Annotated in this window: 54 protein-coding genes and 2 pseudogenes; 29 read left to right on the top strand and 27 right to left on the bottom strand. The window is 62.2% G+C overall.

Going from position 1 to position 56,618, the window contains the following annotated elements; genetic code table 11:
* The first annotated feature begins 172 nt into the window (after positions 1-172).
* Positions 173-940 carry a PEP-CTERM sorting domain-containing protein gene (locus VDQ28_RS00650; RefSeq protein WP_323034186.1) on the top strand — a complete coding sequence of 256 codons (768 nt, stop codon included), beginning with the start codon at positions 173-175 and terminating at the stop codon, positions 938-940.
* 114 nt (positions 941-1,054) lie between these two features.
* Entirely contained in the window at positions 1,055-1,492 is a 438-nt protein-coding gene (locus VDQ28_RS00645; protein WP_323034185.1) for a low molecular weight protein-tyrosine-phosphatase, read from the top strand.
* Between the two features lie 244 nt (positions 1,493-1,736).
* Here the strand turns inward: VDQ28_RS00645 and VDQ28_RS00640 are convergent, their stop codons facing one another.
* From VDQ28_RS00640 to VDQ28_RS00625, 4 genes are all read right to left on the bottom strand, one after another.
* Complete coding sequence (locus VDQ28_RS00640) at positions 1,737-3,095, bottom strand: IS1182 family transposase (protein WP_323034184.1); 1,359 nt, start codon at positions 3,093-3,095, stop codon at positions 1,737-1,739.
* Between the two features lie 85 nt (positions 3,096-3,180).
* Entirely contained in the window at positions 3,181-3,516 is a 336-nt protein-coding gene (locus tag VDQ28_RS00635; protein ID WP_323034183.1) for a J domain-containing protein, read from the bottom strand.
* A gap of 183 nt (positions 3,517-3,699) precedes the next feature.
* On the bottom strand, positions 3,700-4,419 hold the full coding sequence (locus tag VDQ28_RS00630) for an HAD family hydrolase (RefSeq protein WP_323034182.1): 720 nt from the start codon (positions 4,417-4,419) through the stop codon (positions 3,700-3,702).
* Positions 4,420-4,500: 81 nt separating this feature from the next.
* The gene (locus VDQ28_RS00625) at positions 4,501-5,025 is read right to left on the bottom strand and encodes a DUF4143 domain-containing protein (protein ID WP_416349332.1); all 525 of its coding nucleotides are present in this window, start codon (positions 5,023-5,025) and stop codon (positions 4,501-4,503) included.
* A 104-nt stretch (positions 5,026-5,129) separates the two neighbouring features.
* Here VDQ28_RS00625 and VDQ28_RS00620 point away from each other — a divergent pair.
* The 7 genes and pseudogenes from VDQ28_RS00620 to VDQ28_RS00590 all read left to right on the top strand — a co-directional run.
* Positions 5,130-5,840, top strand: a pseudogene (locus VDQ28_RS00620) (enoyl-CoA hydratase/isomerase family protein); the annotation flags it as partial.
* A 22-nt stretch (positions 5,841-5,862) separates the two neighbouring features.
* Positions 5,863-6,294, top strand: a complete 432-nt coding sequence (locus VDQ28_RS00615) for an enoyl-CoA hydratase/isomerase family protein (RefSeq protein WP_323034238.1) — start codon at positions 5,863-5,865, stop codon at positions 6,292-6,294.
* A gap of 107 nt (positions 6,295-6,401) precedes the next feature.
* On the top strand, positions 6,402-6,536 hold the full coding sequence (locus VDQ28_RS00610) for a hypothetical protein (protein WP_323034180.1): 135 nt from the start codon (positions 6,402-6,404) through the stop codon (positions 6,534-6,536).
* A gap of 101 nt (positions 6,537-6,637) precedes the next feature.
* Positions 6,638-7,291, top strand: a complete 654-nt coding sequence (locus VDQ28_RS00605; RefSeq protein WP_323034179.1) for a DsbA family oxidoreductase — start codon at positions 6,638-6,640, stop codon at positions 7,289-7,291.
* A 116-nt stretch (positions 7,292-7,407) separates the two neighbouring features.
* The gene (locus VDQ28_RS00600; protein WP_323034178.1) at positions 7,408-8,100 is read left to right on the top strand and encodes an MgtC/SapB family protein; all 693 of its coding nucleotides are present in this window, start codon (positions 7,408-7,410) and stop codon (positions 8,098-8,100) included.
* Between the two features lie 41 nt (positions 8,101-8,141).
* Positions 8,142-9,314 (top strand): RtcB family protein, encoded by a 1,173-nt coding sequence (locus tag VDQ28_RS00595; RefSeq protein ID WP_323034177.1) that lies wholly within the window; start codon positions 8,142-8,144, stop codon positions 9,312-9,314.
* Positions 9,315-10,287: 973 nt separating this feature from the next.
* Positions 10,288-10,743, top strand: coding sequence for an REP-associated tyrosine transposase (locus VDQ28_RS00590; protein WP_323034176.1), 456 nt, complete (start codon positions 10,288-10,290; stop codon positions 10,741-10,743).
* A gap of 329 nt (positions 10,744-11,072) precedes the next feature.
* Here the strand turns inward: VDQ28_RS00590 and VDQ28_RS00585 are convergent, their stop codons facing one another.
* The 5 genes from VDQ28_RS00585 to VDQ28_RS00565 all read right to left on the bottom strand — a co-directional run bounded on the left by VDQ28_RS00585 (position 11,073) and on the right by VDQ28_RS00565 (position 13,206).
* Positions 11,073-11,348 (bottom strand): type II toxin-antitoxin system RelE/ParE family toxin, encoded by a 276-nt coding sequence (locus VDQ28_RS00585; RefSeq protein ID WP_323034175.1) that lies wholly within the window; start codon positions 11,346-11,348, stop codon positions 11,073-11,075.
* Entirely contained in the window at positions 11,348-11,617 is a 270-nt protein-coding gene (locus VDQ28_RS00580) for a CopG family ribbon-helix-helix protein (protein ID WP_323034174.1), read from the bottom strand. Before VDQ28_RS00580 ends, VDQ28_RS00585 begins: the two co-directional genes overlap by 1 nt.
* Before the next feature lie 91 nt (positions 11,618-11,708).
* Complete coding sequence (locus tag VDQ28_RS00575; protein ID WP_323034173.1) at positions 11,709-12,476, bottom strand: sulfite exporter TauE/SafE family protein; 768 nt, start codon at positions 12,474-12,476, stop codon at positions 11,709-11,711.
* Positions 12,477-12,668: 192 nt separating this feature from the next.
* The gene (locus VDQ28_RS00570; RefSeq protein ID WP_021250942.1) at positions 12,669-12,950 is read right to left on the bottom strand and encodes a type II toxin-antitoxin system YafQ family toxin; all 282 of its coding nucleotides are present in this window, start codon (positions 12,948-12,950) and stop codon (positions 12,669-12,671) included.
* Entirely contained in the window at positions 12,937-13,206 is a 270-nt protein-coding gene (locus VDQ28_RS00565) for a type II toxin-antitoxin system RelB/DinJ family antitoxin (RefSeq protein WP_323034237.1), read from the bottom strand. Before VDQ28_RS00565 ends, VDQ28_RS00570 begins: the two co-directional genes overlap by 14 nt.
* A gap of 672 nt (positions 13,207-13,878) precedes the next feature.
* Between VDQ28_RS00565 and VDQ28_RS00560 the strand changes: the two genes are divergently transcribed.
* Together VDQ28_RS00560 and VDQ28_RS00555 are read left to right on the top strand one after the other, a co-directional pair.
* Entirely contained in the window at positions 13,879-14,172 is a 294-nt protein-coding gene (locus VDQ28_RS00560; protein WP_323034172.1) for a hypothetical protein, read from the top strand.
* Entirely contained in the window at positions 14,169-14,516 is a 348-nt protein-coding gene (locus VDQ28_RS00555; protein WP_323034171.1) for a type II toxin-antitoxin system RelE/ParE family toxin, read from the top strand. The genes VDQ28_RS00560 and VDQ28_RS00555 overlap by 4 nt, the downstream gene beginning before the upstream one ends.
* A gap of 273 nt (positions 14,517-14,789) precedes the next feature.
* On the opposite strand, the gene VDQ28_RS00550 is transcribed toward VDQ28_RS00555, so the two are convergent.
* The 5 genes from VDQ28_RS00550 to VDQ28_RS00530 form a co-directional block, all read right to left on the bottom strand.
* Positions 14,790-15,269, bottom strand: coding sequence for a bacteriohemerythrin (locus tag VDQ28_RS00550; RefSeq protein WP_323034170.1), 480 nt, complete (start codon positions 15,267-15,269; stop codon positions 14,790-14,792).
* Positions 15,270-15,355: 86 nt separating this feature from the next.
* Positions 15,356-15,583: a hypothetical protein gene (locus VDQ28_RS00545; RefSeq protein WP_323034169.1), complete on the bottom strand. Its 228-nt coding sequence runs from the start codon at positions 15,581-15,583 to the stop codon at positions 15,356-15,358.
* 17 nt (positions 15,584-15,600) lie between these two features.
* Positions 15,601-16,446, bottom strand: a complete 846-nt coding sequence (locus VDQ28_RS00540) for an ATP-binding protein (protein WP_323034168.1) — start codon at positions 16,444-16,446, stop codon at positions 15,601-15,603.
* Entirely contained in the window at positions 16,443-17,894 is a 1,452-nt protein-coding gene (locus VDQ28_RS00535) for a DDE-type integrase/transposase/recombinase (RefSeq protein ID WP_323034167.1), read from the bottom strand. The genes VDQ28_RS00540 and VDQ28_RS00535 overlap by 4 nt, the downstream gene beginning before the upstream one ends.
* A gap of 98 nt (positions 17,895-17,992) precedes the next feature.
* Entirely contained in the window at positions 17,993-18,562 is a 570-nt protein-coding gene (locus VDQ28_RS00530; RefSeq protein WP_323034166.1) for a hypothetical protein, read from the bottom strand.
* A 175-nt stretch (positions 18,563-18,737) separates the two neighbouring features.
* On the opposite strand from VDQ28_RS00530, the gene VDQ28_RS00525 reads away from it, so the two are divergent.
* The 16 genes from VDQ28_RS00525 (at position 18,738) to VDQ28_RS00450 (ending at position 34,688) form a co-directional block, all read left to right on the top strand.
* Entirely contained in the window at positions 18,738-19,352 is a 615-nt protein-coding gene (locus VDQ28_RS00525; RefSeq protein ID WP_323034165.1) for a cupin domain-containing carboxymuconolactone decarboxylase family protein, read from the top strand.
* A 31-nt stretch (positions 19,353-19,383) separates the two neighbouring features.
* On the top strand, positions 19,384-20,439 hold the full coding sequence (locus VDQ28_RS00520) for an alpha/beta hydrolase (RefSeq protein ID WP_323034164.1): 1,056 nt from the start codon (positions 19,384-19,386) through the stop codon (positions 20,437-20,439).
* Positions 20,440-20,511: 72 nt separating this feature from the next.
* Positions 20,512-20,970, top strand: a complete 459-nt coding sequence (locus tag VDQ28_RS00515; protein ID WP_323034163.1) for an aldo/keto reductase — start codon at positions 20,512-20,514, stop codon at positions 20,968-20,970.
* A 510-nt stretch (positions 20,971-21,480) separates the two neighbouring features.
* Entirely contained in the window at positions 21,481-22,218 is a 738-nt protein-coding gene (locus VDQ28_RS00510; protein WP_323034162.1) for an aldo/keto reductase, read from the top strand.
* Between the two features lie 77 nt (positions 22,219-22,295).
* Complete coding sequence (locus VDQ28_RS00505; protein WP_323034161.1) at positions 22,296-23,384, top strand: alpha/beta fold hydrolase; 1,089 nt, start codon at positions 22,296-22,298, stop codon at positions 23,382-23,384.
* Positions 23,385-23,883: 499 nt separating this feature from the next.
* Positions 23,884-24,534 (top strand): hypothetical protein, encoded by a 651-nt coding sequence (locus VDQ28_RS00500; RefSeq protein WP_323034160.1) that lies wholly within the window; start codon positions 23,884-23,886, stop codon positions 24,532-24,534.
* Positions 24,535-24,599: 65 nt separating this feature from the next.
* Complete coding sequence (locus VDQ28_RS00495; RefSeq protein ID WP_033955552.1) at positions 24,600-25,709, top strand: DUF6094 domain-containing protein; 1,110 nt, start codon at positions 24,600-24,602, stop codon at positions 25,707-25,709.
* Positions 25,710-25,810: 101 nt separating this feature from the next.
* Complete coding sequence (locus tag VDQ28_RS00490) at positions 25,811-26,116, top strand: hypothetical protein (protein ID WP_323002058.1); 306 nt, start codon at positions 25,811-25,813, stop codon at positions 26,114-26,116.
* A gap of 99 nt (positions 26,117-26,215) precedes the next feature.
* Positions 26,216-28,501, top strand: a complete 2,286-nt coding sequence (locus VDQ28_RS00485) for a helicase-related protein (RefSeq protein ID WP_323002059.1) — start codon at positions 26,216-26,218, stop codon at positions 28,499-28,501.
* A 198-nt stretch (positions 28,502-28,699) separates the two neighbouring features.
* A complete protein-coding gene (locus tag VDQ28_RS00480; protein WP_058149684.1) occupies positions 28,700-29,269 on the top strand; it encodes a PilL N-terminal domain-containing protein in 570 nt (189 codons plus the stop codon).
* A complete protein-coding gene (locus tag VDQ28_RS00475) occupies positions 29,266-29,913 on the top strand; it encodes a hypothetical protein (RefSeq protein WP_323034159.1) in 648 nt (215 codons plus the stop codon). The genes VDQ28_RS00480 and VDQ28_RS00475 overlap by 4 nt, the downstream gene beginning before the upstream one ends.
* Before the next feature lie 9 nt (positions 29,914-29,922).
* The gene (locus VDQ28_RS00470; RefSeq protein WP_219800238.1) at positions 29,923-30,642 is read left to right on the top strand and encodes a TIGR03759 family integrating conjugative element protein; all 720 of its coding nucleotides are present in this window, start codon (positions 29,923-29,925) and stop codon (positions 30,640-30,642) included.
* Positions 30,627-31,247, top strand: a complete 621-nt coding sequence (locus VDQ28_RS00465) for a lytic transglycosylase domain-containing protein (protein WP_323034158.1) — start codon at positions 30,627-30,629, stop codon at positions 31,245-31,247. Before VDQ28_RS00470 ends, VDQ28_RS00465 begins: the two co-directional genes overlap by 16 nt.
* Positions 31,244-31,777 carry an integrating conjugative element protein gene (locus VDQ28_RS00460; protein ID WP_011805427.1) on the top strand — a complete coding sequence of 178 codons (534 nt, stop codon included), beginning with the start codon at positions 31,244-31,246 and terminating at the stop codon, positions 31,775-31,777. The genes VDQ28_RS00465 and VDQ28_RS00460 overlap by 4 nt, the downstream gene beginning before the upstream one ends.
* 8 nt (positions 31,778-31,785) lie before the next feature.
* On the top strand, positions 31,786-33,942 hold the full coding sequence (gene traD / locus VDQ28_RS00455; RefSeq protein ID WP_323034157.1) for a type IV conjugative transfer system coupling protein TraD: 2,157 nt from the start codon (positions 31,786-31,788) through the stop codon (positions 33,940-33,942).
* Positions 33,939-34,688 (top strand): TIGR03747 family integrating conjugative element membrane protein, encoded by a 750-nt coding sequence (locus tag VDQ28_RS00450; protein ID WP_323034156.1) that lies wholly within the window; start codon positions 33,939-33,941, stop codon positions 34,686-34,688. Before traD ends, VDQ28_RS00450 begins: the two co-directional genes overlap by 4 nt.
* A 108-nt stretch (positions 34,689-34,796) precedes the next feature.
* Here the strand turns inward: VDQ28_RS00450 and VDQ28_RS00445 are convergent, their stop codons facing one another.
* The 13 genes and pseudogenes from VDQ28_RS00445 to VDQ28_RS00385 form a co-directional block, all read right to left on the bottom strand.
* Positions 34,797-36,863 (bottom strand): hypothetical protein, encoded by a 2,067-nt coding sequence (locus VDQ28_RS00445; protein WP_323034155.1) that lies wholly within the window; start codon positions 36,861-36,863, stop codon positions 34,797-34,799.
* A 214-nt stretch (positions 36,864-37,077) separates the two neighbouring features.
* A complete protein-coding gene (locus tag VDQ28_RS00440; RefSeq protein ID WP_043741273.1) occupies positions 37,078-37,797 on the bottom strand; it encodes a hypothetical protein in 720 nt (239 codons plus the stop codon).
* Positions 37,794-37,997 carry a hypothetical protein gene (locus VDQ28_RS00435; protein ID WP_240656056.1) on the bottom strand — a complete coding sequence of 68 codons (204 nt, stop codon included), beginning with the start codon at positions 37,995-37,997 and terminating at the stop codon, positions 37,794-37,796. The genes VDQ28_RS00440 and VDQ28_RS00435 overlap by 4 nt, the downstream gene beginning before the upstream one ends.
* A 4-nt stretch (positions 37,998-38,001) precedes the next feature.
* The gene (gene pglZ, locus VDQ28_RS00430; RefSeq protein ID WP_323034154.1) at positions 38,002-39,810 is read right to left on the bottom strand and encodes a BREX-3 system phosphatase PglZ; all 1,809 of its coding nucleotides are present in this window, start codon (positions 39,808-39,810) and stop codon (positions 38,002-38,004) included.
* A complete protein-coding gene (locus VDQ28_RS00425) occupies positions 39,807-42,650 on the bottom strand; it encodes a DEAD/DEAH box helicase (RefSeq protein ID WP_323034153.1) in 2,844 nt (947 codons plus the stop codon). The genes pglZ and VDQ28_RS00425 overlap by 4 nt, the downstream gene beginning before the upstream one ends.
* A gap of 2 nt (positions 42,651-42,652) precedes the next feature.
* Positions 42,653-43,372 (bottom strand): hypothetical protein, encoded by a 720-nt coding sequence (locus tag VDQ28_RS00420; protein WP_323034152.1) that lies wholly within the window; start codon positions 43,370-43,372, stop codon positions 42,653-42,655.
* Positions 43,344-43,943, bottom strand: coding sequence for a DNA methyltransferase (locus VDQ28_RS00415; protein ID WP_323034151.1), 600 nt, complete (start codon positions 43,941-43,943; stop codon positions 43,344-43,346). Before VDQ28_RS00415 ends, VDQ28_RS00420 begins: the two co-directional genes overlap by 29 nt.
* 109 nt (positions 43,944-44,052) lie before the next feature.
* Entirely contained in the window at positions 44,053-45,441 is a 1,389-nt protein-coding gene (locus tag VDQ28_RS00410; RefSeq protein WP_323034150.1) for a DNA methyltransferase, read from the bottom strand.
* An 18-nt stretch (positions 45,442-45,459) separates the two neighbouring features.
* On the bottom strand, positions 45,460-47,349 hold the full coding sequence (locus VDQ28_RS00405) for an ATP-binding protein (RefSeq protein ID WP_043741284.1): 1,890 nt from the start codon (positions 47,347-47,349) through the stop codon (positions 45,460-45,462).
* Complete coding sequence (locus tag VDQ28_RS00400; RefSeq protein WP_043741287.1) at positions 47,339-49,204, bottom strand: RNA-binding domain-containing protein; 1,866 nt, start codon at positions 49,202-49,204, stop codon at positions 47,339-47,341. The genes VDQ28_RS00405 and VDQ28_RS00400 overlap by 11 nt, the downstream gene beginning before the upstream one ends.
* Before the next feature lie 4 nt (positions 49,205-49,208).
* Positions 49,209-52,949 carry a DUF6079 family protein gene (locus VDQ28_RS00395; protein WP_323034149.1) on the bottom strand — a complete coding sequence of 1,247 codons (3,741 nt, stop codon included), beginning with the start codon at positions 52,947-52,949 and terminating at the stop codon, positions 49,209-49,211.
* A gap of 23 nt (positions 52,950-52,972) precedes the next feature.
* A complete protein-coding gene (gene brxF / locus VDQ28_RS00390; protein WP_043741322.1) occupies positions 52,973-53,428 on the bottom strand; it encodes a BREX-3 system P-loop-containing protein BrxF in 456 nt (151 codons plus the stop codon).
* Positions 53,429-53,465: 37 nt separating this feature from the next.
* Positions 53,466-54,361, bottom strand: a pseudogene (locus tag VDQ28_RS00385) (helix-turn-helix transcriptional regulator); the annotation flags it as partial.
* A gap of 283 nt (positions 54,362-54,644) precedes the next feature.
* On the opposite strand from VDQ28_RS00385, the gene VDQ28_RS00380 reads away from it, so the two are divergent.
* Together VDQ28_RS00380 and VDQ28_RS00375 are read left to right on the top strand one after the other, a co-directional pair.
* Positions 54,645-55,592, top strand: coding sequence for a patatin-like phospholipase family protein (locus tag VDQ28_RS00380; protein ID WP_043741292.1), 948 nt, complete (start codon positions 54,645-54,647; stop codon positions 55,590-55,592).
* A 13-nt stretch (positions 55,593-55,605) separates the two neighbouring features.
* Positions 55,606-56,343, top strand: coding sequence for a nucleotidyltransferase (locus VDQ28_RS00375; protein ID WP_323034147.1), 738 nt, complete (start codon positions 55,606-55,608; stop codon positions 56,341-56,343).
* Positions 56,344-56,618: the final 275 nt, after the last annotated feature.

Genomic DNA, 56,618 nt, shown 5'->3' with positions numbered 1-56,618 from the left:
ACTCGCTCTCTCGCAGACTTGAAAGACAATATCCAACCCTTATTTATCAAGTAGTTGCAAATCTGGCATTGATATTGCTTTAAGCCACTCAGCGACCACTTACACGTTGCGACGAAGTTAAACCCGCTCTCCGGCTAAACACCAGCCGTGACGTACTGACAGGACACAACCCATGAAAAAGACTGTACTCATCGCCGCCGTAGCGGCTCTGGCCACGATCAGCACCGGCGCCTCGGCTGCTTATGTGAGCAACATCAACTCCCTGGCCGGCGACTTTGCCATTACGGGCTTCAAGGATCTGACGCCTAACAGCTACTCGGTCTCCCTGACCGGCTTGGTGGGTAACGGTGTCCTGACTGCAGGCCCGTCGAACACCTACGCCGTGAGCGTCGGCCCGGGTTCTGCGGGCCCGAGCGGCACCGCCAGTTCTGACTTCCTGAATGGCGCCGCTGCCGGCATGTTCAGCCGCACGGTCACGACCAGTACGCCAGTCTTCACTGGCTACCTCTCCGCCACTGGCCTGACCCCTGGGCCCTACCCCTTCGTGTTCGGTTCGGGCGCTATCGTTAACCCGATCACATTCGGCTTTAACGGCTCGTACGACGGCGCAACCACCTCGGGCATTCTGGGCTTCCTGAACACCCTGCTGGGCACTTCCTTTGCTATTCCGACCGGCGCCGGTGCCTACAATATCGCGGGCACCATCACCGACACCTCCGTCATCATGAACATCCTCGACACCCCCACCAGCTGGCTGGGTAGCGGAGCAATCTTGTTGGCTGGCGATACCTTGCTTGGCGGCGGCAACGGCACCATCGACGGCGCGTTCACCGTGCGCAACATTGGAATCACCGCCGTCCCCGAACCCGCTTCCCTCGCCCTCCTGGGTCTGGGCCTGGCCGGTCTGGGTGCCATGCGTCGTCGCAAGCAAGCTGCTTGATCAGCTTGCTGATCAGGTCAGCCAGCGCTGCCTTGTGCGCGCTGCCTGACCAGCAACATCTTTAAAGAAGCCGATGCCCCTAGAGCGGGGTGTCGGTTTTTTTACGCCAAGGCCATGTTCGAAAAACTTCTGATTCTGTGCACGGGCAACATCTGTCGCAGTCCGCTTGCCGAAGAGCTGATCCGCCAGCGTGCGCTCGCCGCGGGCAAGCGGGTGCTCGTCCGCTCCGCCGGTATTGGCGCATTGGCAGGTCATGGCGCCGACAAGACCACCCAACTGGTTGCCAATCAGCATCAGATGGACCTCTCCGCCCATCGCGCGCAGCAGCTCAACCTGGAACTCACGCGCTGGTCCGATCTCATCCTCGGCATGGAAAAGCACCACCTCGACTACGCCAACGACCTCGACCCCACCACCCGCGGCAAGACCTTCCTGCTCGGGCACTGGACCAAGACCGAGGTGCCCGACCCCTACCGCGAGCCAGAAGACGCGCATCAACTCGCCTACGACATCATCTCCGAGGCGGTCGATGACTGGGTAGGCAAGATCTGAACCCGGCGACGCGCTGCTTGCGCCATCGTCCGCCTGAACGAGATTCAGGATCGGCCATCTACAGGCTGCGCTTGCGGCTCGCCCGCGAGGAGCGCAGAAGCGCCACCTAGCAGCCTGTCGGACTTGAGCACTCGCGGCGCGGTATCCGAGGGCTTGATTTTACAATGTGGGAAACAGTCGGCATTTCAGGCTCCAATACGCGGCTTTTCAGTCGAGATCGCAATGCTGCTGTCCTTTTTTTTTCTCACTGCGGACGCAATACGGCCATGCGCTTCAAGTTCCACGCCAGGCACACCAGGGTCCACTCGTTGCGCACGTTGTCGAGTCCGCGCAGCATGAACTGACGAAATCCCATCACCGACTTGATGATGCCGAACACCGGTTCAACGGTCTGTTTCCGCAGCGCGTAGGCTGCGCGGCCCGCCCGGGTCTTGAGCGCGTGCTTCATCTGCGCGACGTGAGTCGCGGGCTGCTCGAGCGGGGTGGGTTCTTCGAAGCGGCTGTGCCAATCCGGATGATGTTGGTCGCGCCCCACCGCGATCAGCGGTTCGATCCCGGCGCTCTGGCAGCACTGCACGTTGCGCTCGCTGAAGAATCCGGTGTCGGCCAGCAGTTGGTCGGGCTGATCGAGCCCTTGGGGCAGCGCCTTGATGCGGGCCACCATCGGTTCGACCTGCTCCTTGTCGTTTCCCGCCTGGGTGAGGTGGGGTGCCATCACCAGCATCGACGCCGTATCGACCGCCGCCTGCGCGTTGTAGCACTGCTCGAAGCCGCCGCCGGCCACCTTCATGATGCGCGAATCTTCATCGGTCAGATTGAGCTGGTCGTTCGCGCGCGCACCCGGCGCAGGCGGAGCAGGCGGCTTGCCGCCGAGCTTCTTGCCGCTGGCTGCCGCCTTGGCCTGGCGCTTGACCATCTTGGCGTCAAACTCGGCCTGTTCGCGCTCGAAGCGCTCCTTGGCGCGCGCCTCGATCTTGGCCTTGGCGGCCGCGATAGCGGCCAGCCGGTCTTCGCGGCGCTTGATCTCCGCGGGCAGATCCACGCCTTCGGGCACATTGCTTCGATCGGCCGCTTCGGCCAACGCGAGTATTTCCTGCACTTCACCCTTGAGTTGAGCTTCGATCTTCTGCGCGTGCCCATAAGAGAGCGCGCTGTGGCGGCTCGCGTTGGCGTGGATCTTGGTGCCGTCCAGGCTCACCGTGCCAAAGCGCGAGAGCTGGTTCTCGCGGGCTACTTGCAGCACCTGCACGAAGACATCGGCGAATTGTTTGCCGAAACGGCGACGAAAAGTCGCCAGCGTATCGTGGTCCGGGTGCTGGTCGCAGGCGATGAAGCGGAAGGCCAGCGAGTCGTAGGTGGCCCGTTCGATCTTGCGGCTCGAGTGCGTCCCCGTCGCATAGCCGTAGATCAGCAGCGACAGCAGCATCGCCGGATGGTAGGCATCGCTGCCGCGGCCCGCATACGCGCGTTCCAGTACCGACAGGTCCAGCCCTTCCACCACATCGACCACGTAGCGCGCCAGGTGCGATTCGGGCAGCCAGTCCTGCACCGAGGGCGGCAACAGGTACTCCGTTTGGCGGTCTATCGGGCGGAAGCGGCTCATGCTCTCAGGTTCCAGGGGCGACGCGGCATTTTACAGGGGGATAGCCCGACAGGCTGCTAGCTCCGCTTCTGCATCGATGGACGTTTCACTCTGGATTTTCGTCGTGACTCAGCCAGAACCATAAATAGTTTTGAAACATAGCCAACCCCCAGTCGAAATTTCCGATATTTGGAAAGTCGATGGTCAGGGCTGACTTGTGACCACAATAATTATTTATCTGATGGTCGTAGGCAATCCGCGAGTCGGGGCGTTTCAGCGTTCGGTAGGCTTCAGCGATATTCTTGAATTTCCGTTCGCCATCCCTGTCCTCCGAGACATCCGGATGAAAGCGCTGCGCCAGGATACGGAAAGCGGCCTTTATCTCTGCTGCTGAGGCACACCGATCAACCTGCAAGGTTGAGTAATGGTCCTGAATTTGCATTGACTGCTCTTTCAAGTTGGCGATTCGCGTCGCTGGATGTCACCCGTCGTGAATGGGCGCAATGGGCATCATCGCCTGAAAACGACTCGTTACCTAGTATTCGTCTGTTCGATACCGCATATAACGCGCGTGGAGTGCAATAAGCGACGGGCTGTGCCGGGGGGAGAGCGGCAAGGCGAATCCCTATTCAGGGCGTCCCGATAGCCGATCACCGCCCAGCAGCTGAACCAGTTCGCCCAGATCGCTCAGCTCCACATGCGGTCTTTCGGCGTGCTCCCAGGCAGCTTGTTCGCGGTTCACCCACGCGGCCTGCATGCCCGCAGCGCGTGCGCCCAGCACGTCCTGCAGTGCATGGTCGCCAACGTGCAGGACCTCGTCCGGTTGCACGCCGGCGGCCTGCGCCGCGGCATGAAAAATGCGGCGATCGGGCTTGGAAACGCCAAATTTGAAAGCCGCCACACTGCCCACAAACAGCGGCGCCAGCACCATGCGCGAGACCTCGGCGTTGCCGTTTGACAGGCTCACCAAGGGATAGCGCGCAGCGAGAAACTCCAGCGCAGGCAGCGCGTCGGGATAAAACGTCACGTTGTGGCGTTCGGCAATGAAGACCTCGAACGCCGGCTCGGCCAGCTGCGGATCATCGCCTGCATTATTCAGCGCAAAGCGTAAGGATTCGCGGCGCAAGGCCGTCATGTCGTGGGCCAGGTCGGGGCGCTGCTGCTCAAGCGCATCGCGCACCGCGCGCAGCGCCTGTGGGCTGGCGTACAGGGTCGCCGTCTGCGGCGCGTTGAGGGCAAGCCAGTCGTAGAGCACGCTTTCGGCACGTGCAATGGTGGGCCAGATCGGCCACAGCGTGTCGTCCAGATCCAGCGAGATGGCCTTGATTCGATTCAGATTCAGCATGAGTGGGATGTTACCGGAAGCTCGGCCTTCGGTATGCGCTTACCTTGCTGGCGCGAAGGATTTGGCGTCACGCACCCTGTTCTACTGCCCCCACAAGCTTGACAGCGGCGCCGCCCAAATACCGTCACCCAGGGGCATCGTCTCCGTGCCATCGTAAAGCAACACACCCATCTTGAACTGGCCACCTGCGAGGCCGGCAAACTTCTTCAAACCACGTAGATCGCTTTCCTTCACGGTGGCCGAGGTCTTTATGTCAACGCCCACCAATTCTCCAACCGTGTTCTCGATGATCACATCCACCTCGAACTTGTCTGCATCCCGGTAGTACATCAGCTGGTAATCGTCGTCCGCCGTGGTCGTATACTTGAGCAACTCCGCAAAAACGAAGGTCTCCAGCACCTTGCCAAAGCGTGCGCGATTCTGCTGCACTTCCTCAGCGCCCAAATCAAGCAATGCGGCCAGCAAGCCGGAATCGATGAACTGCAGTTTCGGTGTCTTGATCACTCGATTCAGCCGGTTACGAGCCCAGACATTGATGCGCTTGAGCAAGTACATCTGCTCGAAAACACCGACATAGCGAGAAGCCGTCTTGCCATCGAGTCCCACCTGAGCCCCGAGAATCACGGAATTTATGTATCGTGAATCCCCAAGGGACTTCAACGCGCGAACAGCTGCAGGTGCCAGTTCGCCCCCCCTTTTCCGAAAAAAAGATGGTGCAATCCCCAAGGAGACTGAGCATGAACGACTGCGTGATCCTGCGCGAAATTCCCACCGCCTGCGGACGGCGCTTTGGCCACGCCACCCTCAACGCACCCCAGCGCCTCAACGCGCTGTCCCTGGACATGATCGACCGCCTGGCGCCGCAACTGGCTGCCTGGGCGGAAGACTCTGAAATCGTCGGCGTACTGCTCGACGGCAGCGGTGACAAGGCCTTTTGCGCCGGCGGCGATGTCGCCGCGCTCTACCGCGCCATCAAGGCCGTGCCCGCCGGACAGGCCGCGCCCGAGATCGCCACCTTTTTCGAACACGAATACCGCCTCGACCACCTCATCCACACCTATCCCAAACCCCTGCTGTGCTGGGGCCAGGGGGTGGTCATGGGCGGCGGCCTGGGGCTGATGGCGGGCGCTTCGCATCGCGTCGTCACCCCCAGCACGCGCATGGCCATGCCCGAGATCACCATCGGCATCTACCCCGATGTCGGCGGCAGCTGGTTTCTGCGCCGCATGCCGGGGCGCGCCGGCCTCTTCCTTGCGCTCACTGGCGCCCCGATCAACGCCGCCGACGCGCGCTTTGCCGGCCTGGCCGACTACCTCATCGACGAGGGCGAACGCGCACGACTGCCTGAACTGATCAGCGCCACCCATTGGCACGCGCCCGACGAGGGTGACAGCGCAGCCAACCACGCCCGCTTGAGCGCCCTCCTCGACCCGCTCAGCACCCCTGCCAGCCAACGCCATCCCCACCTCACGACTGCGCACCCATTTCGACCGCATCGAGGCGCTCATCGGCAACGACAGCCTGGTCAACATCGCCCGCCGCCTGCGCGCCCTCACCGCCGATCAGGACACCTGGCTGGCCACCGCTGGCAACACCTTCGCCCACGGCGCCCCCAGCTCCGCCCGCCTGTCATGGGCGCTGTGGCAGCGCACCCGTCACATGTCGCTGGCTGAAGTGTTCCGGGTGGAATACATGGTCTCGGTCGCCTGCACCAGCAAAGCCGACTTCGCCGAAGGCGTGCGCGCCCTGCTGATCGACAAGGACCGCCAGCCGCGCTGGCGCCATGCCGACATGGGCGAAATCAGCGACGACGAGATCGCCGACCACTTCCGCCCCCGCTTCAGCGGCGCACATCCACTCGCCGATCTGGGCTGAACGATGCTTGCGCACAGGCAGTCGCGGATCAGGTTCAGATACAGCCACTGCCACCGCTTGTCGATTGATACCATCCGCAAATGGCTTGAAGATCACGGAGTGAAACCATGAACACCATGACGATCAACGGCTATCAGGCGATCATCTCATTCGACCCGGACATTCAAATGTTCCGGGGGGAATTCGTCGGGCTCAATCAGTGGGCTGCCGATACGATCAGGCAAGCGGCACAGGCAGGATGACGGGCGGTGATACCCCGGTGGACCAGCCGTTCCAGCCGTTCGTCTGGCAGAAAATTCTTGAGTGCTTTTGAAACTACCGCCCGCATATGGAGAAGTCCGTCATGACCAACTCATCCCAAGCCCTGCGCATCAACATCGTCTCGGACGTGATGTGCCCGTGGTGCATCATCGGCTACCGCCAGCTGGCACAGGCGCTCAAGGCGACCGGCACAGCGCATGAGATCCATTGGCAGCCGTTCGAGCTCAACCGAGACATGCCGCCCGAAGGCCAGAACCTGCGCGCGCATCTGATCGAGAAATACGGCACCACCCCCGAGCAGTCTGAACAAAGCCGCGCGATGATCACCGCGACTGGCGCGGCGCTCGGCTTCGAGATCCACTTTGCTGACGACATGCGCATGCACAACACCTTCAAGGTGCATCAACTGCTGCATTGGGCCGACCAGCAAGGGCGCAAGCACGAGCTCAAGCAGGCATTTTTTGCAGCCCATTTCACCGATCGTCGAAACCTGTCCGACGATGGCGTGCTGGCGGATGTGGCCGCAGAGATCGGCCTGGACCGCAGCGAAGCATTGACGGTGCTCGCGGATCAACGCTTTGCCACCGCCGTGCGCGATGCTGAAGATTTCTGGGTGCAACAAGGCATTCGCGGCGTGCCCGCCATGATCTTCAACCGTCGCCAGCTCGTGACCGGTGCGCAAGGGGTCGAGAACTACACCCGCATCCTTGAACAATTGGCCGAGATGCCGGATTGAGCCAGCGCTGAACGTTCCTGTCAGGTGGCAAGGGTAATTCCGTATTGTCTTAAAAACGACATTTATCGTTTAATTACAACATCCACCAAGCAGGACCCTCATCGAGAACGCGCATCATGACGGCCGACGCTCTGACCATCGTCATTCATCTTGTCTCTGCGCTGGTCGCCGGGGGTGTCATTGGGCTCGAGCGCAGTTTTCACGGCCGCCCCGCCGGCTTCAGAACACACGCGCTGGTCTGCCTCGCGTCCAGTTTGTTGATGCTGGTCACCGTGTATCAAGACAAATGGATTCTTGATATTCCGATGGAGACCATTCGCACCGATCCGACCCGAATGGCGCAGGGCATCATGACCGGCATCGGCTTTCTCGGCGCCGGCGTCATCTTTCGCGAAGGCCTGTCGGTGCGCGGCCTGACCACTGCGGCGTCGATCTGGATCACAGCGGCGATCGGTATTTTGATGGGGGTCGGCTTCTACATGCCGGCCATCCTCGCCACGGTGCTCACCTTGTCCATCCTGTCGGTGTTCCGCTGGATCGAACAAAGGCTGCCCTCGCACTATTACGCCCAACACAGCGTGCGCTTTGAGCGCGACAAGGTCATGCCAAAGCCCGAGTTCGACAGCTTCTTGCTGGGCTACGGCTTTACTGCCAGCAACCTCAGCTACCGCTTCTCCGATGACGAACTGTTCTTCGAATATCGGATGGTGATCCGCACCAACAACCAGGACAACCTTCCCCTGCTCGCCGCCGCCTTGCGCGAACTACCCAACGTGCGCGCCTTTCGCATCTCGCCCACGGGTGACTGAACTGGCAATGCGGAATTGGTAATGGGAAACACGGAGAACTCATGCACACCAGCGGAAAGGCAATCATTGAAACGGAGCAAATCCCGATCAAGCTGTGGCTGAAAGAGGACCAGATGGATGACGGGGCGCTGGAGCAGGCGCGAAACCTGGCAAACCTTCCATTCGCCTTCAAGCACATCGCCATCATGCCAGACACCCACCAAGGCTACGGCATGCCCATCGGCGCCATCCTGGCCACCCAGGGCGCCATCGTGCCCAACGCGGTCGGTGTCGATATCGGCTGCGGCATGTGCTCCTTGCGCACCAACCTGACCGAGGTCGAAACCGCGGACCTGAAGGCCATCATGGGCATCATCCGCGACACCGTTCCGGTGGGCTTCAATCACCACCAAACGCCTCAGGACGAAGCGTGGATGCCCGAGCGCAAGGGGGATCTGCCCATCGTCGAGCAAGAATACGAAAGCGCCCTGTATCAGATCGGCACCTTGGGTGGCGGCAACCATTTCATCGAAATACAAAAAGGATCCGACGGCTACATCTGGATCATGATCCACTCCGGCTCGCGCAATGTCGGTTTCACCGTGGCCAATCATTACGACGACATCGCCAAGCAGCTGAACACGGCCGCCGGCGAAGATGTGTCGCAGGACCTGGCCTACATCCCGGAATCCTCGGAACATTTCGAGCTGTACTGGAATGAAATGAACTACTGCCTCGAATTTGCCCTGGCCAACAGAAAGCTGATGATGGAGCGGGCAAAGTCAGCATTCAGACATGTGCTGCCCGAGGTCGAATTCGCCGATTTCATCAACAAGCCGCACAACTTTGCCGCCGTGGAAGAGCATTTCGGCGAGACCGTCATCGTGCACCGAAAAGGCGCGACCCGCGCCCGCAAAGGCGAATGGGGCATGATCCCCGGCTCTCAAGGCACGCGCTCCTTTCTCGTAAAGGGTAAAGGCGAGGCACAGTCCTTCGAATCGTGTGCCCATGGCGCCGGAAGAATCATGAGCCGGGCAAAGGCCCGCAAGACACTTGACCTGAAAGCAGAGATCAAGGCCCTCAAGGAGCTCGGCGTACTGCACGCCATCCGCCACCGCACCGACCTGGACGAGGCGCCGGGGTCCTACAAGGACATCGATGAAGTGATGAGAAACCAGGTCAACCTGGTCGATGTGCAAATCGAACTGCAACCCCTGGCGGTCATCAAGGGGTAATAAACACCATCAACTCCATCAGCACGACGCAAGTCGCGAGCTTTTCCAGAAACCCACCGCGCTTGATCCCGGCTGTAGGAGCGGCGCAAGCCGCGAGCTTTTCCACTCGCCCCCGCAGCACCCTCGCCTCCCGACCGCCGCAAAACCCTCGCGACTCGCGTCGCTCCTACAAAAACCGCCGCGCATATGGGAGCCGCCACGCCAACGGCCACCCACCGCGCCAACGCATGCCCACCGCGCACGATCCCGGCTGTAGGAGCGGCGCAAGCCGCGAGCTTTTCCGGAAACCCACCGCGCTTGATCCCGGCTGTAGGAGCGGCGCAAGCCGCGAGCTTTTCCACTCGCCCCCGCAGCACCCTCGCCTCCCGACCGCCGCAAAACCCTCGCGACTCGCGTCGCTCCTACAAAAACCGCCGCGCATATGGGAGCCGCCACGCCAACGGCCACCCACCGCGCCAACGAATACCCACCGCGCTTGATCCCGGCTGTAGGAGCGGCGCAAGCCGCGAGCTTTTCCGGAAACCCACCGCGCTTGATCCCGGCTGTAGGAGCGGCGCAAGCCGCGAGCTTTTCCACTCGCCCCGCAGCACCCTCGCCGCCCGACCGCCGCAAAACCCTCGCGACTCGCGTCGCTCCTACAAAAACCGCCGCGCATATGGGAGCCGCCACGCCAACGGCCACCCACCGCGCCAACGCATGCCCACCGCGCTCGATCCCGGCTGTAGGAGCGGCGCAAGCCGCGAGCTTTTCCGGAAACCCACCGCGCACGATCCCGGCTGTAGGAGCGGCGCAAGCCGCGAGCTTTTCCACTCGCCCCCGCAGCACCCTCGCCGCCCGACCGCCGCAAAACCCTCGCGACTCGCGTCGCTCCTACAAAAACGGGCTTGTATACGCAAACCACCCCGCCCACCCTGCTCCCCCTCTCACCGCGCGTCGATGCCATGTCAAACGCATTTGGCGGTAAGCTCTATGCATGCCTCCGAACGCCATCGACCTCCGCTGTGGCCGGGTTTCCGAGATCGGCCGGATCTATCTGATCACCACCGTCACCCTCGACCGCGTGCGGCTCTTCGAGGATCTGATCCTGGCACGCACCACCATTGCCCACCTGCGCCATGCCGATGCACACGGGCACTCAAAAACGCTCGCATGGGTGCTCATGCCAGACCACCTTCACTGGCTCGTGCAACTCGCAGCCGGTGATCTGTCCAGGCTCGTTGCCGGCTTCAAGGCGGGATCGGCGGCGTCGATCAACCGCATCCTGCAAACGCCCGGTCAGCGCCGCTGGCAAACGGGCTTCCACGACCATGCGCTTCGCACAGAAGAAGACCTGCCAGCCATCGCACGCTATGTCATCGCCAACCCGCTGCGCGCACGCCTCGTCACGAGCGTGCGCGCATACCCGCATTGGGACGCCGTCTGGCTGTAGGAGCGACGCAAGTCGCGAGCCTTTCACAGCGGCCGGGATGCAATGGCGCGGCGCAACGACTGGAAACCCTCGCGGCTTGCGCCGCTCCCACAGCCAGATCCAAGCGCGGGGGGTTTCCGTTGCCGTGGTCGGCTTCCGTTGCCGCGGTCGGTTTCCGTTGCCGCGGTCGGCTTCCGTTGCCGCGGTCGGCTTCCGTTGCCGCGGTGGTCCCCCTTATGCGCGCCGGTTTTCTGTAGGAGCGACGCAAGTCGCGAGCCTTTTACGGAGATCGGGCGACAATGGCGCTACGAAGCGGCCGTAAACCCTCGCGACTTGCGTCGCTCCTACATTCAGCGGTCCTCGCGGGTGTGCCACAACCGCAGCAAGTAAAGCGTCAACGCCTGAATCTCGTACCGCATCTCGTACTGCCCGACGAGCAGCCGCCTTACCTCACGTGGCTCAAACTCAAAGAGCTGCTCACCAATGCGCAAATTGGTGAGCAGGATGCTCGGTGCCTTGGTCAGCATCTGCACCGTCCGTGCGGCGGCCTGCTTGTTCGCCAAGGCCAAAAATTCGTGCAGGCGCGCCAGGTCAGAAAGCGCCTTGTTGGTCCACTTCAGCTCCATCAGCGCGGCACTGGCAGCGGCTCATCGGTGCTCAGACTATCGGCCCACGCCTGCACGGCCTGGTGGTCGATGACCCGGCCAGCGTCAACGTCTCCAAGCGCCTCGCGAGTCAGCCGCTCACGCTCCTCTTCCTGATCGAGCCAGGCCGATAGCGCCTGCTTCATGATCCAGCCGCGTGAACGCTCCAGCCGCTCGGCCATCAAGTCCACCTTCTCGGCCAGCGGAAGCGGTATGTGCGCGGTCAGTACCCTGGTCCCAGCCTGTGCCATGTTGTATCTCCTCTAACAAAGCCCGATTCTTTTCTAATCATAGTGATTCACCTTGAATCAGCAAAGCTTCGTTCGCAACCCGCCACTGCCCTCAGCGCAAAAAGAACAAAACCGTCATCACCAGCCCGGTCAGCACAATGCCCGCGCGCATCATCGGCGCCGGTATGCGCCGTGCCAGGCGCGCGCCGAAGTAGCCGCCCGCGGTCGCGGCGACCATCATCACCAGCGCCTGCGGCCACGCCACCACCCCGCCCCAGGCATAGATCGCCACCGCAATCGCGGTCAGCAAGGCCGACACCACGTTCTTCATGCCGTTCATGGCGTTCAGCTTGGTCTGGCCCAGCAAGCCGAACAAGGCCAGCAACAAGATCCCCAGCCCACCGTTGAAGTAACCGCCATAAATCGACACCGCCAGCATGCCCGCTGCCGACTTGCCCGCCGACGCCCCCGCGCCGGCACCGCTACCGCTGCCCTTCAACCGGCGCAGCAACATCGGCCCCACCGCAAACAACACCGTCGCCAGCAACAACAGCCAGGGCACGATCCGGCTGAAGGTCATGTCGTCGGTCACCAGCAGCAGCGCAGCACCGATCGCGCCACCCACCAGGCTCAGCACCGTCAGCGCGCGCAAGGTCAAACCCGGCGGCGCCTCCAGGTCTTCGCGAAACCCCAGCGCGCCCGACACATATCCGGGCAGCAGCGCCACGGTGCCGGTCGCGTTGGCCACCACCGGCGGCATGCCAACGAACACCAGCGCCGGCAAGGTCAAAAAGCTGCCGCCGCCGGCAACCGCGTTCAGCGCGCCCGCAACAAACGCCGCGGCCAGCAAGAGGATGAGGTGAAAGGGGTCGTTCAACATGTGTGGCTCAGAGCGAATGAATCCGTAAAAAATAACAGAAAGATATCGACGGCGCTCAGTGGTGATGCCGATCATCGTCGCCTTCACCGCGCCCACATAGGCTCGACCAAAAACCTCGCGACTTGCGTCGCTCCTACAAAAAGCCACCGTGCGAACGGGAACGGGCCGCGCTGGGTCTGGCTGTGTGCGGGCTCAACCGAAAAGTTCGCTGTGCGAGCCAAGCCGTGCAAGCCTGAGCGTGTCGGTATCCGACTTGCGATAGATCAGCAGCAGGTCGGGCTTGATATGGCATTCACGGTAGCCCGCCCAATCGCCACTCAGGTCATGGTCGCGGCATTTGGCGTCGAGCGGCTGATCGGTCGCAAGCGCCACGAGAACAGCCTTCAAATCGTTATCGAGCGTAGCCCGGTGCCGGCCCTTGGCCTCGCGCTTGTAGTCACGTTTGAACGCTGTGGCGCGGTCAATCGTCCGCACGCAGGTCTGCCATCAGATCATCGACGCTGCTGAACCGCTTGCCCTTCCCGGCCTCGAGGTCGGCAATTGCCTTGCGCGTGGTCGCGTTAGGGGCCTTCACATCGAAGGGCAGCCGGCGCTCATCGGCAATGCGCAGCATCAGCAAGCGGATAGCGTCCGAGATGGACAGACCCATTGCTTCGAGTGCCTCTGCGGCACGCTCCTTGGTGTCGGTGTCAATGCGAGCGCGGACATAGGTATCGGCGGTGCTCATGATGACTTCCCTTTGAGGTTTCAGAGGCTCCATTGTAGTCACAATGTGACTACGCCTCAAGGCCATGTCGCATTGCTGGCTCAACCAAAAAGCTCGCGACTTACGTCGCTCCTACAAAAAGCCACCGTGCGAACGGGAACGGGCCGCGCTGGGTCTGGCTGTGGGCAGGCTCAACCAAAAAGCTCGCGACTGGCGTCGCTCCTACAAAAATCCGCCATGCGAACGGGAACGGGCCGCGCTGGGTCTGGCGGTGTGCTGGTTCGACCGAAAGGCTCGCGACTTGCGTCGCTCCTACAAGGAACCGCCGTGGCTAAAAGCCGCACGGCCCCCACGGAAACCCGCTCCGCCAACGGAAACCGACTGCCCGTGCGGAAACCAACCCCTGCTTGATCTGGCTGTAGGAGCGACGCAAGTCGCGAGCCTTTCCACTCGCTCCGCATCACCATTGCCGCCCAATCGCCGCTCAGGTGTATCGGCCGTGCTCATGGTGACTTCCCTTGAAGGTTTCAGAGATTCCATTTGATCGCTCTCTCTCACAACGCCGTGCAACAGGCTCAGGGCGAACGGTATCTCCTGTTTGGTTGCCGGTTTAATACTTGCGTTGCAAGCTGATTCCACAATTCGGGCTCCCGAGTGCTATATTGCACTACGTTTGTAACACAACAGGCAGGCGACATGAGCGAAGCAACCTTTACCTTTCGGGTCGATGAGGCCCTCAAGAGCGAGTTCTCCACCGCCGCAAAGGCATGCGACCGCAGCAGTGCCCAGCTACTGCGCGACTACATGCGCGAGTTCGTGCGCCAGCAAGAGGAAGCAGCCGCGCATGACGCCTGGTTTCGTCGCCAAGTGCAAATTGGTCTGGATTCGGCCAATGCTGACGACGTGATCCCTGCGGCTGAAGTGGAAGCCGAAGCCGATGCCTGGCGGGCTGCAACGCGGCGGAAGGTGGCCGGCGCTGCTAAATCTTGAGACTAGTATGGACACGGCCGGCACACACTGACCGGAAGGCAATACGCGAGTACATTGCCCAGCACGCCCCGGCCGCTGCGCTGGCTCTTGATGAGTTGTTTTCAGAGAAAGCAAGTCTGCTGCTCAATCATCCCAACTTGGGCCGGGCGGGTCGCGTTGCCTGCACCCGCGAACTGGTAGCGCATCGCAATTACATCTTGGTTTATGACCTGGCCGGCGACGTGGTGCGCGTTCTGCGCGTTCTGCACTCGGCCAGGCAGTGGCCACCTGGAGCGAGCACGAGCGAGATGCTGGCAGAAACCGAAGTCGCCGGCGTGTATCCGTTGCCGACGGAAGAACGGTAAGGGGTGGATGCCTCGCCCGCTAGTGGAGAAGGAAAGGCTCGCGACTTGCGTCGCTCCTACAAAAAACCGTCGCTCCTACAAGAAGCCGCCGTGCGAACGGGAGTTGCCGCGCCAACGGAGAATTGCCGAACCAACGAAAACCGACCACGCCAACACCCCCCACCCCCTGCTCGATCCGGCTGTAGGAGCGACGCAAGTCGCGAGCTTTTCCACTCGCCCCACCACCCCATCACCGCCCTACCGTCCCCCAACCGCCCTACCGCCCCCAACCCCCTAGCGCCGAAAAAACCGCTTCAACCACCCGCCCTCTTCCTTCTTCTCCCGCCGCTCATTGGCAATACCGACCATCGTCGCCTTCACCGCGCCCACGTAGTCAGCATCGTCGCGGCGGATGTGGTTCAGCAGCCAGGTGGTCAGCAGCTTGTACAACTCGTCGCCAATCTCGTCGCCCAGGCGGTGGCGTTCGACGTAGTCGCCCACGCGGCGCACAAACAGCTCATGCACGCGCTTGTGCGGCTTGCAATAGGCATAGCCCGCCTCCTCCTGCAGGCTCTCCTCGAACGCAAAGTGCGACATCGTGTAGTCGACCAGCTCATCCAGGGTGTCCCCCACCGCCTGGCGGTCGTGGGCTAGGTTGGCGGCCTCGAGCGCGTTGATGTAATCAACGATGCGGCGATGCTGCTGATCGATGACCTCAATTCCAGTATCGAGCTCTGTGAGTGTGGTCACCCGATTTGATGTCACGATGATCATGTAGCGCGATGGCCTGCAGAGGCAGGCCATCGAATGGAAACGCCGCCCGGTGATGCTCAGGGGCGGCGTTTGCGCTTGAGGGCGGCTCAGAACGGCGGATCGTCCGGGTCGGCCGAGCGGAACAGGTCGGGCTGGACGAAGTCGGGTTGGACGAGGGTCTCGCGCGATCGCTCGTGGTTGTGGCGCTTGATCTGGCCGAGGTAGTGGGCCTCGAAGAACATCACAAAGTCGTGGAGGGCGTACTGCAGCGCGACGACTGCTTCATCGGGCAGTTCGGGCCACGACAGCGGTGCGCTCGGGGAGGGGTTGTGCATGATGGGCTCCTGTGTGCTCAGCGCCGGGCCGATGTACGGCGTGGGGTGATGGTCTCGGGTGGGGCAAAGACTTCGAGGTAGAGCTTCTCGTCGAGCTGAGGCAGATCGCGGTGGGCCGCCACGGCGAGCAATTCGGCCGCCATTGTGGTGAGGATGCGGTAGTTGCCGACCGCGTGATCGCACAGGGTGTGCATGAGGGCGGTGCTCATCAGGCTGGCATTACCGGCTTCGCTCACCAGATGCTGCAGGCAGGCGAGCAACTCCTCCCGACTGGCCGCTTCGGTGGTGAGCCGGGTGCGGATGCGCGAGCCCAGCGGGATGAGCTCTTCGCGGCGCAGCTTCTCGGGCAGGCGCGCGTCGCCGGCGAGCACCACGCACAGCAGCGACTGCGAGTCGAACTTCGCGCTGCCCATCAAGCGCAACTCCGAGAGCACGGCCGGGCTCATCTCCTGGGCCTCATCGATGAGCAGCACCGGGCGGCGCCGGGTCGATTCCAGATGGGCGAACCACACCTCTCGCAAGGCTTTGAAGCCGCCCCAGCGGTTGTGCGGGCGCAGCGGCACGCCAAAGAGGTCGCCCATCTCGCGATAGAAGTCCGCGAGGTTGCTCTGTGGATGCGCGATCGCCCCGACGGTGACATCGGGGATGCGGGCCAGGCGCTCGGCCAGCAGGCGCAGCGCCACGCTTTTGCCCGTGCCCGGGTCGCCGTGGATCATGGCGAAGCCGCCCTCGCCGATCAGCCCCTGCTCGATGCGCCAGCAAAAGTGCTCGAGGCGCGCCGGCACATGGATCGCCTCGGTGGGTACCTCGGTGGTGAAGGGATGCCACTTGAGCCCGTAGAGGGCGAGCAGTTTGGTGTTCATGCGAGGTCCTTGTCGGTAACGAGAGCAGGGAGCGGCAGATAGGCCGGCGGCAGGCCCGTGGCGGCGTAGTCGGCGAGCAGTTGGGTGAGCAGCGGCGCCATGCCCGCAGGCGGTAGCGGCGACAGATCGACCGTGCTCGGTGCGCGCGGTCTGCGCGTGCGCTCGGCGTTGGCGGACTTGTCGAGCGGGGTGATCGGGCACAGCACGGCGCCGGTGTGCGGATCGACGAGATCGACCCGGGTCAGGTCCCAGCGCGCGTAGCGCAGGTGCACCACGGCCAGCGCGTGGTAGCGCGAGGGGATCTCGAAGCGTTGCCCGTGCAGGGTCACGGTGCCGTCGGCGCGCCGCTGGCGCCGTGGCACCTCGATGCGGAACGCGTCGGCGAGCGCCGTGAGTGCGGGACAGTCGCGGCGCACGTTGGGGCCGGCCAGATAGCGTGCGAGCGGCGTGGCACCGATCTCGCTGTGCAGCGTGCGGTGATACTCCTGCTCGACCCAGGCCTGGGTCGCCTGGTTGAGCAGCTCCAGCGTGAGCGCGGGCTCGCCCTCGAGCATGGGCATCAGCCGTCCCTCGACGCGACCCCAGAAGGACTCTTGCTTGGCGTTCTGGTAGGGCGAGTACGGCAGCGTCGTCTGGTGCAGCACCCCCAGGCGGTTCAGGCCTGACACCGTCTCGTCGGCAAGCATGGCCGCGCCGTTGTCGGTCATCAGCGCGCGCGGTAGCCCGCGCTTCATGAAGGCCTGGGAGAGACCATGGACCAGGCTCTGCGCGGTCTCGTCCAGGTACCACTGCAGGTGGCAGACCAGGCGCGAGCGGTCGTCCAGGATGCCCAGCAGGAACGGTTTCTCCCAGGTGCCGGCGCGGGTGAGCACGCGGCGCGCACCGTGGTGGAAGTCCAGGTGCCACAGCGCCGAGACATGATCGAGCTCGAAGCTGCGCACCTCGCGGTGCTCGAGCCGGTCGCGCGCGAGCACCGCGCCCGCGCTCGTGCGCTTCGGGGCCGCCTGGCGGAACATCCCCTGGGCCTTGAGGTAGCGGCGCACGGTCGGGTAGGACGGCACGCTCAGCCCGCTGTCCGTGAGCGCGACGCGCAGATTGTCCACGTGCAGTTGCGCGGTCCAGCCCGGGTGTTCGCGATACTGCTGCACCAGGGCGTCGATGACGCCCGGCGCCAGGCTCGCGAAGCGGCCCCGGGGGCGTGGCCGGTCGCGCAGCGCCGCGATCGGGTCGGCGGCGCTGCGCGCGGCGTAGTACCAGCGCTCGATCGTCGACAGCCCGAAGCGTACGTCCTGGCCGCTGATGGGATGGCGCCAGGTGCGGGCCGCGAGCGTGGCCAGCGCATCGTGCACCTCGCCCGGCGCAGGCGGTGCGGCCAGCAAGGGGCCGATGATCGAGAAGCGCAGCCGCGCCCAGCGATCGCGTTGCGGGGGATCGGTCGGTGTGCTCAAGAGTTTCTCCCGGTTCGGGCGCAACAGGGGGTGGCGCCACTGGGAGTGCAGGCTACGAAGCCTCGGGCTCGGTGGCGATCTGCATCCTCTGCGCGAACTCAACGCCCCTCGGGCAGCGTGGCCGCGCCCACCGTGAGCGGCGCCAGAAAGCGCAGCAAACGGTGCAACGCCTGCCCCCCGTCGCCGCCAAAGCGTGCGAGCAGATCGCCCGGCAGCCCCTGGGCCGACACCGGGGGCATGAAGCGGGCGCACATCGCCTGCCACAGCGGCGTGTGCATGAAGTCCTCACGCCACCACCGTCGCCAGCGCTGCAGGGTGCGCAGCGGAATCTCGAGCGCCTCGCACAGCGTCACCGCCGCTGTGTTCTGCCCGGCATGCCGGGCAGAACACAGCACCACCACCAGGCCCAGATACACGCGCCGGCCCAGGAAACGCACCGACGCCGAGGTCGTGCGTCGGCGACAGCGGCTGCAGCAAAAACTCAGCCGGGACGAGAACGCCTCGCGGATCGCCAGCGTCGGGCAGCCACGGGGCTTGCGGGGATAGTTGGCACGATGGAGCACGCCACCGCAGGAACATCCCCCGCCCTGTGCCTGGGCTGCGAGCTCTTCATCAAGGCGAATCAGAAAGAGGAAAAACGGGCGCGTCTGCAGTTGAACATGGCACACTTGAACGGTCTCTTGGCTTGGTAACCGGAGACTCCCCCGAAGGGTTCGTTTGTTCAAGTTCCCTGAGGGGGATCCCCCCTCCGCCATCACGCTGATTGATCATTCCGCCGGCAAAAGCCATCAGCAGAAGTGACCATGCTCAGCCAACGCCCCATCGCGCGTTACCGGCGGTCAGGTGACCTTCGAACCGGGTGCCCGAACCGCCTGGCACAGCCATCCCTTGGGCCAGACGCTCATCGTCACGGCGGGCACGGGACGCATCAAGTTATGGGGAGGCACCATCCAGGAAATCAGGACGGGAGACGTCGTTTCCATTCCTCCCGCAACCAAACACTGGCATGGCGCTTCTCCCGGCAGTTCGATGACGCATATCGCGATCCAGGAGCAGGCCGATGGCAAGACCGCCGACTGGCACGAGAAAGTCACCGACGAGGAGTATGGCGTCGTCGCCCCTGCGCCATCGACCGCTCCAGACAAGAATTCCCGCGCTCAACAGCTGTTCGGCGAGATCGCGCCGAAGTTTGCCGAGCTGACGGATCAGGTTCTCTACGCGGACGTGTGGGAGCGCGCGGGACTTTCGAAGCGGGACCGGAGCCTGGTCACCGTCAGCGCACTGATTGCGATGAACCGTCCTGATCAACTCCGTTCGCACCTCGGTCTGGCAAGCAAGAACGGCCTGACACGCGAAGAGCTGGTCGAGGCCATCACGCATCTCGCGTTCTACTCAGGCTGGCCGAGCAGCGTAACGGCGGCAACCATCGCCAAAGAAGTTCTCCAGCCGACGAAGTAACCCGAACCCATCTCTTGCACGAGCAATTCACATGAAATCGAAAGTCATCCATTCCGTTCTACTGGCTGCAACCCTTGGTGCGTTATCCGGCGCTTCAACGGCCGCAGACTACAAGCTAAACCCATTCACCCTGGTCTATGAGGGCGCGATTACCGAGAACGTGACAGGCAAGGTCAATATTCGTACGGTGAGGTACAGCCTCAATGGCATCGACATTTCTGCCAACGTCTATACCCCCGCGAACTACGACGCCAGCAAGAAATATCCGACCGTCGTGGTCGCCCACCCCAATGGCGGCGTGAAGGAGCAAGTCGCCGGCTTGTATGCCCAGCGTCTGGCCGAGCAAGGCTACATCACCATCGCTGCAGATGCGGCGTATCAGGGCGCGAGCGGCGGCCAGCCGCGCAATGTGGACAAGCCCGCCTACCGGATCGAAGACATCCACGGCATGGCCGATTTCATCAGCAGGTACGCCGGTGTCGATACTGCGCGCCTTGGATTGCTTGGCATCTGCGGCGGTGGCGGTTACTCCTTGGCTGCGGCGCAGACCGACAAGCGCTTCAAGTCGGTCGCGACGGTGAGCATGTTCAACTCCGGGCGCGTTCGTCGCAATGGCTATGTGGATTCGCAGCTGAACACAATCCAGACACGCATGCAGCAGGCCTCCACTGCCCGTGCCCAGGAAGCGGCCGGCGGAACGGTTCTCTATTCCGGTGACGCCAACCTGAGCGATGAGCAGATCGCCAAGTTGCCGTTCGATCTCTATCGGCAGGGTTACGAGTATTACTGGAACACGCATGCGCACCCCAACTCGACCTTCAAGTACACCACGAGTAGCCTGCTCGACCTGATGCGCTTCGATGCCACCCACCAGGTCGAACTGATCGACCAGCCCTTGCTGATGATCGCCGGCAGCAAGGCCGACAGCCTGTACATGACCGAGGATGCCTTCGCCAAGGCCACCGGCACGAAGGACAAGGAACTGTTCACGATCGAAGGCGCAACGCACATCGAAACCTACTGGAAGCAGCCCTACGTGAATCAGGCGTTGGAGAAGCTGACCCAGTTCTACGGCAAGTCGCTCTGAGGCAAGTCGTGGGGCGTGCGTGTAAGGCGCCCCGCCCCATTTGATGAATTCCATGTAAGGAAGGAGTGAGTAATGACCCACGCCGCATTTGATGAGCAGAGGCGTCGATTCATCAGTACCTCAATGGTGGTCGCGTACGGCGCGGCCGTTGCCGGTTCCGGGCTTGTGGGGAGCGCCCGTGCGCAGGCTGCGGCCGGATCGGCTCCTTCCGCTGGCGGCCCGCTCCTCTCCGGTCAGAGGAACGCCCGGCGCAAGCTCGGTCAGCTGGAGGTTTCCAGTATCGGCCTCGGTGTCCAGAACATGGCCCGCAGCTACCAGACGACGATCCCGGCCCGCCCCGAGATGATCAATATCATCCGCACGGCCTATGAGCGCGGCGTCACCTTTTTCGACACCGCCGAGGCCTATGGTCCGCATGAGTGTGAGCACATTCTCGGCGAAGCCATTACGCCGTTCCGGGACAAGGTCGCGATCACCAGCAAGTTCGGTTTCAACATCGATCTGCAGACCGGCGCGCGGCGCGCGGGGTGAGTACGGTCACTCATCCTGATGGGATTCTTGGGGCTTCTCGATCACGTTCGATGATGGCGGTGAATGTAAGCTCTTGAGTAAACCCAAGATTCACGCTCCGTGATGGACATGCAGAATCCCTTCGTCGAAGTTGATCGAAATTTGGTCATAATCAGTGATGGTTTAGTATAATCAATGACTTATCTAATACCCATCATCAAACCTGAACGCGTTTGCTCGACTTACGTGACCAATTTCACACGCTTTTGGCTGAAATATGCGCCGTGCAAGTGATTTGGCATTGCTTTCGCCGGAAAGGGGTCAAGGGCGCAGGCCAACGGCCTGCGGCGCAGCGCACCCTTGACGCCTTGGAGGCGACACACGCTATCGGCGCCGTGCCAGGCGTAGTAACGCCTGGCACGGCTGCCCCACGGCGAGTGCGGGGTCTTGGGGCAGAGCCCCAAGGTGCTCAAAGTCGGACAACTAATCGCACACCCCTCACTTACCGTGATCATCGGAACCTCAAATCGGGTGACCACACTCACGGGGCTCATCAGCCGTCCAGACCATATCAAGTTGGCCGTCGAAGGCATGCTCAAGCGCCTGCGCACGGACCGGATCGATCTGCTCTACCAGCACCGGGTCGATCCGCAGGTGCCGATCGAGGACGTGGCGGGCGCCATCAAGGATTTGATGGGCCAAGGCAAGGTCCTGCACTGGGGCCTGTCCGAGATGGGGCTGCAGACCTTGCGCCGGGCCCATGCCGAACTGCCCGTGACGGCCGTCCAGAGCGAATACTCGATGTTGTGGCGCGGCCCCGAGAAGGAAGTCCTGCCCTTGTGCCAGGAACAGGGCATCGGTTTCGTGCCGTGGAGCCCACTCGGGGTGGGCTTCCTCACCGGCGCAATTGACGAGATGACCCGCTTCGCCGATGGCGACTTCCGCAAGACCGAGACCCGTTTCTCGCCCGAGACCCGGGCGCATAACCTTGCGCTCGTGCGTCTCGTGAAATCCTGGGCGGAGCGCAAGCAGACGACGCCGGCCCGGATCGCCCTGGCCTGGCTGCTGGCGCAGAAGCCCTGGATCGTACCCATCACCGGTACCACCCAGATGGCCCACCTGCTCGACAACATCGACGCGACGGAAGTCATCTTCAGTGTCGACGAACTTGAAGCACTGAATGCGGCGTTGGCGGGGATCGCGATCCTGGGCGAACGGCTGCCGCCGGCAGTGGCCGTGCTCAGTGGCGTCGAGGCACCCTTGAAGTGACGCCGCCGAGATTGGGTACGTCGCGCGCTGACTTTGCGCGTCGATCAAAAAGACGGGACGAAAGGAACACCACGAACATGAGCATCAAACGCCATAGTCTTCGACTACTCGCCACGCTGGTATTCGCTGCGCTTTCGACATCCCCGATGACCTACGCCGCACCAGGCGATGCGACAAAGCCCCTGATGATTCAGGAGCAGGGCAGCTTTGCCGTGGGTGGCACGGTCATTCAAAGCCCCGGTACGTTCGACACGGCCAATCCCGCCTCCGGCGGGCAGACGCTGCACGGCGACCACGCCCGCGTCTTCTACCAAGTGCCGGTGAATGCCAGGAAACTGCCGCTGGTGATGTGGCATGGCTTCGGACAGTTCTCCAAGACCTGGGAGACGACGGCCGATGGCCGCGAGGGCTACCAGACGCTCTTTCTGCGGCGGCAATTCGCGACGTACCTGATCGATCAGCCGCGTCGCGGCGCAGCGGGGCGCGGTACCGTTGGCGGAACAGTCACCGCCACGCCGGATGAACAACGCTGGTTCAACACCTTCCGGGTCGGCGTCTGGCCCGACTATTTTCCCGGCGTGCAGTTCTCTCGTTCCAAGGACGCACTCGAACAGTACTTCCGCGCCATGACCCCGGATACCGGACCGATCGACGTCAAGGTGAACAGCGACGCGGTTTCAGCTCTGTTCGACAGGATCGGCCCAGGAATCCTCGTCACGCACTCGCATAGCGGCGGCATGGGCTGGCTGACCGCGATGAAGAATCCCCGTGTCCGCGCCATCGTGTCCTACGAACCGGGCAGCGGCTTTGTCTTTCCTGAAGGCGAGGTGCCACCTGCCATGGCGAGTTCTGCTGGGGCGCTGGAGTCCGTCGGTATCCCGCAATCCGAGTTCATGAAACTCACCAAGATCCCGATCATCATCTACTACGGCGACTTCATTCCGAAGGAACCAATGACCAATCCGGGCCAGGACGGCTGGCGTGTGCGCCTAGCCATGGCGAAACGCTGGGCTGAAACCATCAACCGCCATGGCGGCGATGCAAAGGTCGTGCATCTGCCGGAGATCGGCATTCTCGGAAACACGCACTTCCCGTTTTCCGACCTCAACAACGTGCAGATCGCGGACCTGATGTCAAAATTCCTGGCCGACAAACATCTGGATTGATCGTTGCTTTAGTTGGCAGACTGTTCGATCGTCCGCTGACGAACGCCTTATCCTGAGGCATGCGCGATACGCGCTGGGCAGATATCAGAGCGAACCGGCCCTTTGACGGGCAGCAACTTTGAGAAGCTGAGCTTTCGCTTGTGGCCGAAGTCTGCATTTGACCCGCCCGGGTTGCCGAACCGCGCTACAGCGAACTGGAGCGAAGGTACTGCTAGCCAGCGCCCTCCTCAGGGTATCGGGGCCAAGCAGGCAAACAAGGGCACACGGCAAAGCGGTTTTTTCTGCTACGGCCCATTGATCACCTGAAGCAATCTGCCCCCATGTCCGTCGGCGATGCCGACAACATGCCCAGGTAGCCAAGACCCTCAAGGCTACGGTGCGTTGCGACGCACAGGTCTCTTTCTCTTTGCCAAGCCGTTCCCGGCACCTTCTTCCACCCATTGGGGCAGCGACTGCCCCGGCGGGCCGTGCTGTCTCCGATTCCTTCGAGGACAACACCATGCCTGCTACCCATTCTTCCAAAACGCTGTACCGCATCGACGAATGCCCCGACCTCATGGCCGACGGTTGCGTCGGTGACGAGCAGGGCAATTTCGTCTTTCTCTCGATCTGGGCGCGCGACACCGCCGTTCAGGAGTTCCTCGCCCGCCTGACCCTCGGCCGGGATGAACAGGGACTGGATCAGTTCCACGTCATCACCGAGCAGGGCGCATCCATCCCGGTCTTCGTCGGCAACGTCGAGAACCTGGAAAAGCGCATCACCCGTGCCTATCGGCGAACGCTGTTCGGTTCGCTGACGAATGTGTGGCTGTTCGATCGTCGCTGCGTGAAGCCAGACAAGGCCAACGCCAGCGCGCTGGCGCTTCTGCCCAGGGATTCCGCTCACCGGCTCGACCGGCTGTGGACGCTGGTGCAGGACACCTGCCCGCTGCCACTGCTCGACCACTGGCGCGACACCGTGCTGGAGCTGTTGCAGACACGGCGGATGCTGACCGGTCTTCCCTTGGCCCTCGGGCCGCTGGAAGGCCATCGGCTGGCCCTCGATGTCCCGGCGCTGACGAAGGCGCTGGGCGAGCTGATCCGCAACGGCACCCTCGGTGCCACGCAGTACGAACTGGCCGCGAACGCACCGCTTCGGCGTGTGGCGTGAGCCATCCCCACGGGCATGCGCGCCGCGCGTGCCCGCCTTCCCTCATCCATCATCAGGAGAAATCCATGGCACTCATGTTTCCGCGCCTGGCGCGCAATTTCATCCGTAACGGCTACTTCCCCACCGACGAGCCGACGCTGGAGCGGGCCTTGTCCGCATTGGCGCCGTCTCCCGGCTCCATGTCCATCCTCGATCCCTGCGCCGGCGAAGGCGTGGCGATTGCCGAAGCCGCCCACGCCCTCGGGCGCGAGCAGGTCCAGGCCTTCGTCGTCGAGTACGACGCCGAGCGTGCCCGCCACGCACGGCAACTGGTCGATCGCTGCATCCACGGTGACCTGATGGACACGCTGATCTCGCGCCAGTCATTCGGGCTGCTGTGGCTGAACCCGCCGTATGGCGACCTGAGCAAGGACGTGAACGGCAACATCGGCTATCAAGGCCAGGGCCGTGCGCGGCTGGAAAAGCTGTTCTATCAGCGCGCGCTGCCGCTGCTGCAGTACGGTGGCGTGCTGATCTTCATCGTGCCGCACTACGTGCTCGACGCCGAGCTGGTCGGATGGCTGACGCGCCACTTCGCCGACCTGCGCATCTACCGTGCGGTGGAAACGCAGTTCAAGCAGGTGGTGATTTTCGGTCGCAGGATTCGTCAACGCGACCAGGCGTCGGAGTCGGTCAAAGCCGTGCGCGGTCTGCTGCTGCAGATCGGACAGGGCGACGCCGAAGCCGAGGAGCTGCCGCTCGAATGGCCGTTCCTGCCGTACACCGTCCCTGCCAGCCCGGCCGAGCCGGAGCACTTCTATCGCGTGACGATGGAGCCCGAGCAGTTCGCCGATGAAGTCGGCCGGCTGCAAGGACTCTGGCCGGCGCTCGATACGCACCTGGGGGCCGCGCAGCAGTCGCTGCGTCCGCCCGCGCGGGCCTTGTCGCACTGGCATCTCGCCCTGGCCCTGGCCGCGGGCGCGATTTCCGGCGTAGTGACGTCCAAGACCGGGCGCGTGCTGGTAGTCAAAGGTGACACCCACAAGGAGAAGACGCTCCAGACGGAATACACCGAACGCGACGACGGCTCCGTGGCCGAGACGCGCATCCTCACCGACAAGTTCGTGCCGGTCATTCGTGCATGGGACTTGACGCTGGGCTCGCCCACGTGGGGCGAAGTGCTGACCATCCGCTGATCGCTGTTCCCTGACGGTTCACCGTCGCTTTCATCCACCCACCGGGGTCACGTTGCCCCGATGGGGTGCCGTGGCCCCATCTTCCAGAAGGAGATACCACCATGGCACTCGCAGTCCTCAACCTCGCGTCCCAAGCACGCTTTTCGCCCGGGCAGGTGGTCATGACCTCCGGCGTCGACGGGCTGGTCCGACAAGGCCGGCTCAACCCCACGCCGTACCTGCGCCGCCATCTTCATGGCGAATGGGGCGACCTGAGCGACAGCGATCGGCGGCAGAACGACGCCGCGCTGAAGTCCGGCGAGGATCGTCTGTTCTCGTCCTACCAGGTCACGCGCGACCTGAAGCTCTGGATCATCACCGAATGGGATCGCAGCGTCACGACGCTGCTGCTGCCCAGCGAATACTGATCCGCATCCAGCGGTCTCGCGCCGCTTCATTCTTCCCACCCCGGGGCATGTCACCGCCCCGTGGGGGAGGTGCATGCCCCATTTCTTTGGAGCATCACCATGTCCATCGTTCTCGAAACCGTTCCCTCTACCGCTGATGACGCGCCTGTGCAGGGCGACCTGCTCGAAGCGGCCGCTTCACCCCTCACGCTCAGCCTGCAGGACTTCGTATCGGAGTTCGGCGACGAACTGCTCGATTCGCTCAACCGCGCCAATCCTCCGGTCTACACCGGCCAGGTGCGGGTGCATCGGCAACTGATCCTCGCCGCGCTCAAGCGCAAGCTGTTCCCGGCGCAAGCCGATGTGGTCCATGCCGTCACCGAGCTGTTGGTCGATCGTGGCGAACGCGCCGCGATCGTCAATGGCGAGATGGGCTGCGGCAAGACGACGGTGGGTATTGCCACCGCCGCCGTACTCAATGCCGAAGGCTACCGCCGTACCTTGGTTCTGTCTCCGCCGCACCTGGTCTACAAGTGGCGGCGCGAAATCCAGGAGACGGTGGCCGGCGCCAAGGTCTGGGTGCTCAATGGCCCGGACACGCTGGTCAAGCTGCTGAAACTGCGCGAGCAGTTGGGCGTGCCGGCGCAGGGCCAGGAGTTCTTCGTCCTGGGCCGCGTGCGGATGCGGATGGGGTTCCACTGGAAACCTGTCTTCGTTCGCCGGCGCACGCCTCACGGCGACGTGGGGGCCTGCCCAGATTGCGGGCATGTCATCACCGACCTCGACGGCGAGCCGATCAACCCGGTCGAACTCGAAGCCGAGGAGTCCCGCCGCAAGTGCAGCCACTGCCGTGCACCGCTGTGGTCGTTGATCCGTCCGAGAGGCCTGTCCGCCAGCGACCAGTCCTCGACCGTGCTCGCGGCACTGAAGCGTATTCCAACCATCGGGGAAGTCACCGCGCAGAAGCTGATGCAAAAGTTCGGTGACGCCTTCCTCGCGTCGATGCTCGGGGACAACATCCACGAGTTCATCAACCTGATGGATGGCAACGGCGAGCTGGTCTTCTCGGACCGGCAAGCCCATCGCATGGAACGTGCGATGGCCAACATGGAGTTCGGCTTCGGCGAGGGCGGCTACCAGCCGTCCGAGTTCATCAAGAGGCAGCTTCCCCAAGGCACGTTCGACCTGCTCATCGCCGACGAGGCGCACGAGTACAAGAACGGCGGCTCCGCTCAGGGCCAGGCCATGGGGGTGTTGGCGGCCAAGGCGCGCAAGACGCTGCTGCTCACCGGCACACTGATGGGCGGCTACGGCGACGACCTGTTCCACCTGCTGTTCCGAGCCCTGCCGGGGCGGATGATCGAAGATGGCTACCGGCCGACGAAGAGCGGCAGCATGACGTCGGCCGCGATGGCGTTCATGCGCGATCACGGGGTGCTCAAGGACATCTATTCCGAGAGCACCGGCACGGCGCACAAGACAGCCAAGGGCACCAAGGTATCGGTGCGCACGGTCAAGGCGCCGGGTTTCGGTCCCAAGGGCGTGCTGCGTTGCGTCCTGCCGTTCACGGTCTTCCTCAAGTTGAAGGACATCGGCGGAAATGTGCTGCCGCCCTACGACGAGGAGTTCCGCGAAGTCGCGATGGACACGGCGCAAGCTGCGGCCTATCGCGATCTGGCGGGTCGCCTGACCCAGGAGCTGAAGCAGGCCCTGGCGAAGCGCGACACGACGCTGCTCGGTGTGGTCCTCAACGTGCTGCTGGCCTGGCCGGACTGCTGCTTCCGGTCGGAGACGGTGGTGCATCCACGCACCCGCCATACCCTGGCGTTCGTGCCGGCTCAGTTCAACGAGCTGGAGGTGATGCCCAAGGAACGCGAGCTGATCGAGATCTGCCGGCAGGAGAAGGCAGAAGGTCGCAAGACCCTGGTTTATTCAGTCTATACCGGCACGCGCGACACCACGTCGCGTCTGAAGGTGCTGCTGGAGCAGGAAGGCTTCAAGGTGGCGGTGCTGCGCGCGAGCGTGGATGCCTCCCGCCGGGAAGATTGGATCGCCGAGCAGTTGGACCGCGGCATCGACGTGCTCATCACCAATCCCGAGCTGGTGAAAACCGGCCTGGACTTGCTGGAGTTCCCGACCATCGTGTTCCTCCAGTCCGGCTACAACGTGTATTCGTTGCAGCAGGCCGCCCGGCGCTCATGGCGCATCGGCCAGAAGCAGCCGGTGCGCGTGATCTACCTGGGCTACGCCAACTCCTCGCAGATGACCTGCCTGGGGTTGATGGCCAAGAAGATCATGGTGTCGCAGAGCACGTCGGGAGACGTACCCGAGTCGGGCCTGGATGTTCTGAACCAGGATGGTGATTCCGTCGAGGTCGCCCTGGCCCGACAGCTTGTCACGGTCTGATCCATGTGCCCATGCCGGTGGCCCCTCGGGGTCGCCGGCTTCTTTCCACGGCCCTTCGGGGCCGTTTTTCTTGGGCGTATGGCAGTCCATGGCGCCGCCCCGCCATGTATTCGGGCGGGCGCCAGTGCGTTTTGTTTGCTGCCCGCAGGCCAAGCGGCGGCGATGGTGAGCGCTCCGTGTTCCAGGGAAGCGCCCTCCATGCAACCATCCATCCGCGCTGTTCACCGCCTGGCCCTCGTCACTGGCTTGCTGGCCGGCAGCCTGTTGGCCGCCGGCTGCGCCACGACCGCTGCGCCGTCTGCGCCAGCGGTGCCGGCCGCATCGCCAACCGCCGTCGCGCCGGAGCCGGGTTTCGTTCCGGTGGCCCGCTACGGCCGCTACACCCTGGTCGAGCTGGTGCCGGAACCTGCGCAGCGTGATCTCTTGCAGCAGGCGGTGGAGGTCTCGATTCCGCCCATGCTCGATGCCAGCGTGGGCGATGCCATGCGCCATGTGTTGCTGCGCTCGGGCTACCGGCTCTGCGATGCGGCCGAGGCCGCTACGCTCTACGCGCTGCCGCTGCCTGCCGCGCACCTGCGCCTGGGCCCGCTGATGCTGCGCGATGCCTTGCTGACCCTTGCCGGCCCCGCCTGGGAGCTGTCGGTCGATGACTTGACCCGCCAGGTCTGCTTCAGCCGGCACGGTGCTCCCACCTTCCTTTCCGCCAACCCGCCCGGCACCGCCACGCCCGTGCCGGACGCCGACCGGCCCGAGGAGCTGCAGCCATGACCTTTCCCCAGGCGCCATCCGAGCGCAATTCCCGCACGCGCTGGCTCAAGATCGCCGCGGCCTTCTGGCTGCTGCTCATCAGTGCCGTGGCACTCATCAACAGCGTCGGCCTGTCTCGGCTCGCCGAACAGACCCAGAGCAGCGCACAGGATGCGCAGGTCAAGGCGCTGGGCCTGCGCGTGGCCGATCTCGAACACCAGGCCAATGCGGACAAGCGCCGGCCGGTGCCGATCAGCCAGGCCGAATTCGCCAACGCGCGGCAGGCGCTGGACGAACGGATGACGCGCCTCGAAGAGGCCGATGAGGCGAGGGCCTTGGCCGTCAACCTGCAGACGCTGCTGGCGCGCGTGAACGCAATCGAAACCCGCCTGGAGAAAACCCGGCAGGTGGCATCCGCCGCTCGCCCGCACACTCCGGTTGCGACGAAGCCCAAGGTGCCGGAGCCGCCGTTCCGGGTGCTCGGCGTGGAGCTGCGGGGAGGCGAGCGCTTTCTGTCGATCACCTCTACCGCCGCGGCCTCGCTCGCGGGCGCCCGGCTGCTGCGCGAGGGCGATGCCGAGGGCGGCTGGCAACTGCAGTCCATCGAGGCGCAGGCGGGCGTGTTCCAGGTGAACGGCCAGACGCAGCGCGTTGCGGTGCCGTAGGAGGTCGCCATGAACCTGCGGCCGTTGCTCGCTGCCATCGTCCTGTTCGCCGCTTTCGGCGCATCCGCCCAGCCGGCCCCGGTGACGAACTCGCGCATGGTGCCCGCCCAGGTGCAGCCGGGCGCCGATGCCGCGCTCGACGAGAGGCGGGCGCGGGAGTGGGGGCTTCAGCCCGAGGAGTGGGCGCGTTACCGGCAGCTGATGCAGGGGCCGCTCGGGGTCTATTCGCCCCAGCTCGATCCGCTCACGGCGCTGGGTATCGAGGCCCGCAGCGAGGAGGAGCGCAGGCGCTACGCGGAGTTGCAGGTGCAGGCCGAGGCCCGGCGCGTCGGCAAGGCGCTGGCCTACCAGCGCGCCTACGACGCGGCGTGGCAGCGCCTGTTTCCCGGCCAGCCGCGCGTGAGCCTGCCCGGCGCCAAGGCGCAGGGTGCCGGCAACACCGGCTCCGGGCGCCTGGCAGTTTTCGTCAAGGCCGACTGCGCACCGTGCGCGCAGCGCGTGCAGCAGTTGCAGGCGGCCGGCACGGCCTTCGATCTCTACATGGTCGGCAGCCGTCAGGACGACGCGCGCATCCGGCAGTGGGCCACCCAGGCGGGCATCGACCCGGCCAGGGTGCGCGCCCGCACCATCACGCTCAACCACGATGCCGGGCGCTGGCTGTCGCTGGGCCTGCCCGGCGAGCTGCCAGCCGTGGTGCGCGAGGTGAACGGCCAATGGCAGCGGCAATAGGTGCTCCGGGCCGGGAGCGTCGGCCGTCCCGCATCGCCATCCGCTGCGCCAGCGCCATGCTGCTGCTCACCACCGGCGGCTGGGCATTGGCCGCCCTGGCGCGGGAAGTGCCGCCGCCGGCCTATCAACTGGCGGCGCACCGTGCAGACGTGCCGGCGGCGGTGCTGTACGCGGTGGCCTTGCAGGAGAGCAGCGCCATGCTGCGCGGGCGCCTGATCCCCTGGCCGTGGACGCTCAACGTCGCCGGCTCGCCACAGCGCTATGCCACCCGCGCCGAGGCCTGCGCGGGGCTGCACCGTGCCCTCGCTCACACGCCGGCCAATCGCATCGACGCCGGCCTCGGCCAGGTCAATCTCGGCTACCACGCGCATCGCTACACGCAGCCCTGCGAGCTGCTGGACCCGTACCGCAACCTCGCCATCGCTGCGGAAATCCTGCGCGAACAGCACACGCCGGGCGAGGACTGGCTGCTTGCCATCGGCCGCTACCACCGGCCCGCCGGCGGGGCACCCGCGGCGCGCTACCGGCGCAGTGTGCATCGGCACCTGACCCGCGTGCTCAACCCCGACGTTCCCGTTCCAACCCTCCAGGCCACCACGCCATGAACCACATCGTCCTCATCGCCACCATCGGGCTGCTGCCCACGACCACCGTCTTCGCGCAGACCGCCTCTGCGCCGTTGATCGTCGTCGAAGACCGCGGCGGCGACTCCGCGCTGCCGTACTACCAGTCGCTGAATCCTCAGCCGGATCAGGCCACACCGCCGGCCCCGATGCCGGCCCCTCGCGTGGGCAATGCGGCCGACGCCGAAGCCGCCATGCTGCCGGTGCGCTCGACGCAACTGTCGCCGGGCGAGGTGCAGCGCCGCGTGAACCGGGCGCCGGGCCTGACGGCGCTGTTCCTGATCGGCGACGACGAGCGTTCGCGCGCCTGGCTGCGGCAGCGGCAGACCGCGCTGCGCGAGCTGCAGGCCGTGGGCCTGGTGGTCAACGTGGAGTCGATGGCCGCGCTGACGGCGCTGCGCAGCCTGGCTCCCGGCCTGAGCCTCTCGCCGGCCTCCGGCGACGACCTGGCCCAGCGCCTGGGCCTGCGCCACTACCCGGTGCTCATCACGTCCACCGGCGTCGAGCAGTAGGTGCGCAAATGGCCCAACCGCATGCGGTCGAGGTTCTGCTGCGGCCAGCGGTGGAGCTTCATACCGTGGCGGTCTGCACCGGCGCCGCGATTCTGTGCCTGGTGGCACCGTGGTCGCTCGCGCTGAACCCGCTGCTCGGCCTGGGCTCGGCACTGGCCTTCCTGATCTTCGGCGCGATTCGCCTGCGCGATGCCTGGGCGATCCTGCGCTATCGCCGCAACATCCGCCGCCTGCCGCGCTACGTGATGACCAGCCGCGACGTGCCGGTGAGCCAACAGCGGCTGTTCGTCGGCCGAGGCTTTCGCTGGGAGCAGCGGCACACGCACCGGCTGATGCAGACCTACCGGCCGGGGTTCCGCCGCTATGTCGAGCCGACGGCGATCTACCGGGCCGCCCGGCGGCTGGAGGAGCGGCTTGAGTTCGCGCCGTTTCCCGTCTCGACACTGGCGCGCGCGCTGGCCTGGGACAGCCCGCTCAACCCGGCACGGCCGCTGCCGCCGGTCGGCGGACTGCCGCGCCTGCATGGCATCGAGCCGCACGAGGCCGACGTCACCCTGCCGCTGGGCGAGCGCGTCGGCCACACCCTGGTGCTGGGCACCACGCGCGTGGGCAAGACGCGGCTGGCCGAGCTGTTCATCACCCAGGACATCCGCCGCAAGGTCCGCGGCGAGCACGAGGTGGTGATCGTCTTCGACCCCAAGGGCGATGCGGACCTGTTGAAGCGCATGTACGTCGAGGCCAAGCGCGCCGGGCGCGAAGGCGAGTTCTACGTGTTCCATCTGGGCTGGCCGGACATCTCGGCGCGCTACAACGCCGTCGGCCGGTTCGGGCGGATCTCCGAGGTGGCCACGCGCATCGCCGGACAGCTCTCGGGGGAAGGCAACAGCGCGGCGTTCCGCGAGTTCGCCTGGCGCTTCGTCAACATCATCGCGCGCGCCCTGGTCGAGCTGGGGCAGCGTCCGGACTACCTGCTGATCCAGCGCCACGTCATCAACATCGACGCGCTGTTCATCGAGTACGCCCAGCACTACTTCGCCAAGAACGAGCCGAAGGCCTGGGAGGTCATCGTCCAGCTCGAAGGCAAGCTCAACGAGAAGAACATCCCGCGCAACATGATCGGGCGCGAGAAGCGCGTGGTGGCCCTCGAACAGTACCTGTCCCAGGTGCGCATCTATGACCCGGTGCTCGACGGCCTGCGCAGCGCCGTGCGCTACGACCGGACGTACTTCGACAAGATCGTCGCTTCGCTGCTGCCGCTGCTGGAGAAGCTCACCACCGGCAAGATCGCGCAACTGCTCGCACCGAACTATTCCGACCTGTCCGACCCGCGGCCGATCTTCGACTGGATGCAGGTCATCCGCAAACGCGCGGTGGTCTACGTGGGGCTGGATGCGCTGTCCGACGCCGAAGTCGCGGCGGCGGTGGGCAACTCGATGTTCAGCGATCTGGTCTCGGTCGCCGGCCACATCTACAAGTTCGGCATCGACGACGGGCTACCCGGCGCAGCCGTGGGCGCCAAGATTCCGATCAACGTCCACGCCGACGAATTCAATGAACTCATGGGCGACGAGTTCATTCCGATGGTCAACAAGGGCGGCGGTGCCGGCGTGCAGGTGACGGCCTACACGCAGACCTTGAGCGACATCGAGGCGCGCATCGGCAACCGTGCCAAGGCCGGCCAGGTGGTCGGCAACTTCAACAACCTGTTCATGCTGCGCGTGCGCGAGACCGCCACCGCCGAGCTGCTGACGCGACAACTGCCCAAGGTCAACGTGTACGCCACGGCACTGATGAGCGGCGCCACCGACAGCTCCGACCCGCACGGCAATACCGCCTTCACGTCCAACACCCAGGACCGCATCAGCAGCAACAGCGTGCCGTTGATCGAGCCGGCGCATGTGGTGGCGCTGCCCAAGGGGCAGTGCTTCGCGCTGATCGAGGGCGGCAACCTCTGGAAAGTCCGCATGCCGCTGCCGGAACCCGACCCCGACGAAGCCATGCCGAAGGATCTGCAGGAGCTGGCCGGCTACATGCGACAGCACTACGTCGAGGCAGGAGACTGGTGGGAGAACCAAGGCATTCCCGGCCTGCAAGACAAGGCGCTGCCCGACGACCTGCTGGACGACTTCAAGCAGATGGCCGCCGCTGAAGAGGCCGAACCATGAGCGATCCGGCCGTCGCGGCCCAGCGCCAGCAGCAACGACAGCAGGGGTTGATCGCCAGCCTGGTCACGCTGCCGTTCCGCTTCTTCGGCGTGCTGTGCGGCGCGCTGCTGCTGTGCATCCTGATCGAATGTGTCGGCATGCACTTCTTCTGGCCCGATCAGGGCTGGCGCCACGCGCAGGGCATGCTGCACTACGAGCTGGATCAGCTCTCCACGCATTTCACGCGCAGCGCGCTGGTGCAGGAGCCGGGGCGCACCGCGCACCGGCTGGTCGAGCAAGGCTACGACTGGTTGTTCGTGAAGAGCGGTCTGCTGGACTGGATACGCGACGCCGCGGCGCAGGCCAGCGCCGGCAGCCATCGCCCGACCAAGGATTTCCGCTACTACATCGGCTTGGTCTACGTGAACGTGGAGAGCTACCTGATCGCGTCGGCCTACACGACGCTGGTCTTCCTCGTGCGGCTGCTGGTGCTTTGCCTGACCCTGCCGCTGTTCCTGATGGCCGCCTTCGTCGGGCTGGTGGACGGCCTGGTGCGCCGGGACATCCGCCGCTTCGGCGCGGGACGCGAATCGGGGTTCATCTATCACCGCGCCAGGGCCGCGCTGATGCCGCTGGCCGTGCTGCCGTGGGTAATCTACCTCGCATTGCCGGTCAGCGTGAATCCGCTGCTGATCCTGCTGCCCAGCGCCGCACTGCTCGGCGTGGCGGTGTGCATTGCGGCGGCGACGTTCAAGAAGTACCTGTAAGACGGTCAATCACCTTCGTGGAACGTCTCCGATAGACATATTGTCATTTGCAGAAGACGGCTGCACCAATGGCAGGGACGTAACACCATGTGTGGAGGCGGCCCGAGCCTACTTGTTGGCTGTGCCTGGCGACAGCGCGAAGGCGATTTCCTCCAGCAGTGGACGCAGTTTCGCATGGTCGGATTGAGCAATTGCCATTTCGATCCGTGACGACCAGTGTCCTTGCCTGTACAGGTTCTCGGCGCGTTCCAGGATTTCTCTGGCAGTTCGATCGCGGATTTCCTGCTCCGGAGCAGACTTGCCGGTCAATCGAGATGCGACTGCGGTTCTGAGTAGTGAAATCTCTTCATCCCCACCATTGACGGCGAATGCTGCGAGACCACAAAACCCCCTCTCCAGCACTGCCCTGCCTGTTTGATACCTCCCACCTTTGAACGTCCAGGATGCGAGGCTTTCCCCGATCTCCCTTGCGATCTCATCACAGCCGCGATTTCGAGCATTGACCGCGGCTTCGAACAACACCTCGGTCATCTGGAAGTTCTCAACAAACGTCACCGATTCCTTGTCATCGGGAATCCAAGTCAATGTCGCGATCAACCAGCGCGCATGCTTCTGCAGCTCCTCTTGGCTGTGGTGGTCGCATGCGGGCGCATTCGACACTGCCAACAGGATTTCCGTTACGCCCGTTATCCAGTGGATCATGTCAAAAGCAAAGTGGGACTTTGCCTGTATGGCTGCGAGAAGTAGCTCCTTCTCCGTTTGGTAAATGCCATCCGCCCAACGCTCGATGTTTCGTATCACCGCTTGGGCATCTGCATTGTCCGGTTGTGCTTGCGAGAGCGCGTTCGCCAACTCCGTAAGCCGCGACATCAAACTCTGCATGCTCGTCAACGAGTAGTACGGCCCCAAAAATGTGCTATGGCTGCTCGACAGGGGAGTATCTGGTACGGTGAGAAATAACTTCGCCACCAAAGCAACATCTCGGCGGACTTCCCCAACGGCGAAGTGAATGTCGTGGCTCCCACAGCGAAGTAGATCAAAAGTGAGATTCGCAAGCTGCGCCATGCCTTCCATCGTGACGGGGCGGTAGTCCTCTTTCGCGCAGCCGGTGCACGCAATCAAAGCAATTTTTTCGCTGAGCGTTGCTATGTCGTTCGGATCTCCATGGGCTAGGAGATATTGCGCAGATTGCCCCATGAGCCGCTGTCCCTCTAGCAGAACATCGGCCATACCATGAGGAACGACCGACTGCACCGCGCTTGCAAGGTATCCTGTAGCGAGCTGCGCGTGGCTTTTCGAGGCATACGGGCTGGAGTAATCAATGCCGAGATACACTCGGACAAGTGCAGCCATTGCTTGCAGTGTCTGCTCGATTTGCTGCTCATCCCGACGCGCAATCCCACTCTGCGAGTTTTGCCGCAGGCGCTCCAGCGTGTCGTTGATGAAGCCATCGCTGGAGAAGGGATTTTCGACAAAGGGGTTGTTGGCGTAGAACGTTTTTCCCTTGGACTCGATGTATGCAGCATTGATGCCGACGACAGCGTTCAGCGCCGCACCAGAAACTTCATAGTCTCCCTGCTCTGCATAGCGCCCCGCAAATGACATTGCATGTCGGACCGCTCGTTTTGTTCCATCGGTCCATCTATTGTTGATCTGAAAAAATGCGGTACGGGCCAAGTCATGCGTGGAGTCCGAAGGCGACGTCGTGGAATTTGCGCCTTCATCGCGTTCAAGCAGCGGCATCGCACGCTGAGCCCGCCGAGCCCATGTCCGCAATTCCTTACGAGTGTCTTGCATGAGTATGCCCAGTTGCTGCAATGGGTTGATGAGAACCAAAGCGCGCCGATAGGCGTACATGAACGAGATCAGTATGAATACGACCGCCCATGATGCTGCGAGCACGACCTGCGCCAGCCGGGCCTGATCCACAAAGGTCGACAGCGTTGCGACGCCTATTGCCAGGAGGAATGCCAACGCGAACGCACCGAGCAACTTCCGATCTGCGCTCAGACGGCGAAATAGCCCGTGAGGCATGCGCTCGATGTTCACCTGCATGGCGAATAGTACGAGGGAAGTAACAATCGCAGCAGCCCCTATCAGCGCGCTTCCCACATTGAGGATCAGCCCGCGCAGACCCTCGACTGCATGTTCGGTCGAGTAATAGCTCGCAAGCACATTTTGGAGAGCTGGCGACAGGTAGGCGCTTTCAGAAAGGAGAAGGAGCAGCAGAGCATAAAAAAGCGATATGGCCGTATCGAAGCTTCAATACCCAAAGCTGGTGTTGGGCTCGATAGGTGTAGTGCCATAATGTTGCGATTCGCCTGGCGACCGCCTTACGCATGCGCTTTACAGCTAGGTCGATGTGGGATCGCCAGGACATGAGCAATGACTACCTCTGATGCAGCGCGACGAACTGATTACTCGGCCCTTCCGACCGAAGGCTCAGGTTCGCGCTGTTCGACACCATGTAGGCCAGTGGCCGCGTTAGGGTGAACGGGAACAACACTGGCAGCGACTGCAGGCTGGGCACAGAAACGGGCTTGCCGGCGTAGCGCACAGCCGCTTCGATCAGCCATGCCGTGAGTCCGGCGTTGTCGATCGCTGTTGAAGCAAGCCGGATCACGCGCTTGCCTTTTTCCACACGCTCCACCGCGCCCCAGCTAGCCTGGCTCTGGATGACCATGTTGGTCATGCGCCGGGTACCTTCGCGCTCCCCGTAGGTCTCACTCATGCGCCGGTGCACTTCGGCGGACGCGCAATCTCCCTGGATGGCGGACAGTCGGCCCACCAGCTCTGCCACCTTGCCGAAGAACGGGTACGTCGCAACGGCCATACCCCAGCACAGCGCGGCGACGGGAATGTCCGGCTGCGTCTTGTGGATGGCCACGCCGCGATCTGCGTAATCAACCAGTTCTGCGCGCGGCTCCAGCCAGAGCCGATTCAGTACGGTGCGTGTTTTCTTCTTGGCTTCAACGCCAAGTCCGGCTGCATCAAGCAGTGCATTCAGATCATCTAGCCCAGCCGCACCCGCACGAACATTCAGTGCTGCAGCCGCCCAATCAAGCTGAATGAACCGATCAAAGCCGATTTGAGGGGCTGATGAATTCATTCGGTACCAATCACATAACTGACTTTCACAAAGGGCACGATCAACTCTTCGACCGACACCCCGCCGTGGACCACCACCTGCTCTCCCTCCGGCACAAAGGCGGTTCGTCCGCCTGCGAATAGGGGCATGAAGTTCGCGGGTAGTCCAGCGATGTCCAACCTGACTGTGGTGGGATAGGCCGCAGCGGAATCGGCCAGCAATGGCTCACTCCGGTAGACCCGAACGCGCTCTCCGCGCGTCTCTGCAATCACGCCCTGGCTGGGCCTGCCGACGCCGGTGGAACTCAACGTTGCCGTGGTCCGCCGTGAGATAGATGTGGTATCCCTTGTCCAGCAGCAGCGAGAACAGCCGGTCGACGAAACCGGTCGTCAACCAGTTCCCGATCCACATCGCCACGTCCTTCTTGGACCGCTCCTTGTGGAGCCGATCGTCCACTTCATCGATGACCAGGCCCACCACCTTCGGGCGCCGGTCGATCAAATCCGCTTCCAGTGCGTCGAGCTGATTGGTCTGTCGCAGCGCGCGTCGATACATCACTTCATTCGAGTTGACGCCTTCGTTCTGCCAGAACGTCTTCCACAAGGATTCCTCCTTGTCCGTCCTGTCGATGGAGTCGTCGAATTCCCGCGGCTTCAGGCCGGAGAACAGCGCCTGACGCGACACCGATGTCACGGTCGGCAGCCAGGCGAACGCGGTTCCCTCGTCGAACGCAAAGCGTTTTGTGGTGGCGATCAGGCGCTCCCGGATCTGCACCCATTGGTCGAAGGCAAGCCCGTCGAATACCAGCAGAGCCACCTTGGTTTCCCCTGCGGACCGCCGATGGCGCAAGAAGCGCGGCACGTGGTGCACCATCACCGGGCCTTTGGTCACCGGCTGCAGGATCAGGTCGGCGTAATGCTTGGCTGCGACCCAGGCTTGAAGACGCTCGTCTGATTGCGCCTGCAAGGTCTTGATCCGCTCCCGAATCACCGGCAGGTGTTCGCTGCCTTCCGTGCCTGGCAGACCATGCGTGCGGGCCAGGATCTCACCGTAACGCTTGGCGAATTCGCTCCAGTCCTTGTGCGAAGAGGCCGCCGTTGGGGTCGTCTCGATCAGGCCATCGATGCCTTTGAGCACCAAAGCCTGCAACGCCGCCGGGTCCTGGACAATGCCGGCCTTGATCCAACTCGGCATCCCCGCCGGAACACTGTGCACCGCCAGCGGATGCAAGCTGCCGTCGAGGAACATGGAGTCGACCAGCACCTGCACATCGGAGTGCTCGAACGGAATCTCTATCTTGGCGACGTAGTCTGGCGGTGGCGGTTCGCCCGTGCGCATGCCATCCAGCCCCAGGGTCTTCAGGTAGCGATACCACGCATCCTGTACCACGCGCAGCAGCGCACTTTTGGACGCCAGCCATGTGGCGACGGGCAGATCCGTGAAGAGCCCCTTGCCTTGAATGATGCCTGCCGCGTGTTGAGCAAACAGGGGCGGCAACGAGCGATTGGCGAAGTGCATTCGCAGCAGCTCACGCCAGAAGTCCACCGGGTTGCGAATCGACCTTGGCGCCAGTTGGTAGACGTGTTCAAGGATGAAGTCCTTGGACTCGTTCTCGCCGCGCGCTGACTGCAATTCGGTCCGGTGGGCATGAAACAGCCCGGCAAAATGCTCCGGCTCCACTTGCTGCACCGCGCTGTATGCCAGCTTGGGGAAGAGCTCCGCAAGGCTCAATCGAACCACACGCCCGTGGTGCATGATGTCCCACGGCAACTCATTCGCGTCAGCGCTGCGCAGATGAAGAACCAGCGACGGCGCTGGCCCCGCCTCACCGCGATCCCAGGCTGCGCGATAGCGTTCCTCGTATTCCGCCCGAAAGGCGAACGGGTCTTCGTACAGCATGACCTCGAAGCCCCGCCTGCGCAGTTCGGACAAGAGCTTTTCGTCCAGGAGCACATCGTCGGGGTCGCACGCCACCCACAGCCGGGTGAGATCGGCCGTGAAGTGGCTGAGAATGCGTTCTGACCACTGGCTCATGCCACACGCTCTTTCGTCACATTCGCTCCGGGCATCACATCGCCGGAGACGCGCACCATCATCACGGCATTCAAATCCGGCACGCTGGCCTCCATGTCGTCCAAGGCGGCCATGCGTGCATCGTGTTCTTGTTGCAGCCGCTTGCGCCGGTGCTCACGCACGGCGGGTAAGCCAATTCGTCCAATGGCCTGACCTCGGGCCTCGAACGCATACACCGCACGTTCGCGCTCTTCCTTCAGCCGGGCGCGGTGTTCGGTCAGCAGCTCGGTGAAGATCCGTTCACCCTGGGTGCTGGCAGCCGAATGCGATGCCTCGAACCACTTCACCGACTCCTCGGCACCCGTCACGGCATGCACGTCTACGGTCTCAGTGAGCAGCAGATCCCAGACGCGCTTGGCGGTCGGCACGAAGGGCCGGCCTTCCTCGTTGATGAACACCGGCAGGAAGCGCTTCCGGCTCAAGCCTTCAGCCGCCAGACTGATCTCCCACAGCGACCAGATGCCGCGTACCGAGTCCGGCAGACCGGTCACGCGGATCACCGGTAGCGGCTGGCCGGCGACAAAGCATGGCAGCTCACTGATCACAGCACGGGCGCGTGGGTCTTCCATCGTGACCCATTCCAACTCCGGGTTCTCATCCGCCGTGCGGGCGTCAAAACAAGCCTGTGCCGACTCGCTGCCGTCCGCCCACTTCACTCGCCACGCCTTGCCAACCTTCGCCGCCGAGCCGCCGCGCGCAGCCAACCCGCTGGTGATGGCGCGCTCCAGCCAGAACTGCGCCGGATGGTCGCGCCACTTGCGGGCATCATCAGCGTCCAGATCGTGCTCTGTGGTGAGCAGATCGCTGTTCTTCTTCGACTCCGCTAGGGTGGATCGCAGCTGCGACACCACCGCGTCGCACTCCTGTTCAATGGCATCCGGGTTCTGCAGACCATGCACGAACAGCTCGTCGAAGATCGGGTCGGCCTCGACCGAGTCCATTACGTCGGCCGCCTTGTCGACGCCAAACTCCTGCGCGATGACCTCGAGCTTTGCCTCCAACACCTGGCGCACTCGATGCTCCACAGTGTCTTCGAGCACGAAGTTGATGGCGCGAACAACGTGCTTCTGTCCGATACGGTCTACCCGGCCAATGCGCTGCTCAATCCGCATCGGGTTCCACGGCATGTCGAAGTTGACGATGACATGGCAGAACTGCAGGTTCAAACCTTCACCACCGGCATCCGTCGAAATCAGCACGCGCACATCTTTTGAGAACACCTGTTGTGTCCGCGTGCGCGCTTCCAGGTCCATGCTGCCGTTAAGGGTCGTCACCGAGAATCCACGGCTCTCCAGGTAGTCGGCCAGCATAGCTTGGGTAGGCACAAACTCGGTGAAGATCAGTACCTTCAGCGCCGGGTCGCCTTCCTCTTGCTGCAGCTTGTAGATCAGCTCCAGCAGTGCCTCGGCCTTGGCATCGGTGCCGGCGGCCTCCGTTTCCCGTGCCAGCTCAAGCAACATCTCGACTTCGGACTTCTCCAGCTCCCAGCCACTGGACTGCATCGCCAGATCAACCTGGGACTGGCCGTCCAAGTCTGCCCACTCGTCGGCGCTGGTGCTCTCGAACAAGTTGGCCTGGGGCTGCGGTGCTTCAAGCAGGGCCTGGCGCTTTTCCAGCGTGGTGCGGATGGCTGCCGTACTGGACGTCACCAGCCGCTGCATCAGGATCATCAAGAAACCGATGTGGCGCTGCTTGGATGCCAATGCCTGGTTGTAGCCGTGGCGCACATAGTCGGTCACCGCCTCATAAAGCCGCTGCTGCGAGCCGTGTCGGGCCTGCCAGGCCACGGCCTGCAACCGGGTGACACGCGGCTTGAACAGCGGCTGGCCCTCGGCGTTGATCGATGCGCGCTTCTCGGTGCGGATCACGAAGGGCCGCACCCGGTCGCGGCTGACGCTGCCTTCGTCCGGGAAGGCTTCGCGATCCAGCAACTGCATCAGTCGCATGAACTGGTCGGTCTTGCCTTGGTGCGGCGTGGCCGACAGCAGTAAGAGATAGGGCGACGCTTCGGCCAGCGCCGCGCCGAGCTTGTAGCGGGCTACCTGCTCGGTGCTGCCGCCCATGCGGTGGGCTTCGTCGATGATGACCAGATCCCACGACGCTGAGATCAGGTCCTCGAAGCGCTCGCGGTTGTAGGTGTTGAGTTGCTCCAGGCTCCAGCCACGACGGCCTTCCAGCGGCTTCACCGAATCCAGCGAGCAGATCACCTGGTCGTGCATGCGCCACAGGTTCTCTTCCTCGCCCGCGCCGCCGCTGCGCCACTGCCGGAAGGCCGCCAGCTCGGACGGCTCGATGAACTGGAACTTCTCGCCGAAGTGCAGACGCATTTCGGCCTGCCACTGGCGCACGAGACCCTTGGGCGCCACCACCAGGATGCGCTTCACCCGGCCGCGCAATTTCAGTTCGCGCAGGACCAAGCCGGCTTCGATGGTCTTGCCGAGACCCACCTCATCGGCCAGCAGGTAGCGGATACGGTCGCGGCTGATGGCGCGGTTCAGCGCATAGAGCTGGTGCGGCAGCGGCACCACGCTGGACTGGATGGGCGCCAACAGCAGTTTGTCCTCCAGCGCATCCAGCAACTTGGCCGCCGCCGTGGTATGCAGGATTTGCTCCACGCTCGGGCGCACACTTTCCAGCGATGCCAAGTCAACCGCCCGAGCGCGCACAACAGCGTCCTTGGCGGGCAGCCACACGCGGTAGGCCAACTCGCCCCACACGTCCTGCCGCTCAATTACGCGGCACGGCGATGCCTGCCGGGTGAACCAGCACCAGTCGCCAATGGTGAACCCACCGCCGGCCATACTCAGATCCCGTCTTCGGTACGGGTCAGCGCGAGGTCATAGAGGGTGAGCAGCTTCTCGTCCTCTTGCAGCGTTTCCTCTGGCAGCTTGTTGGCGATGCTGATGATCGTCGCGTAGTCCTTGCTGGCCCATGCCGCGCGGAAACCTGCACGCAGCACCTCCAGACGCGACTCCTTGATCTTGCGGCCGGTGAACAACCGATAGGCCTCGAATTCCTTGAGCAGCGCCTTCTCGCGTTTTTCCTCTAATTGCTTAGCGTTATTGGGATCTGGTACGAACCAACGGTCCCGCGCTTTTGCTTTCAACCGAGGGTCAGATTTTTCGAGCTCCCGCATATCCTTGTAGTTGGACGAGAGATAGCTGTGAATCTGACTGGGTACATCGCCCGTGCCGTCGTAGCGCAAAAAGTTTGCTTCAAGCAGCGCCGAAAGCTCGGGGCGTTCCTCATGCTTTTTCCAGCCCGCACCAAGTTGGGTGATGAATTCTGGATGCACCTCTTGGTAGGTGGACGGACGTTGCTTGAGGAATTGAGCCAACCAATCGATGGCGCTGCGCTCATCGGAGACGAACAACTCCATCTGGGGTGATCGCGAAGTTTGCGCGCGCTTCTTGTCGTACTCGACCACTTGCTCCGGCAGGAAGACCATACCGTCGCGCTCAGGGAAGCGAGCACGAAGGCTGGAAAGAAACTCATCAGTCGAACAGCGGCACAGGCGCGTCATGGCGCACAAACCACGCCACCATGCGGTCATAGATGCGACGCGGGTCCCGCTCGACGATGAACTCAAGCTCACCATTCTTTACCTTGATGACCGACAGCTGTTGCAAGTGGGTTTGCACGAAGTCCCAAACTGACTCTACCGTAGCGCCGCTGTGCTTGAAGCGGTCCTCCAGCCCACCATTGGGCTTATAGGCTGAAATCACCAGGTCCTGCTTCACCGCAGTCGTTGAGGTCACCTGCCGGTAGCTGCCTTGCACCTTGTCCAGCGCCGTGACCTCTGCCACCACAAAGCCTGCTTGCTGCAGGGCAACCTGAATGGCATTCCATACCGCTGCCTTGCTGTTGGAGAACACCACCGTCATCCAGCGGCCGGGTTTCAACACGCGCTGGTATTCGGCGAAACAGCGTTGCATCAGGTGCTGGTAGTCGGGTAGCGCCTTCTTCTTATAGCGGTCAATAATTGCCTCCGGCTTTGCGTCCGTCGTAACACCATGCCAAGCCTCAACCAGAAAGTTGAGATCAGCGTAATAAATGTTTTCGCCAAAAGGTGGGTCTGTGAAGATGTAGTCCACAGACTCTGACGGAAGCCCAATGTTTGATGCTGTACCGGTTGTAATTAAGGAAGCGCCCTCCTTAGACCATTGAATCTGAAATGCCGAAACCAACCTGCCAAGCTTGCCGTCAAACTGGTACCAAGGGCTGACCTCGCTTGAAATGGCTGAAACGTAGTAGAACCCCAGGCATATCCAGACCAACCTGAGATCCACCTATGCGTCCATACTGAATCGGTTTGTAGCGATTCAAGAGGGACATTCCTCGAATTCCCTGTTCGACCATGAACAGTAGGAATTCCCGAATACGTGCGTCGGATTGTCCTTGAGCTTTCTCCCAAAGCTTTCCCATTGCTTGCGCGGCACGCGGTAGGAAAAAGTGGTGGATATGAGTGATCCCCACATAGTCCATCCGCGCCCGCTCATGCGTCATGTGCATTGGCGGGATTTCGGTCGTGGGCACTTGTGGCGGAAGAGGCAACGACTCAATGCGCTGAATAACATTCAAGTCATCCGACGTTGGCTTCTTTTCGTATCGCGTCTTGCCAACCGTGTAAACAATAAGCGTCGCCGCACGCTTGGGCACTTGGATGGACTTGCCGGTGCTGACATCAGCCTTCGTCGTGTACAGACGCTCCAACCGGGTCTTGGTCAGTTCAGCGCCGCAATGCGGACATGGAAACTCATCTTTGACGCGCTTGGACTCTTCGTCCAACGCTTCTTCGGTGAAGTTCACTTCGCCCGCACACTCGGGGCAGCTATAAAGTTGGCTCCACACCGTATAGTCGATGCGCCCTTTGCTCTTGCCATCGCTGTGCAGCGTTTCGTACATCCAGCCAATGTCCTGCTCGACCGACTGGAGCAGCTGCTTGCCCGCCTTGGCGAAGACATCCACATCGAACGGGATGTTGTAGTTCGCGCTCATGAACGTGGCAGCGGGCGATAGGTCGTTGAGCACTGCACGGCGCGCACCCCACCTAGGCGCGGCGCGGCCTTCTTTCTTCCACGCTTGCTCCAACTCAAACCGGTAACTAGTAGGGGCCGTGCCGCACCATTGCGCGGCCACGCCGGTCATGCCCGACCCGGCAAAGCCGTCCAGCACCACGTCGCCCGGCTGGGTGTAGTGGAGGATGGACGGCACGATGGCGAGATGCGGCACCTTGGTGTGGTAGCTGTGCGCCTTGTAGATGGCGTCGGTCTTGCCCACGGAGACGTCAATCGCCAATGGCTCGCGGCTGTATTTCACCGCCGGGTCGTAAGGCTTGCCATAGTGCGCCACGAATTCCACCAACCACGGATTTGGGCAGGCGGTGTAGTACGGCGGGTCGGACATGGCGAGAATGGCTTCATCCGTGCCCTGTGGAAAACCTTCCTGCTTGCGGAACGTCGGGTCTTGTAGCTTTTCGGCCAGCAGCTTGAGAAAGTGTTCACGCCGCACGCTGTCGCTGGCGAAAGTCTGGCCGAGGCATTCGACGGGGCCGGCGGCTTCGCTGCGGTAGTCTTGAAGTAGGTCGTTCATCTTAATCAATCTTCCCAGTTATTCGTCAACCGGTGAATTACCGTTATTCTGATCGTCCGCATATTTCTTCATCCCGTCTCGCAGAATCTCAAGGAATGTGTGATTCCTACATTCAGCATCTGCCACGATCGCATCGAAAGACACAACAAAGGTTGGCGTTGGAATAATCCGGCCATCAGGGTGTGGCGTGTCGAACTCCTGGTAATAAACCTTGCCTTTTGAGAAAAAAGGCGTCCACTTGAATTGTCGCAACCGAAATGCTGTCGTGTCATTGATGTTCATGATCGCGTAATACCAGACTCTTTGAATGTTCGGGCAATACGCCACCAGCTTCCCTGCTCGATCGAGCAGTTGATTGACTGCATAAAAATTGTCTTTTTCTTCGTTGGTTTTCTTCTTTATTTCAACAACCACCACATCGACGGGTGCGGCATCGCTCGGGTCAGCCGAGAAAATCATGGCAATATCTGGCCTGCCCGTGTCGCCTACGCTTTCTTCATCAAGGCGTATGGCATTGATGACGGCATCCATGCTCCTCTCACTCAGGATGCTCCGAAACACCATGAATTTATCGTCGAGCAACCAGGCATTGTTCTGGTAAATCTCTGAAGACATGGTGTCCTGCGAGAATTCTTTGAACCTTGGGACAATAAGGTTGTGTATTTCGGCCTCTGCATTATCTGCCGTCATCTCTTTCATGCGACCGATAATTTTTTCGCGGTACAAAATGTATTCAGTCAAGGTGCGCGATGACAGCTCCAACGACTTTTCGTACGCAGCCTCACTCAGCTTTTCGCACTGAAGTATTTCTTTCTGAACCCGAAAGAACCGCTGCTGGGCAATTTCCAAAGCATCGTCCCGATCAATCAGGCCAACGGTATCGTCCTCGAAATAGCCGAGCAAGTGCGGAAATTGCTCTTCAAACTGCTCTTTGATTTTTCCATTTCTTTCGGTGATTTGCGGAATTTTGTCCGCCAGCACCTTGCCGAGCTCGCGGCGCAGCAAACGGAAAAGACGTGCTTCTTGTATGCCTTCGGGCAACACCAGCTTCTGCCGCGAACTATCCGCATTGGAGTGAAAGATTTCAGACTCGAATAGGAATACACACAGATAGCCCGCTGGAAATGATGCAGGCGGTATCAGGTTGGCTGGTATCGTTCGGCCATCGATACTGAACGCTATAAGAGAGCTACCTTTCCCTGCTACCGATTCAATGTAGTAGTACATATCAATGGTCGAGATGGCGTCCAGCGAATCATCTTGGATCGTGATCTTGGTCATTGACGGCAAGTCATCGGGCGTTATCGCCGTTTCGTGAGGAAAGAACTCCTTCTGTGCGTTGCTTTCACTGGTTTTCAGATTAACGGAAATCTTGAATGCCTTGCCGTCACGCTTGCGCGCGTCCAGCGTAGGCAGAAATTGTTCGATCAAAAGTGGTTTAAGTGCGTCGGGCTTCAGATCGTCATAGGATTTGACGCGATCTTTGGCAAAACCATTGAATACCAACGCCGTCTTGGCTGGTTGCTCATCTGTCAGGATTTCGAGTGGCGCATTGCCATCGAAACCATCTTTAAAGATGAAGTTTCTGCGCCATTTATCGCGAGTACTGGTTACCTCTACCCGACTGAAGTAGTTAAGGAATACCAGTCGACCTATGCCTTTGTGGAACTTATCCCTAGGTCTAAGCAGCTTCCTGAAACGCTCAAAGTTCTCATCCGTAAATCCGTCACCGTTGTCTGAAACAGTGATTTTCAGTGTGTCCGGCTTGTCAAATGCCTGCACATCAATATCGATGGATACCTCGGTTGCACCAGCATCCAGCGCATTGGCTAGGGCTTCAAAATAAACCAATGTCAATGACGGGTTGGGGAAAAACAGCCTGATGGCCCCGGAGGTTTCAATGTCCATTGTCTTCCTCCGTTGGGTCTGCGGGCTGTTCGTGAAGCAGCTTGAGCTTCACGCCAGCCTCGGTGAGGACATAGCGTTGATTGGGCGAGCGCGGCTTTTCAGGTAGCGTCAGGCGCAGCACACCTCCAGCCAGCAACGGTTCAATGTGGGTTGTAACGAAGTGCGGGCGATGGCTGAAACCCGCATGGGCCATCAGTTCGGCCATCGAACGGGGTACATCTGCAAATCCAATTAGCTGCCGCTGCACATCGGACAACCGATCAAGCGACCGATCAAGCTCAGCCTCACTAGTGTCAGCATGATCGGTGGCTTGATCGGTACGCTCTTCATCACCAGATCTGGCTGCAACCGATTGATTTTCAATGGAGGCATCGGTCATGCTCGTCAGGAACCGGAGGCGCAGGTGCTCGGCCAAACGGAACAAGTTGCCGCCTTCGTCTTCCGCCACCAGAAGCGCTTGTACCGTCAGCCGCTGCACGAGCTCACGGGCATCTGCGCCGGAAAAGCCGGTGAGTGCCTTCACGTCGGTCAGGTCGATCTGACCCTTGCGGGTAAGGTAGGCGAAAACGTCGGCTTCCTGTGCAGAAAGGTGCGCGCCCAGGCTGGCTTGGGCCAGAACCTGTGCTTCGGTGATGAGCTTTTCCTTGCGTAGCCGCAGACGGAAGCTTTTGTCAGCCTTATGGTTCTCGATCTCTGGTGGCAGATAGCCCAGCTTGCGCCAACCGTCGAAGATGGCGCGCACGCCGGTGCCCCCCTGGTCGGACAGGCCAATACGACGAAAAGCATTGACGATGCTGGGGTTGCGTACCTCTTTGTCACCGGGGTCGAGCAGTTGCTCGCGCGTGGCGAAGGCGTCGCCAGGATTGAAAAATTCGGTCTGGTCACGGAAGAAGCGGATGACGGGCACCCGGGTGGTGTCACCGAAGTCCTGATGGATGAGCAGGTTGATGGCAGCTTCGCGGAAGGAGATGTAGTCCGGCGGATCATCGTCACGACGCAGAGTGCCGGCATCTACGGCGAATGGGCGTTCGCTATGGCGGAAATAGAACTCGACGATGGCTTGCCATGCCTTGATGAGGTTGTCCTCCACAGTGAGGCGGTCGGCCCAGCGCACAGCGGAGTCGTACTCGGAGCTTGCGTTACGGTAGAGCTGTACATCCACGGCCATGCGTGGCAGCACCTGGCGGACGTATTCGCCGCTGCCAAGCACCAGAATGGCAGCACGAGTGGGGCGCAGCATGCCGCCTTGTTCGACAAGGAAGCCCCAGCTCCGCAGGAATGTGGTGTCATCGGCGGCAGTGTCCTTGCCAGGATTGCTGGCGACGAACCGCGCGCGATACCAACGCACAGATGTCTCGTCAAAGCAGCGACTGATATCCACATCCAGCGGTTCTGCGTCGTAGCGGGTACCTGACGCGTCTCGGATGAAGCGCAATAGCTCGTCACCGGTGCAGGTATCGTCGCGACCGCCCCGGCGGATATAGGCTTTTTTCGGGTTGCCGTCGAGATAAACGGGTTTTTGCTGGCGCGTGGCTTCAGGGATGAAAAACGCCAGCACTGTGCCTTCGGGTAGCTGGTGCGCCGTGCCATTGATGGGTAGGCGAATGCTGACTTTGTTAACATCGCGTACTTGCCCTAGGAAATCGTTCTGCATCTTGTCGGCATCTGTGACGCCGGTCACGGTAAACGTGCCGTTAGCCTGTTTGACGCCAAACACCAAATGTCCGCCTGCCGTATTGGCAAAGGCGCTGACGGTGGAAAGCGCATCCTTGGGTACTGCCCACGCCGCTTCCTTGAATTCGATGTCACTCCATTCAATGGACTGGAGGCGGGCGATCAGTTCGTCTCTAGTCATGGCGTTACTCGATCACGAAGCGCAGCTTGGTGGCATCTTTGCCCTTGCAGCGCTCGTTCATGAAGGTATCGAAGCGTTTGCGCAGGTCGTCCGGCGTGGCTGGCGAGCCACCTAGCAGCAGCGCTTGCTTAATCTCGTCGCCCTTGACGGCGATCTTCTCCAGCCCCGATAGCGCCTCCTGCACCGCGTTGGCGAACTCGGTGGTCATCGGCTCCGGCAACTTGCGTGAGGTCAGGAAGGCGTCGATCAGCTTTTTGGACGCAGGCGGCAGCAGACCCAGGCTGTCCTGCGTGAACGGGTCTTCCAGGTTCTCCAGCAGCGTTTGCTGCCAGTTGGTCACCAACTGGTCCAGATCGTCGTCCAGCTTGTGCAGGCGGTTGGCCGCCGGGATCAGCTCCAACTGCTCGGCAGAGGGGCGGAACTGGCAGTGTGGGCAGACGGCGGCCGTGACCAGGGTCGGCTCATCCAGCGAGGAACAGCTCTTCAGGCCGTTGAGCGACTCCTCGAAGGCAGTAAGCTGGCTGGTGGGCATCAGCGACACGCCAGCCAACACGCGAAGCGCCAGCAGGCGGTCGTCCTTGCGCAGCGCGTTGCGGGTCTTGTCTTCGGCCACGCCCAGCCGCGCCTTGCTGTGGCTGGCGATGTAGGCGGTGATGTAGTCCTTCTTGAGCTGGTTGAGCGTCTGCCGGTATTCGGCGGCGTGCTCGGCTGTGCGGTCCTGGCTCAGCTTTTCCTGTAGCGCTTTGCGGGCGGTTTCGGCCTGTTTCACCCACGGGTGCTCGGCAGGCAGCACCATCTCGGCTTGCGAGAGGTAGGACGCCGTGCTGCCTAGCTCCACCACCAGTTCGAGCAGACGCTCGACGGCGGCCAGGATCTCCAAATTCTTCTTCTGGCCGTCCAGGTCTTCCTGGGTGACGCGCAGATTCTTGAGCTTGCCGACGGTGTTGTACGGTGCCAGCGACTCGGTGAACTTTTTCAGCGAATCCAGCCGGGCGTGCCAGTCTTTGGCTTCTTCCTCGCGCAGCAGGTTCTGGCCCCAAAAGCCGAGCTTGCCTTGCTGCAGGTTGGAACCGGCCTTGAGCACACGCGTCACCAGCGCACTGACTTTCTCCTGCAGTTTGATGACCGGCTCGGTATCGCCCTGGCTGGCCTTCTGGGCGAGGCCGGACGGCAGGTCGAACAATTCGAACAGGGCCCGCAGCACCGCGAGGTTGATCTCTTTGGGAGCCTCAACGTGCTTGAACTGCTTAAGTTCCTCCAGCGAGCGTTCTGCCAGCTGGGTCAGCTTGCCGGAGTCGATCTTGTCGCCGGTGATCGACAGCACGATGTCGCCGGAGTAAACCAGCCCGCCCAGCACGGTGACCAGCAGGTCGGGTTCCAGTCGGTACTTGATCGGCGCGAAATACTCGACGTCCGAGGTGCCCGACAGCAGTTCGCTGCGGTTGAGCACCTGGCCGTGGCCCTTGGCTTTGAGCCGGTTCAGTACTTCCTGCGCGTAGCGAGAGTTGGCGGGATCGACGCGATCACCATCGAGCAACTCCAGCGCATCGAGCACGGCGAGCGCATCTTTGGTACGAGTGCCGCCGGCCAGTGCGCGCAGTGCGTTGCCGATCAGTTGCTTGCGGTTGGCCTCAGTGACCAGCACCGAGAACGTTGGGTATTCCGGCGAGAGATCGACGAAGCGCTGGCCCAGTACCAGGCCCGAAATGACGTTCACCACGTCGCGGAAGTTTATGCGCTCGTCCGTGCCAAGCCGCGCCCGGTCACGCAGCGACACGCCTTTGGCCCACTCCTGCAGGTTCTTCTTCTTGCCCTGGTAGGTGACCTCGAAGGCGGTCATCTGCTTTTCCTGCAGCCACTTGCTCATGGCGCGCAGGAAGTCTTGCGCCTTGGAGAGGTAGATGGCCTTGGCGCCGCCACTGGCGGTGGATGCCAGATCGAGCGCCGCCGCGTAGGACGACAGGTGCCGCTTGAGATCGTCGTCCAGCCCGGTGAGGCGGAAGAACACCTCGTCCGACAGGTTGTTGTCGGCGAACTTCGGTTTGTCGAAGGGCTGGATGAAGTAGACGTAGAAGTCGCGCTCGGGCTGCGCCGTGGGCCGATCATTCGGCGCCCCGAAGAACAGGTAGCCCATGCGTTCGACACGGCGCTCCTGCCATTCGAGCTGGTACTGCCAGATCTGGAAGCCGGGATAACGCAGGTCGTCGCTGCACTCCATCAGCGCCTTGACGGCGCTGTAGTAGGCACGGTCCAGTGCGTCGTCGGATAGGGCTTCGGCGCGCTTTTCGATCTGCGCGTCGTAGTCGATGTCCTTCTTGAGGTCGAGGTAGTACTGCTCGGTGTCCGGCGCCTTGGAGATGAACTGGCCGTTGACGGTCTTCAGCACTTCCCGCATGACGGTCTGGACCATCGACAGCAGGTTCTCGGCCGGATCGCCCGGCATGTCCTCCACGCCCGGCTGGAACAGACACAAGGCGTCGCGCAGCTCGGCAGCCGTGGGGCCAATGGGCACATGGATGTCGCCGCCCGTGGTCAGACGGTGAACGGCCAACGCGTTGATGACGCGCAGCGCCATTGCCTTGTAGGCCGGGCGCGTGAAGGCTTGCTGGACCCGCGACTCCAGCACTTCGGAGACGCGCATCACCTCTTTGATGTTCGGGTCAGCACGCAGGACCGAGTTGGCCTTGATGGTGTTCCAGAAGCTCTCGTAGCTGATGAACAGCGGCTTGTCGGCGGGCACTTCCTGATCGAGGATGGCCAGCATGGCGGCCTCGATGGTCTTGAGCGCGCCACGCTTCTCGGTGAAGTGGATCTGCTCGAAGGTCTTCAGGTAGTCGGGGTGAACCGGGAACAGCCGCACGTACTCATCCATGCGCTCGTTCATGGAGCCGTAGAACTTGGCGAACGGCGTGAGGTATTCGCGGATCTTGTTCTGCTGGTCGGCCGTCTTCTTGAGGAGACGCGCGGAGACGACGAAGCTGACGTCCTGGCGGTCGATCAGGATCTGGGTGAAGCGCTCGTTGACCCGCCGCATGCTGTCGGCCACGTGCTGGAAGCGCACGCTGTCGAAGATGGCTTCCTGCACACCGGCCACGAAGCGGAATTTCAGGTGCTTGGTGACTTCGCCGATCTGCCGCAGGATGGCCAGATCCTGCACCAGCTCGTGGTCGCGGCGGGACTGCAGGTACTCCAGGAACTCGTCGACAACCAGCAGCACGCCTTGGTCCGGGAATTTCTCGCCGAACGCGGCCATCATCTCCTCGAAGGAGTCCTTGTTGTTGAGCTCCTTGTCGGCGGTCGGGAACGTGTAGTCGACGCCGATCTTTTCGAGGAAACGCTCAAGCTGCAGGGTGATGATCTGGCGCAGCGGCATCTGCAGCCCGCCCACCTCGATGCGCAGCACCTTGAAGCGGCCAGCGATCGGGGCAACCGCCTCGGCGACCTTGGGGTGGCGGATCATCGGCGCGTAGGCCGCATCCTCGGCCACCAGCGACAGCACCGACATCAAGTGCGACTTACCGGTGCCGTAGTTGCCGACGATCAGCACGCCCTTGTGATCGACGGAGTCGTCGAAACTGAGCTGGGGAACCATGAGCTTGGAGATCCGCTCGGCCATGTCGTCGGAGATGACGTAGGTCGCGACGAGCTTCTTGGCCTCGTCCGGGCGCCCGGCATCGAGCAGCTGAATGACTGACTCGATCTGCTCGAACTGGATCAGATCTCCGTATTTCATGTTCTTGGCCATATGGTTCTCTCTTCCCCGTAGCTTCAAATTTCGAGTACGACCACGCCGTCACCGCTGTAGTCACGATGTTCTGGATGGCTCATGTCGGCGTACACCAAGCGATCACCGCGCAGCTCGCCAGGCCAGACGGCCACGACGCTCTTGGAGTGAGCCAGCCGCCTGACGAGGTCAAGCGGGTTGATCTGTAGGCCCGGCTCGAACAACAACTCCAGGTTGTCGAGCAGCAGCGGATCTTCGGTGCGTACCCTGTCCGCGATCTCCCGCAGCAGTTCGCCCGCCGAGAAACCACGCTTGTTGTTTGGCGTGGCCGCCAGCCGGCGCCCCAGCTCCAGGCCGACGTTGAGCGGCTCGATGCTGAGCTTGGCGCCGAGCTGGCGCAGCAGTTGGGTCTTGCCGCTGCGGCTGGGGCCAACCAGCAGGATCAACTTGCTGTTGAGATCGCCGATTTCGCCGATGAGTCGTTCGAGTTTTGCCAGCATGCTCATCCCCCCTCAGTCCGTCTCCGGCTTCGAGCCGTTGTTCATCAGGGGAGCGGTAGCCCGGCGCCAGCACGGCATTGTGCACGCCGTAGAGGGCCAAGTGGTCTTTCAGCCACAACCTGAATTCGTGCCCGCGCAAGCTGTGGTCAGGTGTGCAGTCCACACTCCACTGGCGAAGGATGTAACCGGCGGTGGCAGCCCGCAGCTTCATCCGCAGTGACACGCCACCCTGCATGCTGTAGTCCATCTCGGTGATTTCCGGGCGGGGCTGGTCTGGGTGCGGCACCAACTCCAGCTCGACGATCCGGGTCCATTGAATGTCCTGATCGCTGGCCTCGTGGGGCGCCACGAACTGACCCTCATAAGCGCCACGGGGCGCTTGATCCGGGTGATGACGAAATCCCGGAACTCCTGGGACTTACGGTCAAAGGCGCGGACGTGCCAGCGCAGGCCGTTGTCGATCAACGCGAAGGGGACGATCTCCCGCTCAGTGCGGCCACTTGAGATGGAGTGGTACTCGATGCCCAGCGGGCACTCCTGATGGATCGCCCGGGTCACGCTCGCCAGCACATCCAGATCCGGGTGCGTCAGCCGTGACGGGCTCTCGCTGGCCACCCACGCCTTGAGCCGCATCGGCTCACCGTCGCCGAAGCCCTGGGTCAGCCACGACAGCACCCGCTCCGGGGGAAAGTCGAAGACGGGCCGAAAGTTCGCCCCAAGGACGTAAGACTTGCCCTTGGGGTCGTAGTCGATGTTGCCTGGCGCCAACTCCTTGTACAGCGCCAGATCCCTTGAAGCGGCGGCGGACTGAATGCCAAACCGCGTCACCAAGTCCTGACGGCGTATCTCCCCAATGAAGCGCACGCGCAACTCCACGAACGCGAGCCGGTCGCGTTGTGGCTGAGTTAGATCTGCAAGCTGTTCGTTCGACATCCTGGCTGGCTCGTTCGGTTAGCGAATGCTTGTGAGGGTTATTGCGGAAAGTATATGGTCTGCCCTAGAATCTGTCCATGAGTCTATCTTGATTTGTGTATACGTCGCATTGTGATAATAACAAGCACCGCAGCGACAAGAGGACCGGTGCGGACACCATGCAGAATTTGGCCGAGCTACACATGAAGCCGGGGACGCTGGAGAGGCACGGCTTCATGCTCAGGGTTGAGCTGATGATCGTCGGCGTTGCGTACGTTCTTCATCGGTTGGGAGGACATTGAAAATGATGGAGTCGAAAGAAGAGTCTGGATCGTCTGCCTTACTGCGAGTCCTTACGTTGGACGGCGGCGGCGCTAAGGGCTTTTACACGCTGGGCGTACTCAAGGAAATCGAGGCGATGATCGGGTGCCCACTGCACCAGAAGTTCGATCTGGTTTTCGGTACCAGTACGGGCGCGATCATCGCGTCACTGATCGCGCTCGGTCACAGCGTCGATTCCATCCTGGAGCTGTACCGCAAGCACGTGCCTACCGTGATGTCGCAGAAGACCGCTCCGGCCAGGTCGCGCGCCCTGAAGAAGCTGGCGAGCGAGGTCTTCGGCGATGCAACGTTCAGTGATGTGAAGACCGACATCGGGATCGTTACGGCCAAGTGGCTGAACGAGCGCCCGATGATCTTTAAGGGCAGCGTCGCGCAGGCGCATGGCCGAGTCGGTACGTTCGTCCCGGGCTTTGGCGTGAGCATCGCAGACGCTGTCAAGGCATCGTGCTCGGCCTACCCGTTCTTCGAGCGAACGATCGTCAGGACCTCGATGGGTGAGGACATCGAGCTGATCGACGGCGGGTACTGCGCAAACAACCCGACGCTGTACGCAATCGCCGATGCGGTCCAGGCGCTTCGGAGAGATCGCAAGGACATCCGGCTTGTGAGCGTTGGCGTGGGCATTTACCCCGACCCGAAGCCGAGCCTGTTGATGTGGCTGGCGAAAAAATATCTCGTTAGCGTCCAGTTGCTGCAGAAGACCCTGGAGATCAACACGCAGTCGATGGACCAACTGCGGCAGATTCTGTTCCATGACGTACCGACCATCCGGATCAACGACTCCTACGTCACGCCTGAAATGGCGACTGATCTACTGGAACACGACATCAAGAAGCTGGGTGTCTTGTTCCAGCGAGGACGGGAGTCGTTCGCGTCGCGGGAGACGCAGCTTCGCGAGCATTTGATATAGCCAGGGGAAGACGATGCCAATACCAGAATCGCAGCTCGAAACATGGTCTCACCAGGGGTCGATCACCCAGTCGAGCAACACCTACAACACGATCAAGAGCGTCCTGGAGGCCAGCACCACGCCGTATGCCGGCAAGAATTTCAAGGTGTTCCTTCAAGGCTCGTACGGCAACGACACGAATATCTACGCCGAGAGCGACGTGGACATCGTCATCCGGCTGGACGACTGTTTTCACAGCGATCTCGAATCTCTGTCCGATGACGAAAAGTCAGCCTACAAGCAGGCATTCAGCGACGCGACTTACACCCATGCCGACTTCAAGCGGGACGTGCTGTCGGTGCTTGAGGGGCAATACGGCTCGGCCGTGAAAGCCGGCGACAAGGCGATTGCCATCGACGCGAACGGTTCACGGCGCAAGTCGGACGTGATTGTCGCGACGCTATTCCGGCGCTACTTCAAGTTCCGGTCAGCGAGCGACTCTGAGTACGTCGAAGGCATCTGCTTCTTCAACGCTGCCGGCGAGCGAATCGCGAACTACCCGAAGCAGCACTCGGCAAACCTGACAGCGAAGCATCAGGCCTCATCGAAGTGGCTAAAACCTATGACCCGAGTGTTCAAGAATATGCGCAGCCGGATGGTCGAAGATGGCTTGATCAAGGCTGGTATCGCGCCTTCTTACTACATCGAAGGCCTGCTGTACAACGTGCCGAACGAGAAGCTCACCACCAGCTATCAGGACTGCGTGGTCTAAACGCCTTGAATTGGTATCGGCAAGATGCCTCGAAAACCGATCTCGTGTGCGCCAACGAGCAGTATTACCTGCTGCGAGATGGTTTCCACACGTGCTGGCGACAGGCGGCCTGTGATGCGTTCATCGAGGCGGCGGTAAAGCTTTGGAACGAATGGTAGTCAAAGGATTGGTTTAACAGGCAAGCATCACATCTGAAATACGGTTGACCACCGGTTCCGTTTGATTGCGGCGCGAGCCGAGCAAGGGACACAGTATCAAGGCCATTCGCTTCACTT

Origin of the sequence: Pararhodobacter sp. (assembly GCF_034676545.1) — a bacterium.
Taxonomy (GTDB): Bacteria; Pseudomonadota; Alphaproteobacteria; order Rhodobacterales; family Rhodobacteraceae; genus Pararhodobacter.
Note: the sequence above shows the minus strand (reverse complement) of the source record. Positions and strands in the feature narration are given on the sequence as shown.

Bases quoted from the DNA above. Each gene is read 5' to 3' on its own strand.
- VDQ28_RS00485 (WP_323002059.1), top strand. From the start codon at position 26,216: ATGTCCATCGTTCTCGAAACCGTTCCCTCTACCGCTGATGACGCGCCT.
- VDQ28_RS00635 (WP_323034183.1), bottom strand. From the start codon at position 3,516: ATGCAAATTCAGGACCATTACTCAACCTTGCAGGTTGATCGGTGTGCC.
- VDQ28_RS00410 (WP_323034150.1), bottom strand. From the start codon at position 45,441: ATGAACGACCTACTTCAAGACTACCGCAGCGAAGCCGCCGGCCCCGTC.
- VDQ28_RS00580 (WP_323034174.1), bottom strand. From the start codon at position 11,617: ATGGCACAGGCTGGGACCAGGGTACTGACCGCGCACATACCGCTTCCG.
- VDQ28_RS00395 (WP_323034149.1), bottom strand. From the start codon at position 52,949: ATGGCCAAGAACATGAAATACGGAGATCTGATCCAGTTCGAGCAGATC.
- VDQ28_RS00600 (WP_323034178.1), top strand. From the start codon at position 7,408: ATGACGGCCGACGCTCTGACCATCGTCATTCATCTTGTCTCTGCGCTG.
- VDQ28_RS00500 (WP_323034160.1), top strand. From the start codon at position 23,884: ATGCCTGCTACCCATTCTTCCAAAACGCTGTACCGCATCGACGAATGC.
- VDQ28_RS00610 (WP_323034180.1), top strand. From the start codon at position 6,402: ATGAACACCATGACGATCAACGGCTATCAGGCGATCATCTCATTCGAC.
- VDQ28_RS00595 (WP_323034177.1), top strand. From the start codon at position 8,142: ATGCACACCAGCGGAAAGGCAATCATTGAAACGGAGCAAATCCCGATC.
- VDQ28_RS00495 (WP_033955552.1), top strand. From the start codon at position 24,600: ATGGCACTCATGTTTCCGCGCCTGGCGCGCAATTTCATCCGTAACGGC.
- VDQ28_RS00540 (WP_323034168.1), bottom strand. From the start codon at position 16,446: ATGAACACCAAACTGCTCGCCCTCTACGGGCTCAAGTGGCATCCCTTC.
- VDQ28_RS00640 (WP_323034184.1), bottom strand. From the start codon at position 3,095: ATGAGCCGCTTCCGCCCGATAGACCGCCAAACGGAGTACCTGTTGCCG.
- VDQ28_RS00470 (WP_219800238.1), top strand. From the start codon at position 29,923: ATGAACCTGCGGCCGTTGCTCGCTGCCATCGTCCTGTTCGCCGCTTTC.
- VDQ28_RS00650 (WP_323034186.1), top strand. From the start codon at position 173: ATGAAAAAGACTGTACTCATCGCCGCCGTAGCGGCTCTGGCCACGATC.
- brxF (WP_043741322.1), bottom strand. From the start codon at position 53,428: ATGCTGGCAAAACTCGAACGACTCATCGGCGAAATCGGCGATCTCAAC.
- VDQ28_RS00475 (WP_323034159.1), top strand. From the start codon at position 29,266: ATGACCTTTCCCCAGGCGCCATCCGAGCGCAATTCCCGCACGCGCTGG.
- VDQ28_RS00405 (WP_043741284.1), bottom strand. From the start codon at position 47,349: ATGGACATTGAAACCTCCGGGGCCATCAGGCTGTTTTTCCCCAACCCG.
- VDQ28_RS00545 (WP_323034169.1), bottom strand. From the start codon at position 15,583: ATGCACAACCCCTCCCCGAGCGCACCGCTGTCGTGGCCCGAACTGCCC.
- VDQ28_RS00520 (WP_323034164.1), top strand. From the start codon at position 19,384: ATGAAATCGAAAGTCATCCATTCCGTTCTACTGGCTGCAACCCTTGGT.
- VDQ28_RS00590 (WP_323034176.1), top strand. From the start codon at position 10,288: ATGCCTCCGAACGCCATCGACCTCCGCTGTGGCCGGGTTTCCGAGATC.
- VDQ28_RS00420 (WP_323034152.1), bottom strand. From the start codon at position 43,372: ATGACGCGCCTGTGCCGCTGTTCGACTGATGAGTTTCTTTCCAGCCTT.
- VDQ28_RS00380 (WP_043741292.1), top strand. From the start codon at position 54,645: ATGATGGAGTCGAAAGAAGAGTCTGGATCGTCTGCCTTACTGCGAGTC.
- VDQ28_RS00490 (WP_323002058.1), top strand. From the start codon at position 25,811: ATGGCACTCGCAGTCCTCAACCTCGCGTCCCAAGCACGCTTTTCGCCC.
- VDQ28_RS00515 (WP_323034163.1), top strand. From the start codon at position 20,512: ATGACCCACGCCGCATTTGATGAGCAGAGGCGTCGATTCATCAGTACC.
- VDQ28_RS00460 (WP_011805427.1), top strand. From the start codon at position 31,244: ATGAACCACATCGTCCTCATCGCCACCATCGGGCTGCTGCCCACGACC.
- VDQ28_RS00560 (WP_323034172.1), top strand. From the start codon at position 13,879: ATGAGCGAAGCAACCTTTACCTTTCGGGTCGATGAGGCCCTCAAGAGC.
- VDQ28_RS00585 (WP_323034175.1), bottom strand. From the start codon at position 11,348: ATGGAGCTGAAGTGGACCAACAAGGCGCTTTCTGACCTGGCGCGCCTG.
- VDQ28_RS00450 (WP_323034156.1), top strand. From the start codon at position 33,939: ATGAGCGATCCGGCCGTCGCGGCCCAGCGCCAGCAGCAACGACAGCAG.
- VDQ28_RS00645 (WP_323034185.1), top strand. From the start codon at position 1,055: ATGTTCGAAAAACTTCTGATTCTGTGCACGGGCAACATCTGTCGCAGT.
- traD (WP_323034157.1), top strand. From the start codon at position 31,786: ATGGCCCAACCGCATGCGGTCGAGGTTCTGCTGCGGCCAGCGGTGGAG.
- VDQ28_RS00465 (WP_323034158.1), top strand. From the start codon at position 30,627: ATGGCAGCGGCAATAGGTGCTCCGGGCCGGGAGCGTCGGCCGTCCCGC.
- VDQ28_RS00480 (WP_058149684.1), top strand. From the start codon at position 28,700: ATGCAACCATCCATCCGCGCTGTTCACCGCCTGGCCCTCGTCACTGGC.
- VDQ28_RS00605 (WP_323034179.1), top strand. From the start codon at position 6,638: ATGACCAACTCATCCCAAGCCCTGCGCATCAACATCGTCTCGGACGTG.
- VDQ28_RS00400 (WP_043741287.1), bottom strand. From the start codon at position 49,204: ATGACTAGAGACGAACTGATCGCCCGCCTCCAGTCCATTGAATGGAGT.
- VDQ28_RS00550 (WP_323034170.1), bottom strand. From the start codon at position 15,269: ATGATCATCGTGACATCAAATCGGGTGACCACACTCACAGAGCTCGAT.
- VDQ28_RS00375 (WP_323034147.1), top strand. From the start codon at position 55,606: ATGCCAATACCAGAATCGCAGCTCGAAACATGGTCTCACCAGGGGTCG.
- pglZ (WP_323034154.1), bottom strand. From the start codon at position 39,810: ATGAGCCAGTGGTCAGAACGCATTCTCAGCCACTTCACGGCCGATCTC.
- VDQ28_RS00505 (WP_323034161.1), top strand. From the start codon at position 22,296: ATGAGCATCAAACGCCATAGTCTTCGACTACTCGCCACGCTGGTATTC.
- VDQ28_RS00440 (WP_043741273.1), bottom strand. From the start codon at position 37,797: ATGAATTCATCAGCCCCTCAAATCGGCTTTGATCGGTTCATTCAGCTT.
- VDQ28_RS00630 (WP_323034182.1), bottom strand. From the start codon at position 4,419: ATGCTGAATCTGAATCGAATCAAGGCCATCTCGCTGGATCTGGACGAC.
- VDQ28_RS00575 (WP_323034173.1), bottom strand. From the start codon at position 12,476: ATGTTGAACGACCCCTTTCACCTCATCCTCTTGCTGGCCGCGGCGTTT.
- VDQ28_RS00425 (WP_323034153.1), bottom strand. From the start codon at position 42,650: ATGGCCGGCGGTGGGTTCACCATTGGCGACTGGTGCTGGTTCACCCGG.